Origin of the sequence: Pseudescherichia sp. (genome assembly GCF_031987975.1) — a bacterium.
Lineage (GTDB): Bacteria > Pseudomonadota > Gammaproteobacteria > Enterobacterales > Enterobacteriaceae > Pseudescherichia.
On record NZ_DALZYX010000001.1, the window covers coordinates 170,009 to 226,467 of the forward strand.

Sequence of the window (56,459 nt, forward strand, 5' to 3'; positions counted from 1 at the left end):
CCCGTGCCATGTTCTGCTCACGCGTCAGCGGCTTTCCACCCAGCACAGGGAGACGGGCTACCGGTTCGGGAAGATCTTCACCGTGGCGGATACGCTTGACCATCTTCGCCAGTTCGTCCGCTGCTTTGCGGTTCAGTTCCATATCGCTGAGGCCCGCGGAACGCATCTGCTGGTACAGCGTGGTAACCAGCCAGTAACAGGCCCGGAATTTCACGGTATGAGGCGTGATACCGTGATCAGGCCACGGGTAGGACTCAGCATCGTGGTAGCGGCTCCGGTTGCGGCAGTATTCGTATACCAGCGAGACTAGTTCATTCTGGTCAGGCAGCCCGAGAGCGGCGCTATCTTCCGCTTTGCACCACGCGACAAACTGTCCTGGTGATGGCAGGAATGGTTTTTCCTGGCGGCGGGCAGCGCGCATACCGGCGTTGATTTGTTCAAGGGTGGTGATGCCGTTTTCTTTGAAGGCCCACAGCCACTGGCGGCGCATCTCGTCCAGGTCGTCCTGGCTTTTGCTGGCCAGCAGGGGAAACGTGGCGCGCAGCTGGCGGAACAGCTCATTAAAAATCTCTGCCGTTTTCGCCATCTGCTGCCGTGGCAGTTCGTCCTGTACTTCTGGCAAACCGTGAGCCATACGGCGCATGTTCTCGCGATCGAAATCGTGCATACGTTCAGCAATGCTTTTCATCAGAGCACTCCGTTAATCCAGTCGGTGTTGTCCAGCGCGCCAGTACCTGCTTTAGGCTGCGCCTGCCTCGGGTTGCGCAGACGTTGTGTGGTCAGCGTGTCCCAGTGTTTACGAAGGCTGGACGGGCTCAGGATATTGCTGGCCCAGAAATCGTCCTCACTGGCCCACACGAGCAACTCACAAATGTCGCGGTGAGTCCTGTGGTCAATCATGCGCATCAGACGAACGGTATTAGCCCATTCGACCCATTTGGGCTCTGACAGGCTGGCATTGACCATGAGAAGTTTTTGGTAAATCCACTGCGCGGCCCTGAGATCGTCAGCCGTTCCCCAGGACTTACCGGCGGGCGTGTATATCCCGTCAGCAGCTTCCGGATGGCGAGAGAGAAATTTTTTGGTAGCGTCGTTTCGGGATTCGTCAGAATTCCGGGACGAAGATCTTTTAATACTGTTCTTGTTCTTGTATTGGGTGTCTACCGTTTCCGGGAAAGGTTTTCCCGATTCCGGGAAGGATTTTCCCGTTTTCGGTGAAAGTTTTCCCGTTTTCGGCTTGTCTAAAATCCAGGCAGATAGCTCAGTATTTATACCGACAATTTTCATCACACCCTGCTTGTGAGCGAAGATGATTTTCCGGGCTGCCAGCGATTTGATAGCGTCCGAAATATGCGAATCACCCAGGTCCGTCAGCTCAGCAATAACCGTGTTTGTCACCCGGTCCTGCTTCTTGTTCCATCCATAGGTAAGCCAGATCACCGCTTCCAGACACTGCCACTCCCGGCCGGACATACGCAGTCTGGGCTTGAGCTTCTGAATCTCATTGGCGATCTTGGTGTACCCGTTAGCCAGGTCGGCCATTTGACCTCCCGAACGCTCGGTTTTTATAGGGAAATTGATAACTTCAGCGGTATTTGACATACTCACCTCGTGAACTTGCAGCCGTAATTTCACACCCCGAAAGCCGTTGCTGTTCCACCAGCGCGGCTTTCACCATTTCCAGACCTGTCATATTCCCCCCAGCATTGTTGTCACCATTGCCATAAGCGGACCGGCCAGATCCGGCTCAAGCCGAAACATCGACACGATTCCTTCGCTCATTTCCTTCAGCTTCTGATGCCTGGGCGCGTCCAGCAAAATGGCCCGCTTCGCCTCGGCCACCTCCTTTTCGGCATGCGCCAGACGCGTAATTTTGCAGTCACCGCCCACCAGCGCGGTGCGATGCTCCAGCGGCAGAACGACCAGAATCGCAGGCGTCAGCTGGCGAACCCGATCCCGGCAGTCGTCGGTATCGAAACGGTTATCAAGCCAGCGAAAAAGTTTCTGCCTAGCCCGGCTGATATCTTGCGAAAACTCGATACCCTGCCCGCCGCAGCTGCGCCACTGATCCACGATGTGAGCAGCAACGACGTCCTGCCCGGCAACCGCTGCCCAGGCGCGGACGGCGTCGCGGATAGCGACATGGTTCGGCTCTTTGACTTGAGAGCGATTTATCATCGCTGACTGTGAAATAGATGTACTCTGTTGAAAAGTAAGTGTTTGCATGATTAAGCCTCTTGCCGTGGCAAACCATCTGTTGGGTTGGGGTAAATATCAGGACGAAGCTCGTGGGGTGTTACCCCCGTTAGGTCGAAAATTGCCATTACTCGATCTACTGGTACTACGCCACTGGATCGGGTGCGCCATAGACTGATAGTCATAGGCGAAACGCCTAGTCCACGTGCCAGTGCTGACGCCGAGCCAGCTTCTGCAATCGCTTTTTGAAGGGAATCCATAAAACCTCCGTGAGAGTTCAACGGAGTTAATTAAACAACAGGTTTAAATTGGCGTCAATTAATTTCAACATGCTGTTTATTTCGATATTTAAACAAACTGTTTATAATGTTGATATGAAAGAAGAAACCATTAAAGATTCAGCGTTATCAGATCGGCTTACAAAAATCCTCAAAGCCAAGAAGATGTCCAAATCTGAACTGGCCAGACAGGTTGGCGTGTCGCCGCAAGCAGTTAATAACTGGTTCACTCGTGGGGAACTAGGGAGAGAGTCTGCGCAACGTATAGCAGATGCGTTAAAGGTTTCGATAGACTGGTTGCTTAAAGGGGATCCTGACGACATCCTTACTGTTGAGCAAATCCGCCTGAACAGATTCAAACATTATTTCGCAGCAGGTTTGCCAGATAGCGATAGCTTAACGGAGAAGCAGATTCTTCAAGACATCCATGACGGTAAACAGATTATTACAGATAGCATTGCCCGCAGGATAGAAGCTGACTATAGCTTGCCCTATGGCGCACTAGATTATGATCCCCTGTATACCCCTTCAAATCCTCTGGAGAGTCTTTCAGAGCAAGAAGTTGAACTCCTGCACTTATTCAGGCAGATGCCAAAATCGGCTCAGCGTGAGATGCTCGCAATGTTTAACAGTCGTGTCAGTGAGTATGCAGCTCTGTTTGCAGAAATGCTTGAGACAAAGAAAGCGAAGTAATCCAGCCCATTTTTTTAAACCGGCCATGTGCCGGTTTTTTTACGCCCATCCCTTTTTTTAAACTTGTTGTTGAAAACAAACTTGACCTACATTTAAACCTGTTGTTTAATTCACTCATCAACAACGCGCTGCGTTGCTCCGATAAACGTTCTGACGCCGGGAAAGACCGGGAGGATGAGATGGAAACTACCAATCAGGCAGTACCAAACAGCGGGAAAGCAGTAGCGATGCGCAACAGCCGCACCGGCGCAGCTTGGCTCGTCTCGTTTAATCATATCGAAGGCATGTACTGGCACGAGCCACAGGGCAACCTGCGTCATATCCGTCAGCCGTTCGCCGCCCCCAGCATTCAGCCGCATCTGGTACCGGCGGGGACGCACTGATGAATACGTTATTCGCGTTAGTGCTGACCGTAGGTATGACCAACGGCGATTTTCAGGATGTGGTGCTGGGTGTGTATGAAGACCAGCGCCAGTGTGAAGCGGCAGCTGTTGAGCAGCATGTTGCGGGCGAGTGTTTCGAAGTGGAGCGCATTATCCGTAACGGCGAACAACCAGCCGTGACCCTGTAACGAAAAAACCCGCCAAAGCGGGCTCTCCGTCCGGTGACCGACCAAAGTACACCGGAAATTTTAAACCACCCAAGCAATGGCGGCTTATACAGCGCCGGGGATCTTACAACCCAAAGGAGCTTAGACGCAATGAACACCTACGCGTTTGTGATTAAAGCTAAGGCAAAATCAGAGAAGAAAAATCTGTTCTGCTGGTTCTCTGCAAAATCCGATTCTCGCGCAGAACGCGAGATCCTCAACATTCTCGACGACGCCGATATTGCTGTCGGCCGTGGTGCTGACTACCTGTTGCCGCAGCGCACCGACTGGCATGTCGCTGACGATCTGCCGGAAGAAGGCGTGCTGGATGATACCTGGTGCGACCGCTACACCCTCGGCGAGGATGGCCGCTCATGGAGTCCGGTCCAGGGCGACGCTGGCGCAGCTGCTGCGCCGGTAGTGACCGTGGAAACCCAGCCCACCCAACCGGCCGCCGATGCGGAACTCCGCCCACTGTCACGGCTACGCCTGATTCAGCGCCTCTTAGCCCACCTCATGCACGATACAGAGATGGACCAGATCAGTCTGGAGCAGCACATCGAAATCGGCGTAATGGAAGGCAAAGACGAGAATTGCTTTGTCCAGGGCCTGCGTCAGGCCATCGAGGATACTCCGGAGATCCGGGAGCTTTCTGCGCACGTGGAGTGGAAGCTTATCAAGGCGGTTAAAGCTGTATTCCCGCAGGATCAGGGCCACGAAGCCAAACGTATCGCCACTTTCGTTAACGACTGGGTAGCGGCTGAAGTCAGCGAACGCGGCCAGCTGGTGGAAGACTGGCTCAGCGGCAAGCTGCCAGCTAAGCCTGAAGTCGAGTTAGATTCATCGGATGTTTTGCTGGTAGAGAACGGCCTGAAGATCTACAAAAATGACGACGAGGGTACACGCTATCCTGTCTGCAGCATGCCGTTCCGCAAACAGCTTCTGTCGCAGCTGACTGCTAACGAACTGCGCCATCATCTTACCCGCAGCGAACACGCTGAGATCACCGCACTCGAAATGGATACCGATAATGGTTATGTCCAGAACCTGCTGCTGGTCGCCGAACACTGTGCCGAACTGAAAACATTCGATACTGCTGGTTTGTGGGTCTACACCTCGTCCATCAAAGATGTATTCAATCAGGAGAAGCGACACGAGCTGTCAGTAATCCTGCAGTTCACTCAAACCTGGCTTGCGGCCGAAAATCATGGTGACCGCGAGGCTCTCGTTCGTGAGTGGGCCGCAAGGAATCGCGTCAGTACGAGTACCGTCGATGAAGCCCCACCAACCCCTGCAGCCTATAAGCGAGCAGTCGCGCAGAACATGGCGAACCTGAGCATCGAGATCGCTATCGCCCTGCTATTCCCGGATGCAGTACCCGGACAAATCAACCGTACGCAACTCATGGCAGCCAAAAAGCTGGCGGACCAGAAAGAGGCATCACACGTCAAAGCTCTCAAGGTTCTCGGTAAAATCACTGACATCCTCGAGTACAACGCCAACAGTATTTTCGGTGTGACCCGCGCCATTCCATGGGCTGGTGAAGAGACCACAACTGAACTCCGTGGTCTGGTGCGTGACTGGTTCACCGCGCACGGGATTTATGAAAACGGCGAGCGCTCTAAAGGTTATCCAGAGTGGGATGAAGACTCCCGTGCAGGCCGCCAGCCGAAAGCTGAAGAATCGGTACGCGAGGAAGCCGATAGCCAGCTGGCTGACACGAACCACGTTATGCCGAAGTGGGTAAAAACCGAAGAGCAGCAGATTGCAGAAGAACAAGGTAACAAAGTTCATACCCTACCGAAGTGGGCGGCTGCCGGTGATGAACAGCCTAAAGTTGAGAGCCTGGGCGGCGGCGTGTTCTCCATCGAAGGCCTGCTGGCCACCCCCTCAAATGAAGTCGCAAAACAGGAAGCGGAGAGCGTCGTACATGTGCAGATGGAAGAGACTGACCCGAGCAAAGTCGAAGCTGGTGATGCGGTACCGGCGGTCGAAAATGTTGATGAAGCTGCGGCGCAAGCAGGTAGCGTAAACCCGGCGGATATTCTCGCCGCTGCAGCACCGGAACTGGCGAGCAATGTTGCCGCCGATCTGGACCAGAATATCGAACCTCTGAACCAGGATGAGCCGGAATTACCTAAAACCGAACCAGAAACGCCAGAAATCGAACCAGCAGCTGATATTTTCGAGCCAGAAGCTGCAGCGCCACAATGGCCAGCATACTTCGAGCCGGGCCGTTATGAAGGTCTGCCGAACGACGTATACCACGCCGCGAACGGCATCAGCAGCACGCAGGTGAAAGACGCCCGCGTCAGCCTGATGTATTTCGAAGCGCGCCACGTCTCAAAGACCATAGTGCGCGAACGCTCCAAAGTCCTGGATATGGGCAACCTGGTGCATGCGCTGGCGCTGCAGCCGGAGACGCTGGCCGCCGAGTTCAGCATCGAGCCAGAAATCCCGGAGGGCGCGCTCACCACCACGGCGACGATCCGCGCCTGCATCGATGAGTATAACGCCAGCCTGCCGCCGCAGCTGAGCGCTGACGATATCAAAGCGCTGCTGGAAGCGCATAACGCCACCCTGCCCGCGCCACTGCCGCTGGGCGGTTCAGCTGATGAGACATACGCATCGTATGAGCAGTTGCCTGAGGAATACCAACGTATTGAAAACGGCACTAAGCATACCGCCACGGCTATGAAAGCGTGCATCAAAGAGTACAACGCCACCCTGCCCGCGCCGGCGAAGACCACCGGAAGCCGTGACGCGCTCCTCGAGCAGCTGGCGGTCGTCAATCCTGACCTGGTTGCACAGGAAGCGCAGAAGCCCGCGTCACTGAAAGTGGGCGGCACCAAAACGGATCTAATACAGGCGGTTAAATCCATTAAGCCTGATGCCGTATTCGCCGACGAGCTGCTGGACGCCTGGCGCGAGAACCCGGAAGGCAAAGTTCTGGTAACCCGCCAGCAGCTGGCGACCGCAAGGGCAATTCAGTCTGCGTTACTGGCACACCCGACCTCCGGAATGCTGCTGACGCACCCTAGCCGCGCCGTAGAGACCAGCTATTTCGGCATTGACGAAGAGACAGGTCTGGAAATTCGAGTGCGGCCGGACCTCGAAATTGAGCTGGACGGCGTTCGCATCGGTGCCGACCTAAAAACTATCAGCATGTGGGATGTGAAAGCAGATGCGCTTAAAGCCCGGCTGCGTCGTGAGATCCGGATGCGTGATTACCACCTGAGCGCGGCCATGTACTGCGAAACCGCAGCGCTGGATCAGTTCTTCTGGATTTTCGTCAACAAAGACGAGAACTACCACTGGATCGCCATTATCGAGGCATCTGCAGAGCTGCTGGAACTGGGCATGCTGGAATACCGCAAAACCATGCGTGCTATCTCTACCGGGTTCGACACAGGTGAGTGGCCTGCGCCGATCACCGAAGACTTCACAGATGAACTTGACGATTTCGACCTGCGCCGTCTTGAAGCGCTGCGTACTCAGGCATAAGGGGAATGACCATGGAAAATACGAACATCATCACAGCAGAACAGCAGGCACCGAACACCATTTCTGCCAGCAACGCTATTTTCAACGTGCAGGCGCTGAGCCAGCTTACTGCCTTTGCCAACCTGATGGCTGACTCTCAGGTTACCGTACCGGCTCATCTGGCAGGAAAGCCCGCCGATTGCATGGCGATCGTCATGCAGGCGATGCAGTGGGGCATGAACCCATACGCGGTGGCGCAAAAAACTCACCTGGTCAATGGCCAGTTGGGTTATGAAGCGCAGCTTGTTAATGCCGTAATTACCAGTTCCAGCGCCATTCATGGTCGTTTTCATTATCGCTACGGCGGTGACTGGGAACGTTGCACCAGAACTAAAGAAGTTAGCCGCGAGAAAACCGGTAAGAATGGCAAATACACCTCCATTGAGCGCGTTCGCGACTGGACTGATGAAGATGAAGTTGGGCTCTACATTCAGGTCGGAGCCATTCTTCGTGGCGAAAGTGAAATCACCTGGGACAAGCCTCTTTACCTGTCTCAGGTGGTTACCCGCAATTCGCCTCTGTGGGTTTCAAAACCAGACCAGCAGATAGCTTATCTTGGGGTGAAGTACTGGGCGCGGCTTTACTGCCCGCATGTGATCCTTGGCGTTTATACGCCTGATGAGCTTGAGCAACGCACAGAGCGGGAAATCAATCCTGCACCCGCCCAGCGCGTGAGCCTTGCAGATATCAAAGGTGACGGCGTAACAACAACTCACAGCGCGCAGGAATCTGCCGCCAACATCGATGCTATGGCGGATGAATTCCGGGATCGCATTGAGGCTGCTCAGGACGTGGACGGTGCTAAAGCTCTGCGTGCCGACATCGAAACCGCTAAAGCGACGTTAGGATCCGCCCTGTTCACAGAGCTGAAAAACAAAGCCGTTCGGCGCTACTACCTGGTTGATGCCCGTAACAAGGTGGAGGCGGCGATCAACTCCCTGCCCCAGCCCGGCGAGCCTGGTGCCGAGGAACAGTTCGCAAAAGCCGAGCAGGCACTGGCGGCGGCGAAGCGCCACATGGGCGACGAGCTGTATGACCAGTTCGCCATCACCCTGGCGGATATGAAGCCGGAATATGTGGCCTGATGGAGGCGGGAGGGGCAACCCTCCCGGTAACGAGATGAGCTAGAAACAGATCCGCTGGAGCGATGAAGAGCTGAGGCTACTGCTGACGCACAGCAACCGGCAAATCTCAGAGCTGACCGGCCGCCCGCTGGTTGAGGTAGAAGACCGCCGCCTGCTGGCGAACATCGAGCGGAACTGCTGGGACGTGTTTGATCCGGAGTGTGCTGAATGAGGCTAATCAACCGAAGCAAGAAAGAATCGCCGTTGGCGCGCCGGGCTTGCGATGCGGCGCTGGCCCGTCATGTGGAACGGTTCGGCGATTACGCCAGCCGGGCCACCAGTAGCGAATACACGGTGCTGGTGGACGGAATGAAGGTAAAGGTCGAAGTCCAAAACCGCAGCGCCAGCTACGTGGCCACGGCGATCACCGGCGCGCGACGCCTGCGTCACCTTGCCGGCCGGATGTCTTGATATCGAAATATCATCAACGCGCGATCAGCATAGTTATACTCGTGCTGATCGCCAGGTACTTCATATGGCACAAGTAATTTTCAATGAAGAGTGGATCGTGGCGTCTAAGTTGACCGAAAAAACTGGTCTCAGCGATCGCCAGATTAAAGCGTTCCGCCAGGGCGCATGGATTGAAGGCATTCATTTCAAGCGCGTCTCCCTGTCAGGTATGGAAACCCAGCGAGGCATCATCTGGTACAACTACCCGCGGATTAACCAGTTAGTACAGGAGTCGTAATGTCATACCCAACGGGCGTTGAACTGCATAACGGGAAAATCCGTATTACCTTTCTTTACCGCGGATCCCGCTGTCGGGAGGTCCTCAAAGGTTGGGCCGTTAATGCTTCGAACATAAAGAAAGCCGGTAATCTGCGCGCTGTGATCGTCAGTGAAATCCAGCTTGGCCTGTTTGATTATGCGGCGCGGTTTCCCGACTCAAGGGCTCTTCAGAAATTTTCATCGACCCGCGTAGCGTATACCTGGGGTGAGCTGGTCGAACTCTGGCTCAATGCTAAAGAAGAAGACATTTCAAAAAACACAATGGCTCGCGTTAAAGCGCAGCTTAAAACCATTAACCGGATTATCGGAGAAATGACCCTGATTGCTGATATCACCCACAGCGATCTGATGAATTACCGGAAAGAGCTGCTGCGCGGCGAGACATTTTATGCGCCCGGCAATAAGCGACAGAAAACCGGGCGGAGCGTTAACACGGTTAACGACTATATATCGCTGACCTGTCAGATCCTGCGCTATGCGCACCGCAGTAAATTCATCACCGATAAGCCGTTTGAATACATTCCCAAGCTGTATAAGGACCGCACAAAGCCCGATCCACTTTATCGTGAGGAGTATGCCAGGCTAATCCTGTCGAATAGTGGTCAGGACCGTAACCTGTGGCAGCTCGCCATCAATACAGGCTTGCGCCACGGAGAACTGGCGGCGCTGGCATGGGATGATATCGATTTTGAGGCAGGCACGGCTCACGTCAGAAGAAACCTGACGAAACAGGGCAATTTCGTTCCGCCAAAAACGCTGGCCGGGGATCGGGTGCTGCCCCTACTCGCAACTGCACTGGATGCGTTACGCGCGCAGTATGCAATAACGGGCGAGCTGGCGGAGACGACCATCGTTCAGCATTTCAGAGAATACGGCAGCTCCGAGGAGCAACAGCACAGATTCGTTTTCCTGCCCGGCCTGAAGAAGCAAAAGCCAGGGAAGTATTTTACCTGCGATTCGATCAGCGATCGGTGGGATGCAGCAGTAAAGAAAGCCGGTATCCGCCGGAGAACGCCATACCAGACACGACATACCTTCGCGTGCTGGGCACTTTCTGCCGGTGCTAACCCGTCATTTATTGCAAGCCAGCTCGGCCACGAAGACGCACAGATGGTTTACAGGGTGTATTCGGCCTGGCTTAAAGAGTTCAGCGGGGATCAGGTGAGCATGCTTAACGATAAATACGGCGTCGCCCCCATTACGCCCCCAAAGACGGCGAATAAGGATAATTAATCTTTTAATTCAGGTAGTTAGGCGAAACACCTTATACAGTAGGGGGGTATAGTAGCAGGATCTCTATCTTGCTGTAAAATTTATGTTTGGATAGGTGTGAGTGGGTAGCAACATGGTGTGTTAATCAATAGCGGGCAATGTTAACGTATAAACTATTCTGCTCTGAGGATTTCGTCATGACCACCTTTCATCAACTTACTGCCACCAGTCTGCGTGGCGAGTCTATCTCGATGGCCGACTACGCGGGTAAGCTGGTGCTGGTGGTGAATACCGCCAGCCATTGTGGCTTTACGCCGCAGTATGCGGGTCTTGAAGCGCTCTACAAGAAGTATGCCTCAAGGGGACTCGTGGTGTTGGGTTTCCCCTGCAACCAGTTTGGTTCTCAGGAACCTGGCGGCCCTGATGAAATCGCGCAGACCTGCCACATCAACTACGGTGTGAGCTTCCCGATGTTTGAGAAAGTAGAGGTTAACGGCGCCGCTACCCACCCGGTCTTTCGTTACCTGAAAGACGAATTGCCCGGCGTGCTGGGTGGACGGATCAAGTGGAACTTCACTAAATTCCTGATCGGACGCGATGGCAAACCGCTCATGCGTTTTGCACCGTTTACCACGCCAGAGAAAATGGAAACCGCAATTCGTAGCGCACTTGGGATCTAAGTATTCCCATCGTTACACCTCATCATATTTGTCATTCAGGCCAGGAGGCGGAACATGCACATCAATACCAGGGTCAAAATTGCGACACTTATCTATCTCATGGCGGCCTGTGCCATTGCGCTACCCGCTCTTGCTCTGTTCCTGGATCTGATGATAAACGGAAGCATCATTGATATATGGCAAGGTGCATACTCCTTTGCAGATCTTCTTAGCTTTCGTAAAACGCTTTTCTTGAACTTCGCCGGGCTCGGTGCGATCCTTGGCTTTGTCTACTGGCTCTTTTTCTTCAGGAAATACCGGCACCACGATCCGCTGGATAAATATTTCAAGTAACTGCTCATCGTGTGTGCAGCTGCCTGGTCAATGTTGACAGCGCTTTAATCATCTGTGAGTATTAACCTGAGCTAACAAAGGAGAAAGTATATGCAGGAAGCAATTAATGTCCTACTCATGATTCTGCCCATCCTTACGCTTTTTATTCTGATAAAGCTTTTCACCCGCACCCTTCGCCAGCCAAAACGGATCATTTCAGAAGAGAATGGAATGAAAAAAATATCATCCAACCCTTCGTATTTTGGCGGATCGTCCAGGGCAGAATACTATTATGACGACTCTTTTTTGTATGAGATTAAAAAAAACACCACTCATAAAGTTCAACTGTCTAAAATAATTGCAGTTAAACCAGGCTATACAACAATAAACAATAGACGCAAGTGGTCCGTCATATATATTAACGAAGGTGAGAAGAGACAACTGCAGTTCTACCACAATCTCACCATGTTCAATCAGAATTTTGCTGGCTTTTTGGCAACGGTAAAGCAGGTTAATCCTGACGCAGACGTTAAAAGCTTATCTTTTTTCAATATGTAAGGCTCTGTAGCGTTATAAACCTCGAGTCAGCTCCTCGCTATTTTCAGCGAGAATATCCAGCATTGCCTTAACGTAAGCATTCGTATTCCCCTGATGCCACATCACGCTCAGCGGCAGGCCCTTAATATTTTCTATCGGTTTAAGAGAAAGGTACCTTACGCCGTCAGCATTCATATTTTTATACGCTGCGGGAACCAACGCCACACCCAGCCCTGCCGCCACGAAGCTGAGGATCGTCTGTTTTTCCTCGGCGTACTGAGCAATAACGGGAAAACAGCCCCCGGTTCTAAAGATATCCATCGTCAGATCGTGGCTATGCGGACGGGTACGTCTTTCCGGTACAATGACCGGCTCATCGCGGAAATCGTCAATGCTCACGTTGTCATAACCCACCAGTCGGTGGTCGGCAGGAACAGCCAGCACGCAGGTTTCATAGGCGATAAAGCGCGTCGTCAGAATGACATCTACCTGTTCCGGTGGACGCACAAAGACCAGGTCCAGCCATCCGGAAGCGAGGCGCGGAATAAGGCTGGATGACTTGTCTTCGATAATATGAATATCCGCCTCAGGAAACTGCCTGACAAAAAGATTGAGCAGGTTTGGCAATACCCCCCTTGCTGCGCTGTCAATTGCGCCAATTCGCAGCGTTTTTTTCTGCATTACGTTATTTCTTAAGAAACGCTGCCGCAGTGCATCAAAGTCGCTCAGCACCCTCTTGGCCTCATTCAGAAATTCAGCGCCTTCTGGAGTGAGGTAAACGTTTCGGGTAGAGCGATTCAGCAAGCGTATGCCTAAATCATCCTCCAGCAGTTTGATAAAACGACTGAGTGACGCAGGCATCATTTCAAGCTTTCGGGCAGCTCTGCCGAAGTGAAGCTCATCACCTAACACGACAAAGCAACGCAACTGATTTATATCCATTTTTTCATCCGCACACAATTATACAAATTATTTATATAAACCCTTGCCGATGATAAAGCCAGTTAAAAAAGCATACTGAGTTCATTACAAAACGATAACAATCCTACAACCGTGGAGCATCCTGTAATGAACAACGACCTCGAAAAAAGGGTTATGCGCAAGGTAACCCTGCGCATTATCCCTTTCATCATGCTGCTGTATTTCATCGCCTTCCTCGACCGGGTCAATATTGGTTTTGCTGCCCTGACGATGAACCAGGATCTGGGCTTTTCGCCGACGGTATTTGGCCTTGGCGCAGGCATATTTTTCCTGGGCTATTTTCTCTTTGAAGTTCCGTCAAACTTAATCCTGCATAAGGTTGGAGCCAGGATCTGGATCGCCCGGGTGATGATCACCTGGGGACTGGTCTCGGGCTGTATGGCTTTCGTACAGGGCACAACCAGCTTCTATGTGCTGCGTTTTCTGCTCGGCGTTGCGGAAGCCGGTTTCTTCCCGGGCATTATTCTTTACCTGAGCTACTGGTTCCCGGCAGCAAAACGGGCCCAGGTTACCGCCATATTTATGGCTGCCGCCCCTCTTTCAACCGCTCTGGGATCGCCCATCTCTGCAATGCTTCTGGAGATGAACGGCCTGCTGGGTTATGCCGGTTGGCAATGGATGTTCGTGCTGGAAGCGATCCCGGCCGTGCTGTTTGGCATCGTCGTCCTGTTTTACCTCACTGACCGTCCCGCCAAAGCGAAATGGCTGACCGAGGAGGAGCGGACCTGGCTGCAGAATACGATGCAGACTGAAGAGCAGGCCCGCGCTGCCGGGCAGAGCCATACCAGCGCATGGCGCGGGCTGGCGGACAAACGCGTTCTCGCCCTGGCGCTGGTCTACTTTGGTACTTCCGCCGGTCTCTACACGCTGGGTATCTGGGCACCACAAATTATTCATAGCTTTGGTGCCTCATCCCTGGAGATTGGCTTCCTTAACGCCTGCCCGGCCATCGTCGGCGTTATCGGTATGATCCTTTGGGCTCGCCACTCAGATCGGAAAAACGAGCGCAGCTGGCACGTTATCGGAGCCTGTCTGCTGGCCGCAGCCGGACTCATTTATGCCGGTAACGTCAGCACCCTGTTTACCGTCATTATCGCTCTGACGCTGGTCACTGCGGGCATCAGCGCGTCGAAACCGCCGCTCTGGAGTATGCCTACCCTGTTTTTAAGCGGCCCGGCAGCGGCAGCCGGCATCGCCACCATAAACTCTATTGGTAACCTCGGGGGATTTGTCGGACCGATGATGATCGGCGTTATCCGCCAGCAAACCGGCAGCTATACCTGGGGACTCTATTTTGTTGCAGGTCTGTTGGTCATGTCAGCACTGATTGTCCTGATCCTGTCCGGGAGAGCGAAAAAGCCTCAGGCCACCGAACTTCCTCACCCTCATATTCACACTCATTAATTGATACGGAGAATAACCATGCGTAACTACTCTATCGCCGCCATTCCCGCCGACGGTATCGGTCCTGAAGTGATTTCTGCTGGCATCGAGGTGCTCCATGCCCTCTCCCATCAGGATCCAGAGCTGAAATTTACTGTTGAAACCTTCGACTGGGGTTCAGATTACTACAAGCGCCACGGCGTCATGATGCCGGAAGAGGGTTTGCAGACGTTAAAAAAATTCGATGCTATCTATTTTGGCGCTGTCGGCGCGCCCGATGTGCCCGATCACATAACGCTGTGGGGTTTGCGGCTGCCGATCTGCCAGGGATTTGACCAGTACGCGAATGTGCGTCCAACTAAGATCTTGCCGGGCGTGACCTCGCCGCTGCGTAACCGCGGGCCAGGCGATCTCGACTGGGTCATCGTCCGTGAAAACTCAGAGGGCGAATACTCCGGCAACGGTGGCCGGGCGCATAAAGGGCTGCCGGAAGAGGTCGGGACCGAAGTGGCGATCTTTACCCGCGTCGGCGTGACGCGCATCATGCGTTACGCCTTTAAGCTGGCCCAGTCGCGCCCGCGTAAGCTGCTGACGGTGGTCACCAAATCTAATGCACAGCGTCACGGCATGGTGATGTGGGATGAAATTGCTGCCGAAGTGGCGCAGGAGTTTCCGGATGTGCAGTGGGACAAAATGCTGGTTGATGCGATGACGCATCGCATGACGCTGCATCCGCAGAGTCTGGATACTATCGTCGCCACCAACCTGCATGCCGATATTCTCTCGGATTTGGCTGGCGCGCTGGCTGGCAGCCTTGGCGTGGCACCGACGGCGAATATCGATCCTGAGCGGCGTTTCCCCTCGATGTTTGAACCTATTCATGGATCAGCTTTTGATATCACCGGCAAAGGCATCGCCAATCCGATTGCCACTTTCTGGACTGCCGTACAGATGCTGGAGCACCTGGGCGAACATGACGCCGCCGCGCTGATCATGGAGGGGATTGAGTATGTCTGCACCAATGGCATTCTGACGCCTGACGTTGGCGGCACGGCAAAAACCGCAGATGTCACCCGCGCGGTAGTGCAGTTTATTGAATCCCGGGTCACCGTTGCTGAGAGCGCGTAAAAATGAGAGATGAACAGGCTGCAGAGATCCTGCAGGATATATTTAAGCAGGCCGTTGACAGCGCCCGCCCTGGGCCTGTCATCCCTCCCGCCCTGCCGCAGAAGCCGAAAGGCCGCTGTATTGTGGTGGGAGCGGGTAAAGCATCTGCCGCCATGGCAGCGGCGGTGGATGCAGCCTGGCCAGATGTCGAGGTCAGCGGCGTCGTGGTCACACGTTATGGCCACGCCGTACCGGCGGGACGTATCCGGATCCTGGAAGCGTCCCATCCGGTGTCGGATGCCATGAGTGAAACCGCAGCGATGCTGATTGTGGAGTCTCTGCGCGGGCTGACAAAGGACGACCTGGTGCTGGCGCTAATGTCCGGCGGCGGTTCAGCCCTGATGGCATTGCCCGCACCGGGCCTTACGCTTGCGGATAAACAGGTCGTCACGCGCGCCCTGTTGCACAGTGGTGCCACTATCAGGGAGATGAATCTGGTACGGCGGCATCTGTCAGCTGTAAAAGGCGGCAAGCTGGCCGCAATGGCGCAGCCGGCGCGTGTGGTATCGCTAATTATCAGCGACGTGCCGGGGGATAACCCGGCGGATATTGCTTCCGGCCCGACGGTAGCGGACAGTACAACGCCAGGTGATGCCCTGAAGGTGCTTGAACGCTACGGTATAGCGATATCTGAGCCGGTGCGTGCTGTGCTGAGCATGCCAATCCCACCCTCGGCCAGAATGCCGAATGGCGAGGTTAACCTGATAGCTACGCCGGCAATGGCGTTAAAAGCGGCAGCCGAGGCGGCGCGGGGCCATGGCATTACGCCGCTGATCCTCGGGGATGCCATCGAAGGAGAAAGTCGTGAAGCGGCAATCGTCATGGCGGGTATCGCCAAATCGGTGAAGCAGCATGGCCAACCATTGGGTGCTCCCGCTCTGCTGCTCTCTGGAGGAGAAACCACGGTCACGGTGCGTAATGGTCGCGCCGGTAAAGGAGGAAGAAACACGGAGTTTTTGCTCAGCCTTGCCTGCGCGCTACAGGGTGAAAGCGGGATCTGGGCAGTAGCGGGCGACAGCGACGGTATTGACGGTACGGAAGATGCAGCAGGTGCTCTCATCTACCCCGATACGCTGTCACGCGGCAGGTTACAAGGCCTGCATGCTGCTCACTATCTGGATGAGCATGACAGCTACAGCTATTTTCATGCGCTTGATGATTTACTGCTTACTGGCCCGACGCTCACTAACGTCAATGATATCCGGGCAATATTAGTTGCTTAACCTCTCTGCTCTCCCGGTAGCCTGGGAGAGCATTATCCAAATTCCACAGCTTTTAGGGCAAGCAAACGCGGGATTCTATGCGACTGTTTTGCGACGTCGCTCGATGAGCGCTATCGAAATTGATTCAACTTCTTTAAAGTCTTTGGACACGCTGGTTCGTAGTGCAAGGTTCCATTTGCTTAATACACGAGCGTTATTCAACAGCTCGCTGCCTTCCGGTAGCCGACCATTTTGTAACAACCATTGCGCAACATCCGCCCAATCCCACAATGGAGACTGGCCTTTGATACGCTGGATAGGGCAAGGGAAATCGCCGCTGCCGCGAGTACCATCTTTTAGCATCGCAATTGCCTGACGCGACATGTTTGTCATTTCAGCTATATCGCTTAAGCCCACAAGGGCAGAGTCGACGGATTCAACAATAGCGCCGATTCCGGCTGATTCGATATTTTCGACCGCTGATGAAATAGCTTCATCCAGAGAGTCAGCTTCACGATCGAACTCAACGTAAACAGAGTTACCATATGCACAAATCAGCGCATCGTCACAACCGCTTTCGTACAGCGCATCTTCCAGTCCGTCAGTGTCATACGTGACACCTGAGAGGGTCAGAGTGAAGTTATAAAGCGCCATAATACCTCTTCGTTTAATAGTCAGAGTATGGTGTATTCTTAATTCAGTCAGGAACGGTTGCAGCCGTTCCTGACGGGACAAAGATCATTCGCAGCGGTTAACTGTGCGAACGATCTGTTTGGCATGGTTTTCCGCATCTTTCGGCGTTGACCATACGCTCACCTGGTGATCTCGGTGTTCACCTTCAGGGTTGCCGCAGCGTAATCTACAAAAACAGTGTGCAGAATTGCCTGGTCGAACCCAGACCCAGCCTTTTTTCAGAGCATATTCAATGGCTGCTTGAATGTGCTTATTAGGATGGCTTTTCAGATACAACTAAACTCCAGCTAACTGTAAATTTGGTGTTGACACTTGTCAACATAAAATTCAATTTACCTGTCCGTGTCTCCACCCCGTCGTCGAATGCTGTCTACGGCCAGCTTTGACGGCGCATAGGATATCAGAAGCATCTGGGTGTTCACCGTTTCACCCGCCCAATAACCTTAATTTTTTTGCGGCCAAATATCACAGTCTGTCATTGGCCTACGGGCTAGCAGGTTTATTCTATTTCAAACCGCAACCATGGTGCTGCTTCCATGAAGGCCACCATCCCCTGCGCATCAGGCAGTGCGGCTAAGGCTCCTTTCGCCGTCGTGGCCAGCGCGCCACAGGCACTGGCTTGCGTTATGGCCTGCTTGAGCTGCCCCCCATCCTGTAACGCATTACCCTGGGCCAGACTGGCCAGTAACCCTGCCATAAAAGCGTCACCTGCCCCGGTAGTGTCCAGACTTTCAACCCTGAACGCGCTAACCTGTACCAGCCGATCCTGCCAGAGCACTATCGCCCCGTCAGATCCGCACGTTACGACTTTCAGGCGTGACGGATAGCCACGTAAGATCCCCAATGCCTTTTCATGTTGCGTGGTACCCGCTAACCAATACAGCTCCTCTTGTGAAAGCTTGAGAATATCGGCCTGCTGAGCAAAATGACGCACGGTGTCTAACATCTCCTGCGCATCAGGCCACATCTGTGGACGAAGATTAATATCAAAGCTTAGCAGGCCATCACGCTGCTTGATGTAGCTGATAGCCCGTACCAGCGTTTCGCGACATGGCGTTGCCACCAGTGCCAGTGAGCAAAAATGCAGAATATCGCTACCAAACGCCGGAAGATTATCTGCTGTCAAAAACTGGTCGGCTGAACGATCGACCAGAAAGGTAAAGCTGCGATCGCCTTCGTCTCCGAGTGATACCAGCACCGTGCTGGTCCGGTGGTACGGATCAAACTGCATATGCTGCGTATTAACGCCCTGCTCTGCCAGCGTGTCCCTCAGAAAATGGCCGAACGGATCGTCACCCGTTCTACCGATAAACCCGCACTCGCATCCCAGGCGCGCAGCCCCGACGACGACATTGACCGGTGCACCGCCTGCACAGGCGGTGTACTGCATCTCTCCCTGCGGCAGCAGATCAATCACCGCGTCGCCTAATGCCCAGATTTTCATACACTCCCCTTAACGTAAATCAATAATCAGAACAGATATTTAAAGCGGGCACGCACGCCGTAGCGTTCGTCGTTGCTGCCGGTTTGTGCAGCTGAAGAGTCCAGCCAGGAGGCGTAAGCCCCGAGGTAAATATTAAAATTTGGCATATCCATGATGTTCGGTAGTTGCCATGAGGTATGGATAGTGTGAATGTCGTAGCGACCCGGCGCGAGGATCGCACAGTCGCTATCGCAGTCCGCGCTGACGCCTACCATATTGAACTGGTCAATTTTGTTGTGGGCATAGATATAGCCCAGTTCGACGCGGTGCCATAGGGCATTGATACCGGCGCTGAAGTCTTTCTCGTCTGTCGCATCAAGGTAAGCCGTGCTCAGGTTCACCACCGCGCCGTTCTCCGCATCGGTTCTGAGCGTGTTCCATGTCATAGTCATACCGTAACCGGTACGGCTGGATTGATCCTGGAAGCGCCCATTCTCCTGCTGATAGCCGTAGGCGTTATTCACCAGGTTGCTCTCCAGCGCGGCCGCGACTGACCATGGGCCAGACTGCCACGCGGCCACCGGGCGCACATACACGACGTTTTTACGGTTATCCAGCGCGTTACCGTGGTAGTTCTGATCGACGAACAGTGAGCTGCCGTCTTCAATCAGCGTATTAACCTCGACATACCAGTTATCCAGTTTTTTGCTAAGCAGGAAATTGCCGCCGCTGTTGCTGCGTCCTCGTCCCTCTTTCATCATGTAGATATAGCCGTAACCGTCGCTATAGAGATCGTTGGCGGTATTACCGGAATACTCAATAAAAGTATCCTGATTCAGCGGAAACATATCCCAGGCTTCGAAGCGACCGATTTTAATTTTCCAATCATCCTGCTGGCCGAAGAAAAAAGCCGCATCGTCGAGGTTCATTTTACCATTCATGTCCGCCAGCGGCTGCACGCTGAAACCGGCATATTTGCCGTCAGCCCCTTTTCGAATACCATCAAAACCCAGCAAAATACGCCCGTTAATATCCCAGCGCTCTTTTTCACCTGGCGTCCAGTTTTTATTGGCGCTGGTTTTGAGTGATGTCAGCCCGCCGGTTCGGCTGGCTCCATCCATATTAAATTCAACGTCGCCATAGAATTTTAACTCGTCAGTAGCATTAACCTCTAGCGTGGGCTTTGCCGGTGCGGTGGAGGCTGCCGTGCGGGGTGTCTCCTGCTGCTTTAGGGCGCGGATCTCCGCTTCCGCGCTGGCGGCACGCGCTTCGGTGGCTTTCAGTCTTTTTTCCATTTGCACCAGCCGATCTTCCAGAGAAAGGCTACCCTGTGCACACACCACGCCGCTAAATACAGACGTCAACATACATCCGACCCAGATTATTTTCATCGGAAAACCTTTTTTATTATTCAGTAACCAGTTGTTAATTATGTAGGGGTATAAGCCGGCGATAACGACAACAATAACCCGCCCATCGCCGGGGACGGGTTATTGATCATGCCTGGTTTATTTATTCAAGCTGCCATGCTCCGCCATCGGACAGTGATGCCCTGCCGCTCCAGGCAAATAAACATAATTTACGCTGCCCGGCATCGGGATATATACGACTGCTTAGGCACGCCTCGCCATCATTGACAAAGACTTCAACGGACGAGCTGTCGATAAACAGACGCAGAGTGAGATCGCGATCGAGGGTTACCGGCACGCTGCGCGTCCCGCATAAACCGTGCTGCGGATAGTGACGCTCCAGCACCAGGCGCTGCATCTGAGCATCGACGTAGATCCGCAGGCCATCCCCCAGACTCAGGCCGTACTGCTCGGCAGTGCTCTCCGCGCCTTTCCAGTTCAGCACCACCTCCATCGCCTCGGCGTTTTCCGCCACGCCAATCTGCTGATTGTTAAGCGTGCTGACCGGCCAGGGATACCAGCCCTGACGCAGGCATTCCACCTCTTTTGCCGGGCGCATTTGCAGACGCCTGTCCGCACTGAGGCTCAGTTCACGCGGCAGCGACAGCATCCCGGCCCAGCCGTCCTGCTGCTCCGGCAGGGGCGATTCCCACATATCCAGCCAACCAATCACAATGCGCCGCCCGTCTGGCGTCAAGAAACTCTGCGGCGCGTAAAAATCATGCCCATGATCCATCTCGACAAACTCACCGGTGCGAACAAATGGCTGGCCCGGCTGCCAGTCTCCCAGCAGATAGCCACTCTGGAAAAGATTGCGGTTTTTGAAACCGTGCGCGTCCATGCCCTGCGGGGAGAACATCAGCACGCGCTTGTCGCCAAGGGTGAAGAAGTCCGGGCACTCCCACATAAAGCCCATCCCGGCCTCGGCCTCATCAAGAACCCTCTCTTCCTGCCACTGGCGCAGATCCGCTGAACGATAGAGCCGCACCTGACCGGTCTCGCCCAGACGAGCGCCGACGACCATGTACCAGCTCTCTCCTTCGCGCCAGACCTTCGGATCGCGGAAGTGATGCACGCCCGGCGGCGTATCCACCACCATGCCCTCACGCTCAAAGTGAATGCCGTCGCGACTGGTCGCCAGGCACTGCACCTGATAGAGGTTATCTTCGTTATCGCTATCACCGTGGAATTTATGCCCGGTGTAGATCAGCGCCAGCGTATCACCATCGACTACCGCCGAGCCGGAAAAGCAGCCGTCTTTGTCTTCCGGCCCTTCAGGGGCGATCGCCACTGGCAAATGTTCCCAATGGACCAGATCCTGACTGCGCGCATGTCCCCAGTGCATCGGTCCCCATTGAGAGGAGTACGGATGATGCTGATAAAAGGCATGATACCAGCCGTCGAACCATACCAGCCCGTTGGGATCGTTCATCCAGCCCGCTCTGGCGGCCAAATGGTAGCGCGGATACCAGCGCAGGTTGAGCGCGTCGCGCTTCGCCTTAAGTTCCTGTTCAGCGTCAGCAATTGAGTAGGTCATAGTCTTCACTCTTTTCAGTCAGATAGCGGAAAGTTGTGGCAGCTGCGGATCCGCCGAAGCGTTGCCGGATCGCAGTAAAAACATAGAGATAAAGGTAATGCCGAACACCAGCATGCCCATAAACAGGTAGGATTCAGCGAAGCCATATTTTTCATAGCTGTAGCCCGCCAGCGGCGACAGCACCGAGGCGATCACCGAGCTGGTGCAGGCGAAGCCCACCAGATAGAGGGTGGATGAGAGGCGTTTATCAAAGTTCAGGCTGTTATATTTGAAGATCGCTACCAGCAGCACCGGCAGTTCGACGGCGTGGAGCAGTTTAGTAATGGAGATCAGTAGTGGCCCTTCCACCAGGCCGGAGGCGATCATGCGCATCGCCATCACCATACCGGCGAATATCAGGCCATTTTTGGCCCCAACGCGATTCACCAGCCACGGGGCACAAAACATCCCGGCAGCTTCCAGGAACACCTGAAACGAATTGAGATAGCCGTACATCGCATTGCCTTCCTGCGGGGTGGCAAACTGCGAGGAGAAATAGACTGGAAACTGTTGGTCGTAAACGCCGTAAATACAGGTGCCCACGACGAAGAACACCAGCGCCCAGAAGCGTGGCAGGGTCAGCAGACGCAGCGCGTCCTGAAGCGTCACTTTTCCTCCCGCCACCGCTTCCTGCATAGCATGGGGTGCAGAGGAGACCCGCAGCCGTGCCAGCAGCAGCAGGAACATTAGCCCGGAGCAGCTGGCGACCGCAAAGTTCAGCTTCGGATCGATGTTAAACAGTAGTCCGGCGAAAAATGTTGCCACCGCCCAGCCCAGCGATCCCCACATCCGCGCTTTGCCAAATTCAAACTGACTCTGACGCGCCACGCGCTCGGTGTAGGACTCCAGCACGCCGATACCGCCGTTAAAGGTCAGGCCAATAAAGATGCCGCCAAACACGCTGCCAAGCAGAATGTTGATCTTCAGCAGATACCCAAACAGCAGATACGCCGGGCCGGAGAGGATCAGCATCGCCGTGAGATACCACAGCAGATGTTTACGCAGACCGAGCTTATCCTGAATAAAGCCGTAACAGATCTGCGCGAACAATGCAGAGACTGACAGCACCGCGAAAATAATTCCCGTATCCCCTGCTTTCAGCCCGACCTCCTGATGCAGCCAGATGGAAAGCAACGAGCCTGAGGAGGACCAGGTCACAAAAAAGAAGAACAGTAAGGCACTGAGTAATGGGTAACTGTGAGAGTGATGGACTTTCATCGTGGCAATCTCATATTGGAGTAGTGGCCCAATGGTAACGTTAACAAATGACGTCGCTCATCTCGTTTAGCTGCGATTCATGATGTTAATCACAAAAGTTAACGTTAACATTACAAGAATGAGATCACGCTCAACATTTCTGGCTATAGGTCTGCAACACGAAGAGAGAAGATTAGCGTATGATCCTTTTACATCAGCAACTTAGTTATAATGCCTGAGCAGCACGGTAATGATGGAGTAAGACAATGGCATCCCTTAAAGATGTGGCAAGACTGGCAAACGTATCGCTGATGACCGTGTCGCGTGCGCTGAATAACCCGGAACGGTTAAAACCTGAAACCCTTGCCCGCGTGCAGCAGGCCATTCAGCAAACCAATTACGTGCCGGATTTATCAGCCAAGAAGATCCGCGGTGCCCACGCCTCGCCGAGCACCATTGGCGTGCTGGCACTGGATACCGTGACGACACCCTTCTCGGTGGAGATTACGCTCTCAATCGAAGAGACCGCTCGCGCCCACGGCTGGAACAGTTTTGTGGTCAACATGTTTTCCGACGACAGCCCGGAAACCATGGTCGATCTGCTGCTCTCTCACCGTCCGGATGGCATTATCTTTACTACCATGGGACTACGTCAGGTCCCGCTGCCCGCCAAGCTACGCACCCTTCCCTGCGTACTGGCAAACTGTGAAAGCCTGCACGAGCCGGTGGCGAGCTATATTCCGGACGATGAACAAGGTCAGTATACCGCCGTCAAGGCGCTACTGGCCGCAGGCTATAGTCGTCCGCTCTGCCTGCATTTGCCCGCAAAGCATCTGGCGACCATACGTCGTCGTCAGGGGCTGGAGCGCGCCTGCCGAGAAGCCAATGTTGATCCCGATACGCTCGATCATATTTATATGGAATTTGGCGATGAACACTATCGCGATATGCCCGCCCAGCTGCTGGCGCATATCCGTCAGGGCAAGCCGCTGTTTGACTCCGTCATCTGCGGTAACGATCGCATTGCATTTATGGTGTATCAAACCCTACTCGCCCAGGGGTTGCGCATTCCGCAGGACGTCGCGGTGCTGGGCTACGACAATATGGTGGGCATTGGCGATCTGTTCTTTCCGCCGCTGTCGACGGTACAGCTGCCGCATTATGATATTGGCCGATTGAGCGCGCTGCATATCATTAATCAGGAGACGCACAACGATACCATTCGCGTTGCAAGCCCGCTGTTGCTTCGTGAGTCACTTTGAAAGCACGCCCCCGCTGAAGCTGAACGGGAGCGCGCTACGGGTAGATTACTCTTTGGCTATCGGCGTGGCGTTCTCTTCGATTTTCGTCTCGCCCTGAATAGCAGCAATTTTCTTCGCGACGTCAGCCACCTGCTCGCTGCTGTGCAGTAAGGTATAGGTCAGATCAAACTGGGTGCTGGCACCCGGTTGCAGCTGCTTCACCCGCTTCTGCTCGCGTTCAATCGTTACCGGATAGGCATAGTTAGTGCCTGGCTCAATGCCAGTTACATACCCCTGTTTAACGGTATCGGTATTTTTCCATAACGTCAGCACCGGCAGCTGGCGGGTGTCAAACTGGATGGAAGCCCCCTTGTCCCCCGCCCTGTTCACCACTGCCGCCAGGGTCTGGTGATCTTCCCCAGCGAGCGGCTGGATGTTGAAAACCATCTCATCAAACCCTTTGGTCGGGCCGGCATAGGTTTGCCATGTCTTCAGCCCCTCTTTGGCGTAGTCATTAAACGGACTGATGCTGGACATCGGGGCGAGGAAACGCGCACCCTCTTCGAGGATCGGCATGCCGAAGTTGCTGTGGTAAATAATCTGGTAATCATGGGGATAGTCTGCGTGGTTAGTCAGCACATCATGCAGGCTAAAGCTGTTGCTGCCGGGCACATAGCGCAGCTCGGTCATGGTCTGCAAATCGGCCTTCTTGAAAGTGCTCTCTTTGACCAGCCCGCGAATACGGATCTCATGCGGTGCGGCATCGGCTATCTCAACCTCAACCCGTGAGGCTGGCGTATTTCCTGCTTTCCCATGCAAAGTGTAGAGTTGTCCATCAGCGGTAACCGGATGCCCAGTCCACTCATAGCCGCAACGCACCATCATTTCATTGAAACCTTCCAGCCAACCCAGTCCGTTGCGGCTTTCCAGATTGATAAATGCCGGATTGACGACCTCTTTCACCGGTGAATCCCAACCCATTTTTGAGCCGAAGCCCTCAATGTGTAGCAGATTCATACCCCGCGTCGGGCTTAACGTAATGGTTAGCCCGTTCTGACTGGAAATAACGAGGATTTTACTCCCTTCCTGCTTACCGCCATGCAGGACTTTTTGCTCAATGCTGAACGGTTTATCATTAGCGTTCAGCTGACTGCTGGATATCTTCCAGTCTCCTTTATCTATGCCCTGTTCAGCATTTGTCAGCACCCAGGTTTTCGCCGCTACCTGACCAGAAACTGCAAGCGCAAGCACCGTTAAAGCCAGTTTAGTTTTCATTTTTCGTCCTTTTTGCTGAATCGATTATTACTTGTCGCCGGAAAATCTACTGATTCGCTGGTTAAAGAAATGTGACGAGGTTCACCTGACGAAAAAAGGCGCATTTTTAAGGGGTAAGTTGCGGGTTATATCTCATTAACAATGAAAAACCCCTGCTTTGTTGCGTTAAAAATGCAGGATCGATACTATTTTGCTTTATCGGTTCAGCTACTAAAGAGGCCGTAATGAAAAGGAAATACCCGCGGTTGCCAGGCTCAGCCCTACCCATAACGTTAAATAATGTAAGGAAGGCAATACAAACGTTACTGCAGTTTGTACCATGCGCTGTCGCCACAGAGTAGCGGGCAATAGCGCCAATCAGTCGATTCGCTCATCGACACATCAGGAACCCTCAGCACCAATATAATTTCGTAGATAGACTATTGCTTTCTGTGACTATTGCCCCCATCGTCATAACAATCAACCCGTAACTGTAAAAACCCGACTAACCGTATGTCATTTAATCATTTTCTCATACGATCTAAACACAAGATGATTGCTCACCCATTTCGTGGTAATACCCGCATGACGCCTCGGCAGTCAAGCGCCCACGTTTCACGAGCGGTTCAGCAGTATATTTTTCCCTTAAAATTGTTTTATATCAAAAACAGGACAAACGTTTTGTAAATATCTATAAAACAAAGCGAATTTTTTGAAAGAAGTTCAAACAATAAGAAAAAGCTTTGACTCCCTAAGTTAAACTGCTACATTTTTAGTTACATGGAGTGACTATTTGTTTTTTGCGGAGTTCATATACTTTCATTTTCGCAAATTTGTTCTGCTTACAGGAGATAATATGGAATGGAAAATCATTGACTCGCTGGTCAGCCCTACTACAGGAACTTTCTTTGCAGCAGCATCCTCACCTCGTAATCTAAAATTGATATTATGGTATCACAGTGATTTTTTCTTACGCTCAGGACATCACCTTTCAACAAGCAGTATCGGCATAGTCGTTAATGGTCATTTTAAAAAATTAAAAATCTTTCATACCTTTCCTTTCACTTCCGAAGCATGGACCGATTTAATTCAAAAAACAGGCTGCCCTGGAAATTCCCCCAATTTTGACAACCGATGTTTAAACATAACCTCCTGTCAATTTAAACAGTGTCCATACGGCATTAAGAAATACAATCCTGACGGTAAGAAAATTTCATTTTAATATGTATGATTTCCATATAAAAAACCCACCATAAGGTGGGTTTGATTAATCCTTGATTCAGACTTTAACGGCCCGCAGGGTAGATCCCAAAGTCACCATCTGCTGCATAGCCAATACGAAACGTCAACGTACTGCCAGCGTCAACTTCGGCGGACTGGGCACTCATTCCTCCCCCGCAGAAATCCTTCGGCAAGGTGCTAATGACGTAATCTCCAGGAGAGGGATAAACGATTACTTCCTGAGAGGTATCTAAATCAGCTACGGGTTTGCCATTGAGATACACCCGGCTTAAGCATGTATTACCCGTAAAGCTCCCGTCGCGTTTGATGACCACCGCGCCAGAATCTTTTGTTTTCACCAGAAGCTGTGGATTAAGGATTTGTTTCTGCGGCGCTACTTTCGCCTGTTTGTTAGACCCAGATTGAGAAGTACAGCCTATTAGTCCAACAACTACTGCCACTATAAGCATAGTTTTCATTGGTTAGCAGCCTCATGTTTAACAATTAATGACCTCATCGTGATATGGGGTAACGCATAACAGCGATACATCCAGCGTTATAGACAATCAGGACGTATCTCTATCGTGCGTATTATTAAGCTTCGCTACTGCAAGGCTCGGCACAGATAATAAAAAAGCCGCATCGAAGCGGCTATCATGCTTTTAAGTTAGTCCTCATACTCTTGATCGCCTGTTTGTTGAAACTAAAGTGCCGCCTACACAGCCACACATTGCAGAAGGTCTTATACCTGTTAAGTTTAAAGAGTCATTCTCTGAACAACCCTCTACGTGCAGGAGGTAATATGATTCATGCTAACAGCTTAACCGTAACCCATAAAAAAGACGCTTCTCATCATGATCGGACGGCCTATGTCTTTAAAAGTGAGAAAGGAAAATTTATCTTTGGCCTGCTTACCGGCTATGGTGAGCTTAACGTGGGTGACGTGCTTAAGCATGATTCAGGTGAGGCCTGGACCACGCCTGATGGCTCGGAGTTAGACTTTGGTAAGGATTTGGTGGAAACGACCGAAGCGGAAGCACTTAAGCGGCTGGAGAAGTGTTGACCCTTAGCCTGGCCTTGAATGGCATTCACTGTATGAATGCCATTTCAGGGCGATTTGCACATCAGGCGGTCATTTGCAGACAGGCGTCGGCACAACGACGGCATGTTTCAGCGCAAACTTTGCAATGCTCATGTTCATGCTTAGCGCACTCTTCAGCACAGGCTTTACATATGTCTGCGCAGAGTCTGCAAACCTGTTTTGCATAGTCGCTACCCAGACTCATAAACTGAGCGGCGAGACGACAGATTGCTGCACACTGCATATCCAGTTTGATGCACGCTCTCATCATATCTACGTTAGGTTCTTTCAGGCAGGAGGCGGCGCAGTAGTCGCAGGTAGCAGCACATCTTAAGCAGGCTTCGATACAGTTCTGATAATCTTTATCCATAAATACGCTCCAGTTTGAGTTAAGTGGAGTATTTAAGTCTGCACAAAAACGGCGTTAGATCCACTTTACATCGCATATTCTTAAAAGTTTTATACATCGTAAACGTCACGCTAAAGCAATTAAACCTATTGTTAATTAAAACAAAATCCGCGTCTGGCGGCCACCTACCCTTTATCAGAGTATTAAGAGAGCCAAAGCAGAGGTAATCTGGATACTCAATTCATAGCCAGATAAGAAGCCGACATGAACACCTTCTCTATTATCGCCATTCCCTTTTTCATCACAGCCATAATCTTTCTTATTCTGGCAGTACGGCAGAAAAAATCCGTCTGGCTTATCGCTGGCTGCGTTTTCATGTGCTCGTCGGTGACGAATGCGGTGATTGGTATGACGCTATAACGCATCCAGAGCGTCAGGCGCAGCTCTCGGGCTTATATACCCGCCTTGACGAAGCAGGATTATTGATTAGCTTTTCTGCCGGTCGGCGCGGTCTTCTAACCAGCTCGCCGCCGCAGTTTGGACACCGCATCGCTAACTTTTCCGCACAGCTGGCACAAAACGTACACTCAAATGAGCAGATCAACGCTTCCTCAGAATCAGGCAGCAGATCGGTATTGCAGCATTCACAGCCTGGTCTTAGCTCTAACATAGGGCGATCCTCATGGCATTAGCGTTGAGCGGAAGGCCGGGTTATGCGAAGCGGCCGCGCGGCGTAATGACTCTTTATATACCAGGCAATATCATTTCGCATCCCCCTCTATACTTTCAGTAACGAAACTGGAGGCCTTTATGTGCGGACGATTTGCTCAGGCGCAGCCGCGGGAAGCGTATCTGACCCTTCTTGCTGACGAAGCCGAGCGCAATATTCCCTTCGATCCTGAACCCATCGGGCGCTATAACGTTGCGCCCGGCACCAAAGTTCTGTTACTCAGCGAGCGCGACGACAGCCTGGCGCTGGATCCGGTTCACTGGGGCTATGCGCCAGGCTGGTGGGATAAGCCAGCGCTGATTAACGCCCGCGTTGAGACTGCGGCCACCAGCAGAATGTTTAAGCCTCTGTGGCAGCATGGGCGCGCTATCTGCTTTGCCGACGGCTGGTTTGAGTGGAAAAAGGAGGGCGATAAAAAACAGCCTTACTTTATCCACCGCAGCGACGGCCAGCCGATCCTGATGGCAGCCATCGGCAGCGTACCGTTTGAACGCGGTGACGAGAATGAAGGCTTTCTTATTGTGACGGCCGCGGCGGATAAGGGTCTTGTCGATATTCACGATCGGCGGCCACTGGTATTAACTCCGGAAGCCGCCCGGGAGTGGATGCGTCAGGACGTGAGCGGTAAAGATGCGGAGGATATCGCTAAGCGCGGCACGATCCCTGCGGAGATGTTTACCTGGCATCCGGTCACGCGCGCGGTGGGAAATATCAGAAATCAGGGCCCAGAGATGGTCGAACCGATTGAGTAACTTCTGGTCCCTATCACGCTTAACGCCGCTTGCCTGGCAGCATGCGCAGCAGCGTATCGTCTTTCCAAAAGTAGTGATGCGCTAGCGCGGCGGCGGCGTGCAGGCCGATTACGTAGTAGCCCAGCGTCGCCAGGGTAACGTGCCAGCTTTTTAGCGTATCAACCAGATCGAAATTCGATTCGCTGGCGTGCGGCATCATCATGCCAAAGGCAAACCAGTTGTTTCCGCGGTTCCACATCATCAGCAGGCCGATAATTGGCAGGGCGATAAACAGAATATAGATAACCAGATGACCGAGATGCGCCAGACCGGTCATCATCGCTTTTGGTTTAGGGGTAATCAGCGGCGAGGGGTGTTTCAGGCGCAGCAGCAAACGTGCAACCATCAGCACCAGAATAGAGATCCCACAGGAAACATGAACCATATTGATCAGCGGACGGTCGCTACGGGGGAAAAACCCGCGAAACTCCATCGCACAGTAGGCCACCACGACCAGTAAAAACACGAGCCAGTGAATGGTTATTTGTAACCCGGAATATTTGCTGCGCATTAGATTTTCCTTATCTAAAACAGTAAAAAAGCAAACATACCGGGCTTTGATTAAAACTTCATTAAATATTGTCAGGCTCAATCAATCAGGATTGCAGATAGACGACCTGGGTCTGCAGATACTCGTTCAGGCCGTGGCGACCATCTGCCCCGCCGATGCCGGATTTACGCCAGCCGGCATGGAACCCCTGCATGGCCTCAAAGTTCTCGCGGTTAACGTAGGTTTCGCCAAACTTCAGCCCCTTGATCGCCTGCATGGCGGTATTGAGATTCTGCGTATAGATCGAGGAGGTCAGGCCATAGTCGCTGTCGTTGGCCATCTCCAGCGCCTCTTCCAGGGTATCAAAGACCACCACCGGCAGCACCGGACCAAAAGTCTCCTCATGCATGATGGTCATATCCTGGCGCACGTCCAGCAGCAGCGTCGGCGGATAAAAATAGCCGCTGCCCTCCACGGCTTTACCGCCGAGGGCGATCTTCGCCCCCTGCTCTACGGCACCGGCTACCTTCTGCTCGACACGGGCCAGCGCAGCGGCGTTGATCAATGGTCCCATCGCAATGTCGTTACGGGCGGCAGGATCGCCGTATTCGACGGCGTTCATTGCCTCTCCCAGCCGATTGACGAAGCGATCGTAGATGCCCTTCTGCACGTAGACTCGTTCGGCGCAGTTACACACCTGTCCGGTATTAATCACCCTTGAATCAACAATGGCTTTAACCGCCAGGTCGAGATCGGCATCGTCCATCACGATAGCTGGCGCTTTACCGCCCAGCTCCAGACAGACTTTGGTGATATTTTTCGCCGCCGCCGCCATGATCTTCTCTCCGGCACCGACGCTGCCGGTCATGCTGACCATCGCCACTTTTGGGTTGCCCGCCAGCTCCTGGCCCACGGTCTCCCCGCGTCCGAGCACCAGGTTGAACACCCCACGCGGCAGGCCGATGCTATCGACGATTTTGGCGAAGGCGATGGCGTTGTTAGGGGTAAACTCACTCGGCTTGATGACGATAGTGTTGCCGGTCACCAGCGCCGGAGCCAGCTTACGGGCGATCAGGAAGAACGGGAAGTTCCACGGCAGGATGCCGGTGGTAACGCCCAGGGCGCGCTTAAAGACCAGAATGTTCTCTCCGGGGCGGTCGCTCTGTAAGATCTCACCTTCGTAGCGGCGCGCCCACTCGGCCATATACTCAATATAATCAGCGGTAAAGGCCACCTCGACCTCGGCCAGCTGCTGAATTTTACCGCCCTCTTCAACAATCAGGGCGCTGATTTCACTGGCCTGCTCGCGAATGCCTGCTGCAATTTTACGCAGCCACCCGGCGCGTTCGATAGCTGGCAGCGCCTCCCAGGCCGGCTGGGCGCGAGCCGCAGCATCAATGGCCTTACGCGCATCGTCAGCCGTGCCGTCCGGGATGCGCGAAATCAGCGCTTCTGTAGCCGGGTTGACGACGTCAATCCAGGCATCGCCCTGCCAGGTGACAAACTGACCATCAATATACATCGGGTGCTGTACGGGTGCTGTCATGTCCTGCTCCTGTAATGGGATTGTTTTTAACAAGTAAATCTGTTGTTAAAAATTTACAGGCGTCCCGGATAATTCCCAGAGCTACAGGCGCAATTTGTGAGTGATCTCATAATAAACAGCGCTCTACATCAGCCATTTATATTAGCGCTCGCGCTTTTAAGGTAGGCATCAGCGTTTCATCCGCCTGCATGACCTGCCACGCACGGACTATCTCATCAGGTATATCGACGTGGGCAATAAAATTGCGTCCGTTCGGGCCGTAGCCCTGCTTATCGTCGCGTAGTCGCGCCAGCTCGCCGGGAATGAGCGACAGGTAGCGCTCAATCGGCCATAGCCCTTCCCTTTTCGGCAGGAAGCTCAGGCCATGGCGACCGTTGTCGAGCCGTGGGGTAAAGCCGGGATAGCTTACGCACCGTACCTTGCCGTTGACCTCTGCCAGCACGCGGGCAAAGGTTGCCATCGTTCGACGCTGCATAGTGGGATCCTGCACCACCACCAGCGTTTTAACGTCTACGCTGCGTTCGCCGATCAGCGCCCATGAGAAGCGCGCATTTTCGCCACAGTTCGTTGATCGCTCCTCCAGCAGAAGTTTCTCAGCAGGGATCTTCCAGAACTGGCGGGCAATATCGCCTATGATTGCCGCCTCGGTACGTCCGGTGGTGCGTACCTTGTTATAGCGCGAGTGGCGTGCGATGGCAGCATAGAGGAAAGGCGTGGAGTGGCCGATCCCACCGCTGATCAATAGCGGAATATTACGCGCAGCGGCCAGCTCACAGGCAGCGTCAATGGTGGGGATAACCGCGTTACCGGCTAACACGATGCAGTCGGCCTGCGCAGGTAGCGGCTTACCTTCAAACTCATTCTGGGCCAGCCAATGCCCCAAAGCGTTAACGGCGTCCAGCGTTTTCTCTGGCAGAGCCGGAAAGCGGGTAGTAAACATTGTCACCTCCTACAGGATATATCCCAGCAGGTTAACAAAGCTTTAGGTAAAGAAAAGGCGATCTCTCCTAATCGCTGATTTCGCTTTATTCATTAATTTGATAAATAATCAGAACTATTAGTACACTCACCAATACAGAATGCTTAATGTTAACAATCTATGGATGACCGACAGCTGACGAAACGCGACCCCTATGCACCCCGTGAATGGGCGGCGCATGAAAAACCGATGCTGCTGGGATCCCCCTCAACGCCGCTGCACCCTGTTCCCAAACGTATTGCTTATGGCATCGTGGGTCTGCTGGTATGCCTGACCGGCGCGCTGGGCAATGCCATGGTGTCCGCCAACCTGCAAAATCTGCAGGGCACCTTTGCCGCCTGGTCAACCGAGATCGCCTGGCTACCGGCGGTCTATGTGATGACCAACGTCTCGATAAACCTCCTGCTGGTGAAGTTCCGTCAGCAGTATGGCCTGCGCGCTTTTACCGAAGGTTTTCTGGTGCTCTACGTGCTGGTGACCTTTTTTCACCTCTTCGTTAACGATCTCAGTTCGGCGATCATGGTGCGGGCGGCACACGGCATGGTGGCGGCAGCCCTCAGCTCGCTAGGGATCTACTATCAGATTCAGGCCTGGCCCGCCCGCCATCGTCTTAAGGCGCTAACCATCGGCATTACCGGCTCGTCGCTGGCGATCCCAATGGCACGGCTCTTCTCTACCGAGCTGCTGCAAACCGACGAGTGGCGAGGGCTTTATCTGTTTGAGCTGGGGCTGGCACTGGTCTCTCTGGCCTGCGTGGTGATGCTTAAGCTGCCGCCTGGCGACCGTAAAAAAGTGTTTGAGAAGAAGGATTTTATCACCTTTATTCTCTTTGCCCCTGGCATGGCACTGCTCTGTGCCGTGCTGTCGCTGGGGCGGCTAGAGTGGTGGTTTGAGACTCCCTGGCTTGGCTGGGCGCTGGCGGGGGCGCTGGTGCTGATCGTCAGCGCTATCGTCTTTGAGCACAACCGCAGCAATCCCCTGCTTAATACACGCTGGCTCTCCAGCGGCAGCATCGTGCGGCTGGGGCTGATTATGGTGCTGATCCGTATCGTGCTGGCAGAGCAGAACAGCGGCGCCATCGGCTGGTTACAGTACATCGGCCTGCAAAATGAGCAGATGACCCATCTGGCATGGGCGATTTTTGCGGGCATCGTCTGCGGCATTGTCGCCAGCTGCCTGACCATCAAGCCCCAGCGCCTGGCCTGGCCGATTGTCACCTCGCTGGCGGTAATGATCGTGGCCTCGCTGCTCGACAGCCAGTCTACGAGCCTGACCCGCCCGGATCAGTTTATGGTGAGCCAGTTCCTGCTGGGCTTCGGCAGCGCCTTTTTCCTGGCCCCGGCGATGCTGGCAGGCATCGGTAGTGTCGTCACCGAGCCGCGCAACCTGGTGAGCTTCTCGGTGCTGTTTGGCATGAGTCAAAACCTGGGCGGCCTGCTTGGCTCCGCAGTGCTGGGCACCTTCCAGGTCTGGCGGGAGAAGTATCACTCCAGCCTGCTGGCGGATCAGCTCACTACCCTCGATCCGCTGGTGACCGAGCGTATTCAGCTCTACACCCGGCAGTATCAAAGCCTGATCGGCGACAGCACCCTGCTTAGCGCCCAGGCCGTTGCCCAGCTACAAAACGTCAGTTCTATCGAAGCGAATATCCTCGCCTACAACGATACTTACATGCTGACCGCTACCATTGCCGCCGCCACGCTGCTGTGGATCTTCTGGCGGCTGCTGCGGCTGCGTATTACCGCCCATCTGGCCCTAAAAAAAGCAGTGAACACCCCGAAATAGAATTGGATATGTATTGATGAGAGCAGTGTTACAACAGGAGTGGTTATGAGTCAGCAGGATGCCGCTAAAGAGCAGGCACATACCCGCAGCAATCTGCGGGTGGTTTCGATTTTTGCCGCCGCCGCCATTGGCATTGTGGGCGTACTGGTGATCCTCTACGCCTGGCAGCTGCCGCCTTTTACCCGCCATACCCAGTTTACCGATAACGCCTATGTGCGCGGCCAGACGACCTTTATCAGCCCGCAGGTCAACGGCTACATCACCGAGGTGAAGGTGCAGGATTTTGCCGTGGTGAAGCGCGGCGATCTGCTGGTGCAGATTGACGATCGCATCTACAACCAGCGGGTGCATCAGGCCGAGGCCCAGCTGGCGATGAAGGTGGCGGCGCTGAATAATAATCTCCAGCAGCGCAAAAGCGCCGAGGCGGTGATCAAGCGTAACGAGGCGGCGCTGCAAAATGCCCAGGCGCAGAACCAGAAGTCGCAGGCGGATTTACGCCGGGTGAAAAATCTGACGGCAGATGGTTCTCTGTCGATTCGTGAGCGCGATGCAGCGCTGGCGAGCGCGGCGCAGGGTAGCGCCGATATTGCGCAGGCCCGGGCTACGCTTGAGACATCCCGCCAGGATCTGCAAACGGTTATCGTCAACCGTGCGGCACTGCAGGCCGACGTAGAGAATGCCCAGGCGGCGTTGGAGCTGGCGCAGATCGATCTGCAAAACACTCGCATCGTCGCTCCGCGCGATGGACAGCTGGGGCAGATGGCCGTTCGGCTTGGCGCCTACGTGACGGCAGGTACACACCTGACCTCGCTGGTTCCCTCCCAGCGCTGGGTTATCGCCAATCTGAAAGAGACGCAGCTGGCCAATGTTCATACCGGCCTGCCGGTGCGCTTTACCGTGGATGCGTTGAACAATCAGGCTTTCTCCGGTCATGTGGAATCTATTTCGCCAGCGACCGGGGTCGAATTTAGCGCGATTTCACCAGATAACGCCACCGGCAACTTTGTGAAGATTGCCCAGCGTATTCCGGTTCGTATCGCAGTGGAGGGCAATGCGGAGCAGATCGCACGTCTGCGCCCAGGTATGTCGGTACAGGTGCATATTGATACCCGGGAGGCGAAATGAGACCCTTTCGCCCCGCGCTGCTGACGCTCTGCGTTGCTTTGGCGGCCTGCCAGTCGGTTGACGTTCAGCCCGCGAAGCCCAGCCTGACCATCCCCGCCCAATGGCGTAGCAGCGTGGGGCCAGCCAGCCAGGCTGAGGCGGTCTGGTGGCGCAGCTTCCATGATAGCCAGCTCAACCAGTACGTTGATCAGGCCCTACGCTATAACAGCGATATCCTCATTGCCCGCGAACGAGTGAATGAGTACCAGGCGCGGGTTTACGCTGCCGAGGGCAGCCTGTTCCCGACGGTGGATGCGGGACTCAGCGGCACGCGCGCACAAACGCAGTCGGCGGCCACCGGGCGACCGGTCTACAGCACGCTCTACCGGGGCAATCTCTCTGCCAGCTACGATGTGGATCTGTGGGGGGCTAACCGCAGCACGGCCAGCGCCGCGCAGGCCTCACTGGAAGCGCAGCGGGCCGCCGCCGCGGCAGCGAACCTGACCGTGGCGTCGTCCGTAGCAACGGGCTACGTCACGTTACTTTCGCTCGATGAGCAGCTGCGTGTCACCCAGTCAACGCTGAAGGCGCGGGAAGAGGCGTTCAGCCTGGCCCAGCGTCAGTACGAGGCGGGCTATAGTTCGCGCCTGGAGCTAATGCAGTCCGACTCCGAGCTGCGCGCTACCCGGGCGCAAATCCCGCAGCTACAGCATCAGATTGCCGAGCAGGAGAACGCCCTGAGTGTATTGATCGGCGATAACCCCGGCGGCATCCGCCGCAGCGGAGAGTTTGATAAATTGACCCCGCTGCGCATCCCCGGCCAGCTCCCCTCCTCGCTGCTGAATCGCCGCCCGGATATCGTTCAGGCCCAGCGGGAGCTGATTGCTGCCGACGCCAGCCTCGCCGTTTCGCAGGCACAGCTGCTGCCATCGCTTAACCTGACGGCGGGCGGTTCGGTCCAGGACGATACGCTAGCAGGGTTAGTTGATAATCCACTGCGGCTGTGGAGCGTCGGCGGCAGCATTCTTGCCCCACTGCTTAACCGTCAGGCGTTGAATGCCCAGGTGGATGTCTCCCAGTCTCAGCGTAACCAGGCGCTCTACGGCTATGAGAGTACGGTGCGCAATGCCTTCAAAGAGGTTAATGACAGCCTCGACGCCATTGCCCGCCTGCAGGAGCAGCTGACCGAGCTTCAGGGACAGGTCGAGGTGGCGGACGAGACGCTGCGCATCGCCCAGAATCGTTACCAGAACGGCTACTCCTCCTACCTGGACGTGCTGGACGCCCAGCGCACCCTCTTCTCTACCCAGTTGAACGTGGTGCAGGTAAAGAACAGCGTGCTGCTGGCGCAGATTGATCTCTATAGAGCGTTAGGTGGCGGTTGGGCAGGACAGGGGTAATCCGTAGGCCCGGTAAGCGCAGCGCTACCGGGCATAACGTTAGCCGGAGATCTGCTCCATCGCCTGCAGAATACGCTTGTCCGATATCGGGTACGGCGTTCCCAGCTGCTGAGCAAAGAAGCTCACCCGCAGCTCTTCGATCATCCAGCGGATCGCCTGCACGTCTTCATCGTTGCGGCGATTGAGCGGCAGCTTGTTTAACCACTGCTGCCACGCCTGCTGGACCTGCTCTACCTTCAGCATCTGGGCGCGATCGCGGTGTGGATCCACCGCCAGCTTCTCCAGCCGTTTTTCGATAGCCTGCAAATAGCGCAGGGTATCGCCCAGGCGGGCAAAGCCGTTACCGGTGACAAACCCGCGATAGACCAGGCCTGACATCTGGGCTTTCACATCCGACAGCCCCAGCGCCATGGTCATATCCACCCGCCCTTTCAGGCGCTTGTTGATATTGAACACCGCGGTCAGGATCTGTTCGACCTGTTTGGCGATCTCCACCACCGTCTCGTTCAGCTCGGCGCGAACCTTTTCGTGCAGCGCCGTGAAGCCCTCTTCCGTCCACACCGGGCCGCCCGCCTCGTGGATCAGCTTATCCACGCCGCAGGCGATGCAGTCGTCGATCAGCTCCAGTACTTTACCGTAGGGGTTAAAGTAGAGTCCCAGCTTGGCTTTGTTAGGCAGCTTCTCGTGCAGATACTTAATCGGCGATGGGATATTTAGCAGCAGCAGACGGCGCAGCCCGCGCCACATAGCCTGCTGTTGCTCCAGCGGATTATCAAACAGCTTGATCGCCACGCTGTCACGCTCGTCCACCAGCGCCGGCCAGGCTTTCACCTTATAGTTGCCGCGCTTCTGCTCATAGCTCTGGGCGAGCGTGCCGAAGCTCCAGATATGCAGTCCGCTCTGCTCGATGCCGTCATCGGCCACCGCCGAGAGCGTCTCCTGCACTTTGCCCTTCAGGCTCTCCTTCAGCGCCGTCAGGTCACGCCCCTCTTGCAGCTTGCGGTTTTTATCATCCACCACCCGGAAGCTGATCTTCAGGTGATCGGGCACCTGCTCCCACTGCCACGCGTCGCGATCGACGGTGACGCCGGTCATGCGGCGCAGCTCGCGCTCGAGGGCATCCAGCAGCGGCAGCTCCAGCGGCGTGACGCGGCCCAGAAACGCCTCGGCATAGTTAGGTGCGGGCACAAAGTTACGGCGGATCGGTTTTGGCAGCGACTTGATCAGGGCAATAATCAGCTCCCGGCGCAGGCCAGGGATTTGCCACTCGAAGCCGCTCTCCTCCACCTGGTTCAGCAGCGGCAGCGGAATATGCACCGTCACGCCGTCGGCATCCGCGCCCGGCTCAAACTGGTAGCTCAGGCGCAGCTTGAGGTTGCCCTGGTGCCAGAAGTTGGGGTAGTCCAGCTTGCTGACCTGCTCCGCGCCCTCTTTAATCAGCATGCTCTTTTCAAAGTTGAGCAGATCTGGCGTCTCGCGGCTGGCCTTTTTCCACCAGCTGTCAAAGTGGCGGGCAGAGATAGCATCCACGCTGATGCGCTGATCGTAAAATTCAAACAGCGTATCGTCATCCACCAGAATGTCGCGGCGGCGCGACTTATGCTCCAGATCTTCAATCTCGCTGCGCAGCTTCAGGTTCTCGCGGAAGAAGGCGTGCCGGGTTTGCCAGTCGCCCTCTACCAGCGCATGGCGGATAAACAGCTCGCGGCTTAGGGCCGGATCGATCTGGCTGTAGTTAACCTTACGGGCAGCCACCACCGGCAGGCCGTAGACGGTGACCTTCTCCGTCGCCATCACGGCACCCTGGGCCCGCTCCCAGTGCGGCTCGCTGTAGGAGCGTTTGAGCAGATGCTGGGCCACCGGCTCGACCCACTCTGGATCGATGCGCGCGGCGATACGCCCCCACAGGCGGCTGGTCTCGACCAGCTCGGCGACCATCGTCCACTTCGGCGGCTTCTTAAACAGGCCGGAGCCGGGGAAGATGGAGAAGCGAGCGTTGCGCGCGCCGGTAAATTCCTGCTTGTCGGCATCCTTCATGCCGATATGCGACAGCAGGCCGGTGAGCAATGCGATATGAATTTCGCGGTACTCTGCCGGTTCGCTGTTGACCGCAATACCCAGCTCCTTCACCACCTGGCGCAGCTGGGTATAGATATCCTGCCACTCACGTACCCGGAGGTAGTTAAGGTAGTCGGTGCGGCAGAGCCGACGGAACTGGTTTGACGACAGGGCTTTCTGCTGCTCGCCAAGGTAGTTCCACAGGTTTACAAAGGCGAGGAAGTCAGACTCTTTGTCGTGGAAACGGCGATGTTTCTCATCGGACGCCTGCTGCTTGTCCATCGGCCGCTCGCGCGGATCCTGAATCGAGAGCGCGGAGGTGATGATCATCGCCTCGCGCACGCAGCCCAGCTTCTGCGCCTCCAGCACCATACGGGCCAGACGCGGGTCTACCGGCAGCTGCGACAGCTGTCGCCCCTGAGGGGTGAGCTTGTAGGCGGTCTGGCTCTCATCGGTGGTGATGGCACCCAGCTCCTCCAGCAGGCGCACGCCGTCCTGGATGTTGCGTCTATCCGGCGCTTCGACAAATGGGAACGCTGCAATATCACCCAGCCCGAGGGCGGTCATCTGCAAAATGACCGACGCGAGGTTGGTGCGCAGGATCTCCGGATCGGTAAACTCCGGACGCGAGAGGAAATCGTCCTCGGAGTAGAGGCGAATACAGATCCCCTCCGACACACGGCCGCAGCGCCCTTTACGCTGGTTCGCCGACGCCTGCGAAACCGGCTCAATCGGCAGACGCTGGACCTTAGTACGGTAGCTGTAGCGGCTGATACGCGCCGTACCCGGATCGATTACGTACTTGATGCCCGGCACGGTGAGCGATGTTTCCGCCACGTTGGTGGCCAGCACAATGCGTCGTCCGCCGTGGGGCTGGAAGACGCGATTCTGCTCGCTGTTCGACAGGCGCGCATAGAGCGGCAGCACCTCGGTATGGCGCAGGTTGAGCTTGTTAAGCGCGTCGGCGGTGTCACGAATTTCCCGCTCGCCGCTCATAAAGATCAGGATATCGCCGGGACTTTCGCGGCCAAGCTCGTCAACGGCGTCAAAAATCGCCTGCAGCTGATCGCGCTCGGTATCATCCGCCTCTTCGACGATGGGACGATAGCGCACCTCCACCGGGTAGGTGCGTCCCGAGACTTCGATAATCGGCGCGTTGTTAAAATGGCGCGAGAAGCGTTCCGGATCGATGGTCGCCGAGGTGATGATGATCTTCAGATCAGGGCGCTTCGGCAGCAGCTCTTTAAAGTAGCCCAGCAGAAAATCGATGTTCAGGCTGCGCTCGTGTGCCTCATCGATAATGATGGTGTCGTACTGCATCAGCAGGCGATCCTGCTGAATTTCGGCCAGCAGAATGCCGTCGGTCATCAGCTTGACCATGGTGTTCTCGCTGACGTGATCGCTAAAGCGCACCTTGTAACCGATAGCGCCGCCCGGCTCGCTTTTCAGCTCCTCGGCAATGCGGTTTGCCACGGTTCGCGCCGCCAGACGTCGCGGCTGAGTATGGCCGATCAGACCCTTAACGCCCCGCCCCAGCTCCATACAGATCTTTGGCAGCTGGGTGGTTTTACCGGAACCGGTCTCACCGGCGACAATCGTCACCTGGTTATCGCGGATCGCCTCCAGAATATCCTGCTTCTTCTGGCTAACCGGCAGATTGTCCGGATAGCTAATCTCCGGGCGTGCCGCCGCGCGCCGCTCAACCACTGTCGCAGCCTGAGCGATCTCCTGCGTCATCTCCCGGAGGATAGCCTGCTGTGCTTCAGGATTTTTAACCTTCTTCACCCCATGCAGGCGGCGAGCGAAGCGCTGCCGATCCCGAAGCATCAGGTTGTCGAGGTGATTGTTGAGGTCGGCGAAGGATAATTTCTGTTGTTCTGTCATAGTGTTATCGGGCAATGCGCTGCCGGAAGAATCTCGCTTTTACGTTGAGTGTAGAGTACCACATCCGCTTCTGCTTTGACTTATTCAAAAAATTCGAATGTAGACTTCGATATATTGCGCTATTCAAGGCGCTGATTTGTGAATAAAGTGGCAAGCAATTACTTGGGGGCGAACCTCATCAAATACAACAAAGGAAACACCCATGAGCAAAGTATTAGTTCTTAAATCCAGTATTCTGGCAGGGTACTCGCAGTCTGGCCAACTGGCTGACTATCTGGTTGAACAGTGGCGTGAAAAGAACAGCGCGGATGAGATCACCGTGCGCGATCTGGCTGCTAACCCGATTCCGGTTCTTGATGGAGAACTGGTTGGCGCGCTGCGCCCGAGCGATGCGCCGCTGACCCCGCGCCAGCAGGAAGCGCTGTCCCTCTCTGACGAGCTGATTGCCGAGCTGAAAGCCCATGACGTGATTGTGCTGGCGGCTCCGATGTATAACTTCAACATCCCGACCCAGCTGAAGAACTATTTTGACCTGGTTGCCCGTGCCGGCGTGACCTTCCGCTACACCGAAAACGGTCCGGAAGGACTGGTAACCGGCAAGCGTGCGGTTGTGCTCTCCAGCCGTGGCGGCATCCATAAGGATACCCCGTCCGACCTGATCGCCCCGTACCTGAAGCTGTTCCTCGGCTTTATCGGCATCACCGACGTGAACTTCGTGTTCGCCGAAGGCATTGCCTACGGTCCGGAAGTAGCGACCAAAGCGCAGTCTGACGCTAAAGCCGCTATCGACAGCATCGTTACCGCCTAAGCATTTCCCCTTCTGCTGCGGCAGAGGGGGTTTATCTACCCTGCCCGCTCTCTTTATTCCGAGCCGCGCCGCAAATCCCTTACGCCGTTATCCCCACTGCGCCACCCGTCGTTAGAATGCTGCTGGGTGCTTGAGGCTTTTTGCGGCTTCAGGCATGTCGGGAGTCCAAAAAGTTGAAAGCCCCAGGAGATATTTCTATCAACCTGAGGCTAACGACCAAACCCAACAATTTGGATGTTAGCCCCTTCTTTGCATGGAGGCAATAACATGCCGACGAAATATGCCCTTGTGGCAATCATAGTGCTATGCGGTACGGCACTGGGATTTACGCTGATGGTGCGCGGCTCGCTTTGCGAGCTGAGCTTTAAGCAGCGTAGTATGGAGTTTAAAGCTGTTCTCGCTTACGAATCGAAGAAGTAGCTTTCATGCGGGGAGCAATCCCCGCAACAGCCAGATCGGGTTTGACCTCAACGCACCCTTTCCACTCCCGGAGTGCCAGCCATGCGGCAAGCGCTGAGCAGATCAGCAGCAGCAGGCCGAAGGCAAACGGACTCCACCAGCCAACAGCGTCAAACAGCATCCCGCCGATTCCTGCGCCAAGGGTAATGGCCAGCTGGATCACCGCTACCATCAATCCTCCGCCCGCCTCGGCGTTTTCGGGCACGGCGCGGCTTAACCATAATCCCCATGCTACCGGTGCCGGAGTGGCAATCAGTCCCCAGAGCGCTAGCAGCGTCACCGCAGCCGGAAACGCGCTTCCCAGCACAATCAGCAACCCTGCCAACAGGGCCATCATCAGCGGAATTGAGATCAGCCAGGCGTACATGCGGGTCTGAAGCAGATGACCGATTGCCCAGGTGCCCAGCAGGCCAAACAGGCCCAGTGCCAGCAGCGTCAGCGAAAGCTGCGTCACCGAGACCCGAGTGACCTCCTCGAGGAAAGGACGGAGATAGGTAAATATCGCAAACTGCCCCATGAACAGAAACACGATCCCGGTCATACCGAGAGAAACCTGAGGGATACGCAGCAGCGCAAAAGGATTCCCTGAGCCTGCCTGCTTTTTAGTGCCCGGCATCGCGGGAATGCTTCTCCACTGCCAGATGAATGCCATCACCGCCAGCGGCACTACAACAAAAAAGGAGCCGCGCCAGCCAATATACTGGCCGAGGAAACTTCCCAGCGGCGCAGCCACCGTTGCCGCCAGCGCGTTTCCGCCGTTGATCAGCGCCAGCCCTCTGGCAATAGCGTGGGCCGGCACCAGCCGCATCACGGTGGCGGTAGACATTGACCAGAATCCGCCGATCGCTACGCCCAGCAGCGCCCGACCAGCCATAAACATTATGCCGTTGATAGCAAACGTAACCATCAGGCCCGACACCGTTAGCAACAACGTAAACGCCAGCAGGACCTTTTTACGGTCAAGATGCCCGGTGAGAGGGGTATTAAGCAGGCTGGTTATCACAGCAAACAGACCCGACACGGAGATAGCCTGCCCCGCCTGCCCCTGGCTTAAGGTGAGATCGCTGGCAATCGGGGTAAGCAGGCTTACCGGCATAAATTCAGAGGCAATCAGGACGACAACGCCCAGTGCCATGGAGAAGATAGCGCCCCATGCTGGCGGCGTATGGGGGTGATTTTGCTGCTGATGGACCATCTTAATTTCCTGCGTCAAATGAGATAACGATCCTAAATCAGCTAGTGTCTTTTAATTAGATAGGGTAATTTTTATGTACTTGTGAATTATGCTCAGCAATAACGGCGGATATAAGATGAATGATATTCAGGCATTTCTGGCGGTAGCTAAAGAGAAGAGCTTTACCCGGGCGGCGGCACGCCTGAGAGTCAGCCCATCGGCCTTGAGTCACACCCTGCGTAACCTTGAAGCACGCCTGGGGGTAAGGCTGCTGACGCGTACCACCCGTAACGTTGCTCCCACCGAGGCGGGAGAGCGGCTGATGCAGGCGGTGGGACCACTGTTTGAGCAGATCAACGCTGAAATCGATAAGATAGGCGAGCTGCGGGACAAGCCTGCGGGAACCATCAGGATCACCTGTTCCGATGACGCCGCTGAACAGCTGCTCCGCCCAGCCTTGCCCGCGTTTTTCAGAGAATACCCTGACGTTAATGTCGAAATTGCTATTGATTACGGATTTACCAATATTGTCGAACAGCGTTTTGATGCGGGGATCCGGCTGGGGGAGTCTATTAGCCAGGATATGATTGCCGTCCGGCTTGGTCCCGACTGGCGGCTCTCGGTGGTTGCCGCTCCCGCCTATTTTGCCGAGCGCTCCGTGCCCGTTCACCCGCAGGAGTTGACTCAGCATCGGTGTATTAACATCCGCCACTCTATCGGCGGGAGCGTCTATGCATGGGAGTTTGAGAAAGAGGGCCGAAGCATGAGCGTTAAGGTTAACGGTCAGCTGACGGTTAACAGCAACATTCATATTCTCAACGGCGCGCTGGATGGCATCGGCCTGGCCTGCATTCCCGATTTTATGGCGAAACCCTATATTGATAACGGGCAGCTGCAGGAGGTTCTTATCGACTGGTGCCCCTACTTTTCCGGATTTCATCTCTACTACCCTAACCGCAGCGATACTTCCCCTGCTTTTGCCGCCTTCGTCAACGCTGTCCGCTACAAAGGGAAATAGCTCCACCCCTCTCGCCATTGCTGAAATAAACTCAACGGTTCTTGAAGCTAACCCCGATTTATCTCAGCAATGCTTGTGGCTACTCTCCTCTCAACGAAATATACGCAGAGGAGCACAGAGCCATGAATCCATCACGTCGATCTTTTTTGCAGGCATCAATGGTAGCTGGCGCCGCCGGGGCCTTAGGTATGCCCACGGCTTTTGCGCAGCGTCCAGCAACCGTGCAGGCGGGGCAAACCTTAACGCTCACCTCAGATTGGGACAAAACTTTTCCTAAAAGCAGCCGGGTCGATCATGAAAAAGTGACGTTTGGTAACCGCTACGGCATCACGCTGGCAGCGGATCTCTATCAGCCTAAGCGCCGTAACGGCGTGAAACTGCCCGCTATTGTCCTGAGCGGTCCCTTCGGTGCGGTGAAAGAGCAGTCCTCTGGCCTCTACGCTCAGACGCTGGCCGAGCGTGGTTTTATCACCCTGGCCTTCGATCCCTCTTTCACCGGTGAAAGCGGAGGCGCCGTCAGAGATACCGCCTCGCCGGAAATCTTTACGGAAGACTTCAGTGCGGCGGTGGATTTTATTGGTCTTCTGCCCGGCGTGGATCGCCAGCGTGTTGGCGCGATGGCTATCTGCGGGCTGAGCGGAATGGCTATCACGGCGGCATCGAGCGACTCGCGTATTAAAGCCGTGGCTACCGCCTCTATGTACGACATGTCCCGCAGCATGAGTCGGGGCTACAAAGACAGCTATACCCTGGAGCAGCGCCACAAGGTGATCGACTATCTTAGCCAGCAGCGCTGGGCTGATGCCGAGAGCGGCAGCGTTGCCCGTGGCTATCATGAGGTACCCTTTGATGCTGACGGCAAGGTTATCAAAAGTGCGCGCCTGTTCCCGGATTCATTGCCAGCGGATGCCGACCCGGTGGTGGTCAGCTTCTTTAATTACTACTGCAAGCCGCGTGGTTTCCATCCGCGATCCATCAACTCTACTCGAGCATGGACGGCCACGACGCCGATGGCGTTCTTCAGCTTCCCACTGATGGCGAATATCAATATGGTTGCGCCTCGTCCGCTGATGCTGGTCGCTGGCGAGAACGCGCACTCGCTCTACTATTCGCAGGATGTCTATAACGCTGCCGGCAATCCGAGAGAGCTGGTGATCGTCCCGGGTGCCGATCACGTCGATCTCTATGACAAAACAGATAAAATTCCTTTTGACCGCCTTGAAAACTTTTTCAGAGAGAACCTGAAATAGCCATCAGCCAGGACTCAGGCTTGCCTGGGTCCGCTATTTTCGCTCGTCCAGCAAGGCCTCTACCTCTTTGTCCGCCTTGATATTAATGTCGTGCTCAATCTTCACGTTCATATTGATGGTGATCGGCTCCTTTGGGGCGGCTACTTCGATGCGCGGTGTGCAGCCACTTAACAACAGCAGCAGTAGCAGGTCACAAGAGACTTTTAGGATCCTCATTCTTTTTCCTTACATCCTCGATCGGATGAACAGCCCGGCAGCGCCGCATGCTGTTCAAGCCATGTCTCTACGTTGTCGCCGTAGCGCAGGCTGCGCCACAGGGTGAAGACGTTTTCTTCATGATGGTAGTTGAGATCCACTGTGTTGCGCTTCCCTTCGACGTAGCTGGTACCGTGCAGCGTTGCCTGAAGCGTCAGCTCACCTTGGTTGTCGAGATTGAGCGTAGTCCACGATCGCGAGATCTCCATATAGCGCAGCCAGTTGATAGCTGCCCCCGCCGCGATATTCTTCTTCGCCAGCGCGTCGGCGGTATCATTATCAAGACGCAGCGTCAGCGCGGCAGGACTGTTGAGCCAGCCATCCTTAATCAGCCACTTCTCATGCTCAAGCCAGAGCGGCAGCGCGCCATTGATCGGCCCGGAGAGCGCAATCTGCTTCGGATGCAGGGCGGTAATCAGCTCGCTTGAGGAGATATGTTGCAGGCGCAGCAGCGCAGCATCGTGCTGGGGCATCCGCAACTGCTGCATGGTCACTTTCCCACCCAGCAGATCGACGCTCACGTCGCTGAGCAGCAGCGGGTTATCCTCGCGCCATGGGTATGCCCCTTGCAGATCGGCGGTAAAATTGCGCGCCGTCACCTGGTTGGTAATCTCAGCAATGCGCAGCGACACCGGTCCGCGCGTGCCAAACTGCCAGCCCGCCTCGCTAAAGCGGAAAGGTAAGATAAAATCAACGCCGTTAAATTTATTATCGGGCAGCCAGGCGCTACCCTGACGGATCACCCCGTGACCACCGGCTTCAAATCCCTGCTCCGCCGCGGCGGAGAAGGCGACCTGGGCATAAAGCTCGCCGTCGCGCAGATCCATCTTCCAGTCGGGCGGCACCAGCGGTTGAAAAACGCTTAGCGGCTGACGAGGCCACCAGGCTAGCCCCCGCAGGCGCTCCCCGTCCCAGCGTCCGTTGACCCGTACCGGTCCGATCGCCGCCGCATGGAGGTCGCCCTTGAACTGAAACAGGGTCGGATCGCTGCCCTCGACGCTGAACTTAAGCGTTGAGCGCGGTAAAGCTCCGCCGCCGTTGATAGAGGTCTCCTGCGCGTCCAGCGCCAGCGCACCGCTGAAGTATGGATGCTGCGGATCGCGCGACCAGCGAATAGGCGCGTCAAGCACCAGCCGGGGCTGGCGAACCTGCACACTGCCATACTGTAACTTATCGAAACCGGTAGAGAGATCCGTCAGGACGATCTCACTGTCATGCCACTCGCCCCGGCCTTTAACATCCCATCGCGCCTGCATGGGAGTAAAGTTGCCGTCGCCCCAGTAGGCCCACTGCCATAGCCCGTTATCCGGCAGAAAATTCTGCGCGCGGCCGTCGAGGTGCAGGACAAAATCTCCTAGCTGCGCCTCATGCGCCCGTAAAATAGCCTGTAGCCGCCCATCAATCCCCTGACGGGTTAGCGTGACGCCGGCCAGCGGCCAGCGCACCTCATCGATATTCAGGGAGTCAATCACCCGCCCTCGGGAGCGCAGCAGCGCGCCGGGAGAGAAGCGCAGCTGCGGCTCGGCCAGCGAACCGGTTAGCTGAGCAGGCAGCACGGCATAGAAGATGAGATCCCCCTGCTTCGCCTCGCCGGTGAGCTGGAGCGGCATCGCGCTCTCCTGCATACTCAAACGCCCTGGCCCAAAGCTCAGCACCGCATTGCCTCTGCCAGCCTGCCCCTGGGTTAGCACGTTCAGCCGACCGCTAATTTCACTCTTCTCCAGACCCTGCTGCCAGTTTTTCACCCTCAGGCCAACGCGCCCGCTTAGCGGAACGCCTGCCTGATACGGCCACTGCCAGCGGCCATCGCTAATCGTCAGCTGCTGTCGGGTCACCTGCCACGGCAGATCCAGCAGCGGATCGGGGTTGTCCCGGGCCATGACAATCAGCTGACCGGCGTTATCGCGCCACTCCAGCTCGGCATCGACGCCAGATGGTACCTGCGGCAGGCTGAGCGTCGCGGTGGCCCGCCCATTAACGGGTGCACCTGCAGGCAGGCGTGGCAGGGTAAACTCTCCCGACAGCGCGATGGGCGGCTGACCGTCGAGCAGAGAGAGCGCCAGCTCGTTGAGCGTGAGTGCCTGCCCGCGCAGGGTGGCATCAAGCGTAAGTCGATCGCCACGATAGCGCAGCTGCTGAACCTTTGGGGTTAACGAGAGGGAGAGCGCCCCCTGCCACGCCTGAAAAGGTGACACTGTCACTCTATCAACGTTAACCCATGCATAGGGCAGCATAGCTTGCCATTCGGCCAGGGTACGCGGCGCGGCGATTGAGGGTTCAGTTTGCGGGAGCTTTTCCAGGCAGGTTTGATTGAGATCGACGGCATCGATTGTTAACTGCCAGCGGCTGGGGTGGGTAATCTCTGCGTTCTGGATCCACGCCAGCGGGCAATCGCCCACCAGATAACGCAGATCGGGGATTTGCAGCGCGTGCCGGGTCAGGCGCGGGCTGGCCTCCAGCATGATACGGGTACCTGCGGGTAGCCAGATACCCGCAAGCCCCGGCAGCCACTGGGCGACCGTAAGCAGCAGCGTCAGCGGCAGCAGTATCAACAGCAGAAGAAGCGCAATGGCGGCTTTGTATTTACCCTTCATGGGCAAGTCAGCGTCCCGAAAAGTAACCCAAACTGCCGCCATTGTGCCACGTTAAGCTGTTGATTACATACTATCAGCAGCCCTTACTTTTAGTGATGCAGCATCTCGTCGACTACCTGCTCCTTGCTGAGCTGATACGGATAGTAGGTCGGCCAGTTGTCCATCTCCTTCAGCAGCGCCTCCTGCGAGGTATTGCCCATAAAGATATGGAAGTGCGCCGACTTGCGTGGGGCAATGGTGTGATCGCTGAACTGGACGAACTTCGGCGCGCTGCTGCTGGCATCTTTACACTCAAACAGATAGCGCACGCCTTTTTTACCGGAGGCGTAGGTGAGAATTTTATAGCCCGCAGATTCGTACTTACAGCTGCTTACCTTGTCGCCGGTATGAAACTCCATCACGCCGTTCTCAATGCCCAGCGTATCGACATCGGTGATATACCCCTTGCGGTAGTACTCTTTGATCTCATCAGCGGTTTTACCTTTCTCTTTCTCAGCCTTCTTTTTGAAAACCGGGTCAAGATCGCCGCTCAGCAGGTAGGGATAGATGGACTGCCACATGCCGTCCCAGTCGCTCAGCTCGCGCGCTTTAACGTCCTTATCATCGAACTCGCCCTCGGCGGCTTTTTGCTCCAGCGCCGTCAGCGGTTTGCCGTGCGAATGGTGACCGTGCGCCAGCGCCTGTCCCCCCATTAATAACGTTCCCAGAGCGACTGCAAGTTTTCCAAAATGGTTAGCCAAAATTATACCCTCAATCCATGTCAAGAATTGAGATGTTATATTATAACATAAAGGACATCAATTCTTATGTTAAGAAGTATTGTAAATGGCTATAATTACTCCTAAATCACTGGAGAACAGCCTATGAAACTCGCTGTATATAGCACCAAGCAGTACGATAAAAAGTACCTGCAACAGGTTAACGAGAGCTATCAATACGATCTTGAATACTTCGACTTCCTGCTCACGGAAAAAACGGCGAAAACGGCCCACGGCTGTGACGGGGTGTGCATCTTTGTTAACGATGACGGCAGCCGACCTGTACTGGAAGAGTTAAAGAAGCAAGGCGTAAAGTTTATCGCCCTGCGCTGCGCTGGCTTTAACAACGTCGATCTCGACGCGGCAAAAGAGCTGGGGCTGCGCGTGGTTCGCGTCCCGGCCTACTCCCCGGAGGCAGTAGCTGAACATGCGGTGGGCATGATGATGACCCTTAACCGCCGTATTCACCGCGCCTATCAGCGTACCCGCGACGCTAACTTTTCGCTGGAGGGCCTGACCGGCTTCACCATGCACGGCAAAACCGCAGGCGTTATCGGCACCGGGAAAATCGGCATTGCCGCCCTGCGGATCCTGAAAGGCTTCGGTATGCGCCTGCTGGCGTCCGATCCCTACCCGAGCGCGGCGGCGCTGGAGTTAGGCGTCGAGTATGTCGATCTGCCGACGCTGTTTGCCAACGCCGACGTAATTACCCTGCACTGCCCGCTGATGGAAGATAATTACCATTTGCTTAATCGCAACTCTTTTGCGCAGATGAAGGATGGGGTAATGATCATCAATACCAGCCGCGGCGGGCTGATCGACTCGCAGGCGGCCATTGAAGCGCTGAAGACGCAGAAAATTGGTGCGCTGGGTATGGATGTGTATGAGAACGAGCGCGATCTCTTCTTTGAAGATAAGTCGAACGACGTGATCCAGGATGATATCTTCCGCCGCCTCTCCGCCTGCCATAACGTACTGTTTACTGGCCATCAGGCATTTTTAACCGCCGAGGCGCTGATCAGCATCTCGGAAACGACCCTGGAGAACCTGCGTCAGCTGGAAAACGACGGCCAATGCCCTAACGCCCTGGTCTAACCAGGTAATAAGTGCCTCCCTCCGTTAACGGAGGGAGTTTCAGACTATCCCGCAAGACATCCCCCACCATACTGATAAAATAGAATTTACCATGGAAAATGTTCAGGGAATCGTGATGAAAAAAGTGATTGCATTAACTGCGCTATGCGTTTTGCTGGCAGGCTGCGCCCGTGACGGAAAGGTCTCTGTGATCAGCGAGCAGCTTATCGGCCACCGCTTCGTGCTGGAAAATGTTAACGGCACGGCGGTCGCATCAGGAGAAAATCCACCTGAGCTGCGCTTCGGGGAGAAAATGGCGATCTCTGGCAGCATGTGCAACCGCTTCTCCGGTCAGGCAAAGCTCTCCGGCGGTGAGTTGACGGCCAAAGAGCTGATAATGACCCGTATGGCCTGTGCCGATCCGCAGCGCAACGAACTGGATACTATTATTGGCAGCGTGCTCCGCGAAGGCGCGCAGGTTGATCTTACCGATAGCCAGCTGACGTTAACAACCGCCGATCAGACCCTGATTTACAAGCTGGCTGATGCGGGGCAGTAATCAGTAGCTGCCGCAGGTGCCTGTGGCAAGAGATTGCTCGCTACAGCGTTTACCGTTAGGCAGCGCACACATGCCCGTGGCGGAGCCATCCAGCTGGCGGGCAATTGAGAGCGAACCACCAATCATGGCGCAGTTAGCCTGACCCGTACTGGACATGGCAGCCTTTAGACCTGGCGCGACGTGTGCTGCCGTGGCCTGCTGTACAGGCTCGCTGCTACATGCCGAAAGTAACCATACGGCACACCCTACCCATAACGCTGTACGCATTTCTTCTCCCCCTCTGAGTTAGCAAAACTTATGCATAATAGGCAGCGTAGCGCCTGACGTCGAGAGGAGGATGCGGGTTTTCTGTCCGGCATAGCGTTTTTTACAATGCTGGCGCTATGCCACAGGTTTTATGAAGCGGTTTACGCCGGAGTGCGTAAATCCAGCGCTACATGGGCAGCGGAGAGAGGTGCTGAGACGTTATCCAGAATGACCATGGATGATTTACAAAAAATACATTTTGCGCCGAAGGGATTAGCTTCGCTAACGTCAAAATGTGAGGTTCTGTACTGTGACCCATGACAACATGGGCATCGGAAATGAATGTGATTAGTAATAATAGTGTCCTTTTTTCATAATTATGCTCAACGAGAGCTGGCCGTTTGGGCCTGCCTTAACCCGCTGATTCCCATTAAAAGTATAGCGGTAGTTATCGTATTCGCAGAGAAAGATGCAGAGAAAGTTACAGGCTGAATAAATTTTTTATCAGCGGGGAAAACATCTACAGGGAAATATCAGAAGATACAAACAGTGAGAGGGTTTCGTAGAGTACAAAGATAGTTTCAGTGCTACATCGTTAGGCTATTAACGCATGATTATCCGCACAGTGCAAGGGGTAAATTGAAATAGTTTTGCAGTGCTACGTACGGGAAAATGGTGCCCGACATTTTGCGATATCTTCACTTTCAGATCAAAAACCGCTCCTGGACGGCTGTCTATACTGGAGTGAGAGAGTGAACATTTACGCAATGAGAGCAAACTTATGATCACAGTTGATGGTAATGGCGCGGTCGCCTCGGTGGCGTTCCGGACCAGCGAAGTTATCGCCATATACCCAATTACTCCCAGCTCGACGATGGCCGAGCAGGCAGATGCCTGGGCCGGCAACGGGCTGAAGAACGTGTGGGGCGATACGCCTCGGGTGGTAGAGATGCAGTCCGAAGCCGGGGCGATTGCCGCCGTACACGGCGCGTTGCAGACGGGGGCGCTTTCGACCTCCTTTACGTCGTCACAGGGTCTGCTGCTGATGATCCCGACCCTCTACAAGCTGGCGGGTCAGCTGACGCCCTTTGTCCTGCACGTTGCTGCCCGCACCGTTGCCACCCATGCGCTCTCTATCTTTGGCGATCACTCCGACGTAATGGCCGTGCGCCAGACCGGCTGCGCTATGCTCTGCGCAGGCAGCGTTCAGGAGGCGCAGGATTTCGCGTTGATCTCTCACGTTGCCACCCTGAAGAGCCGGGTGCCCTTTATTCACTTCTTTGACGGCTTCCGCACCTCTCACGAGATCAACAAAATCGTGCCGCTGGCTGATGAGACCATCCGCAGCATGCTGCCCGCCGATGAGATCGCGGCCCATCGTGCTCGCGCTCTGAACCCGGAGCATCCGGTAATTCGCGGGACCTCTGCCAACCCGGACACCTACTTCCAGTCTCGCGAAGCGACCAATCCATGGTACAACGCGGTTTACGACCACGTTGAACAGGCGATGGACGACTTTGCCAAAGCCACTGGCCGTCGCTATCAGCCGTTTGAGTACTACGGCCACCCGCAGGCGGAACGGGTGATTGTGATTATGGGTTCGGCAATCGGCACCTGCGAAGAGGTGGTTGATGAGCTGCTGACCCGCAATGAGAAGATCGGTGTGCTGAAGGTGCGCCTCTATCGCCCCTTCTCGGCACAGCATCTGCTGGCCGCGCTGCCGCAAAGCGCCCAGCGTATTGCCGTGCTGGATCGCACCAAAGAGCCAGGGGCACAGGCGGAGCCGCTCTATCTGGATATCATGACCGCGCTGGCAGAGTCCTTTAACCAGGGCGAGCGCGACACATTGCCGCGGGTGATCGGCGGGCGTTACGGCCTCTCTTCAAAAGAGTTTGGCCCGGAGTGCGTGCTGGCTATCTTTAACGAGCTGCGGGCGGACAAGCCCAGGCCGCGCTTTACCGTCGGCATTTATGATGATGTCACCAACCTCTCCCTGCCGCTGCCGGAGAATACCCTGCCCTCAGGCGCTAAGCTTGAGGCGCTGTTCTACGGGCTTGGCAGCGACGGCAGCGTCTCGGCGACCAAAAACAATATCAAAATTATCGGTAATGCCACGCCATGGTATGCCCAGGGCTATTTCGTCTACGACTCAAAAAAAGCCGGTGGCCTGACGGTCTCCCATCTGCGGGTCAGCGAGCAGCCGATTCGCTCCGCCTATCTGATCTCGCAGGCGGATTTTGTTGGCTGCCACCAGCTACAGTTTATCGATAAGTACCAGATGGCCGAACGCCTGAAACCCGGTGGTATCTTCCTGCTCAATACGCCCTACAGCGCCGATGAGGTCTGGGCGCGACTGCCGCAGGAGGTGCAGGCGGTACTGAACCAGAAGCAGGCCCGCTTCTATATTATCAACGCAGCGAAGATTGCCCGCGAGTGCGGCCTGGCAGCACGAATCAACACCGTTATGCAGATGGCGTTTTTCCATCTGACGCAGATTTTACCTGGCGATACCGCGCTGGCGGCATTGCAGGGGGCCATTGCCAAAAGCTACAGTAGCAAAGGCCAGGAGCTGGTCGAGCGTAACTGGCAGGCGCTGGCGCTGGCCCGCGAATCGCTGTTTGAAGTGCCGCTGGAGCAGGTTAATGCCACCAGCCCGTACCGCCCGCCGGTAGTTAGCGACGCCGCACCGGACTTCGTGAAAACCGTCACCGCCGCGATGCTGGCCGGGCTGGGCGATGCGCTGCCGGTCTCCGCCCTGCCGCCGGACGGCACCTGGCCGATGGGCACCACCCGCTGGGAAAAACGCAACATTGCCGAAGCGATCCCTATCTGGAAGCCGGAGATCTGTACCCAGTGTAACCACTGCGTCGCCGCCTGCCCGCACTCCGCCATTCGCGCAAAAGTGGTCTCCCCTGAAGCGCTGGAGAACGCCCCGGCGTCGTTGCAGTCGCTGGACGTTAAATCCCGCGACATGCGCGGTCAGAAATATGTCCTCCAGGTCGCGCCGGAGGACTGCACCGGCTGTAACCTCTGCGTAGAGGTGTGCCCGGCCAAGGATCGCCAGAACCCGGAGATCAAGGCCATCAACATGATGTCGCGCCTTGAGCACGTGGAGGAGGAGAAAGTTAACTATGACTTCTTCCTTGACCTGCCGGAGATCGATCGCAGCAAGCTGGAGCGTATCGACATTCGCACCTCGCAGCTGATTACCCCGCTGTTTGAGTACTCCGGAGCCTGCTCTGGCTGCGGTGAAACGCCTTATATCAAGCTGCTAACCCAGCTCTACGGCGACCGGATGCTGATTGCTAACGCTACCGGTTGCTCCTCAATTTATGGCGGCAACCTGCCCTCTACCCCCTACACCACCGATGCCAACGGGCGCGGTCCGGCGTGGGCTAACTCGCTGTTTGAGGATAACGCCGAGTTCGGGCTGGGTTTCCGCCTCACCATTGACCAGCATCGCCAGCGGGTGATGCGTCTGCTGGAGACCTTCTCCGAGGCGATCCCGGCCGAGCTTAACGCCGCCCTGCATGCAGAGGCGACGCCGGAGGTTCGTCGGGAACAGGTTGTCGCCCTTCGCCAGCATCTGAGCGGCGTTGCGGAAGCCGAAGAGCTGCTGACGGATGCCGATGCGCTAGTGGAGAAATCTATCTGGCTGATTGGCGGCGACGGCTGGGCCTACGACATTGGCTTTGGCGGGCTTGATCATGTCCTGAGCCTGACGGAGAACGTCAACATTCTGGTGCTGGATACCCAGTGCTACTCCAACACCGGCGGCCAGGCCTCAAAGGCGACGCCGCTGGGGGCGGTGACCAAGTTTGGCGAGCACGGCAAGCGCAAGGCGCGTAAGGATCTGGGCGTCAGTATGATGATGTACGGCCATGTTTACGTGGCGCAGATTTCACTTGGCGCGCAGCTTAACCAGACGGCGAAGGCGATTCAGGAGGCAGAGTCCTATCCGGGTCCGTCGTTGATTATCGCCTACAGCCCGTGCGAAGAGCACGGTTACGATCTGGCCCTCAGCCACGATCAGATGCGCCAGCTTACGGCCACCGGCTTCTGGCCGCTCTACCGCTTCGATCCGCGCCGTGCCGACGAAGGCAAGCTGCCGCTGGCGCTGGATTCCCGTCCGCCGTCAGATGCGCTGGCCGACACGCTGCTGAAAGAGCAGCGCTTCCGTCGTCTTAACGCCCAGCAGCCGGAGGTGGCAGAGCAGCTGTGGAAAGATGCCACTGCCGATCTGCAAAAACGCTATGACTTCCTGGCGCAGCTGGCCGGAAAAGCGGAAAAGAGCGAGGCGGAATAAGACCCTGTTTTTGCCCGGCATTGCCGGGCAAAACGTGTAATAATCTCTCCTGTGTCGACCTGCCCAGGAGTCCCGCCATGCGCCATCAACCTGTTGTATCATCACGCATCGCCTCCGTAGGCTATGACGAAGCCTCCTGCACGCTGGAGATCCTGTTCCATGACCGGAGCTGCTATCAGTACCACGGCGTGCCGCTGCGTATATTTACCGTGTTTTTGACTGTGGTATCGAAAGGCCGCTTTTATGATGGCGTGGTAAAAGGGAAGTTTCCCGAACGGCGGATAATGCGTTAAACCAGGCCGATGTTCTGGCCTGGCGATCATTACTCAATTGTTACCGTGACTACGTTGCTGGATACAATGTTTCTGGCGTGATCCACTGTCTCATACCTTACTGAATACTGCCCAATTGATATAAGCTCGTCCGGAACCAGAAAAACGACGGGGAACTCTTGCTCTTGATAAATAATAATTTTCGCTGCTATAAGTCGAGTATTCCACCACAGGTGAATAACATCACCTTTCCGGATATCTACGTTATAAGGAATAGATACCGCCACGCCCCTCACCAGCGCAATATCCGCAGATTGAATCACGTTATCGGTCGCCTGGGGTAAAGTCAGATCGGGTAGTGCCATAATTATCTCCTTGGTTAAAAAACTCCTACAGGATAGGCTTATGACCATTTTAAACTATGCCGTTAATAGTCAGTTCAGCGTTAAAAAAGCTGTTTCAGCTGAACGAGGCAAGCGCGGGGCGCGTGAACGTTAAAATGATTGAAATACTTACGTTAAGGCGAGTAAATTCAGCCGCTGGATGTCCGCTTCGTGCCAGAAGCGGACATTACTGGCTTGTGTTATGTTGTTAACCGGGCGCAGTTCATGGGATGTGCAGTTCGCGCAATGAGGGAGCTGTCTGGCACTGATTAATGATGGAGAAGATGAATGACAAGTGATTTGATCGCGCTTTCTGCTATTGGCGCAGCTATCCTGTTGGGCGCAATGAGTCCGGGTGTTAGCTTTCTTCTCGTGGCACGAACGGCCATGTCCGGTTCGAAACGAGCGGCTTTATCTGTTGCTGCAGGTATGGGTTTTGGTGCGTTTGTTTTTGCTGTCATAGCGT

The 56,459-nt window shown here is 55.1% G+C and carries 56 protein-coding genes and 1 pseudogene (2 of these 57 running past the window's edge); 31 read left to right on the forward strand and 26 right to left on the reverse strand.

Annotated elements, in window-relative coordinates; genetic code table 11:
• The 4 genes from RTN40_RS00815 to RTN40_RS00830 form a co-directional block, all read right to left on the reverse strand.
• Positions 1-688: the 5' portion of a replication protein P gene (locus RTN40_RS00815; RefSeq protein ID WP_312226777.1), read on the reverse strand. 47 nt of this gene lie to the left of the window's left edge; the window shows 688 of its 735 coding nt (coding positions 1-688); its start codon is at positions 686-688; the stop codon falls past the left edge of the window.
• Positions 688-1,602: a replication protein gene (locus RTN40_RS00820; protein ID WP_312226778.1), complete on the reverse strand. Its 915-nt coding sequence runs from the start codon at positions 1,600-1,602 to the stop codon at positions 688-690. Before RTN40_RS00820 ends, RTN40_RS00815 begins: the two co-directional genes overlap by 1 nt.
• Positions 1,603-1,689: 87 nt before the next feature.
• On the reverse strand, positions 1,690-2,226 hold the full coding sequence (locus RTN40_RS00825) for a toxin YdaT family protein (protein ID WP_312226779.1): 537 nt from the start codon (positions 2,224-2,226) through the stop codon (positions 1,690-1,692).
• Between the two features lie 2 nt (positions 2,227-2,228).
• Positions 2,229-2,456 (reverse strand): YdaS family helix-turn-helix protein, encoded by a 228-nt coding sequence (locus RTN40_RS00830; protein WP_312226780.1) that lies wholly within the window; start codon positions 2,454-2,456, stop codon positions 2,229-2,231.
• 48 nt (positions 2,457-2,504) lie between these two features.
• Here RTN40_RS00830 and RTN40_RS00835 point away from each other — a divergent pair, with 48 nt between their 5' ends.
• From RTN40_RS00835 to RTN40_RS00885, 11 genes and pseudogenes are all read left to right on the forward strand, one after another.
• The gene (locus RTN40_RS00835) at positions 2,505-3,167 is read left to right on the forward strand and encodes a helix-turn-helix domain-containing protein (protein ID WP_312226781.1); all 663 of its coding nucleotides are present in this window, start codon (positions 2,505-2,507) and stop codon (positions 3,165-3,167) included.
• Positions 3,168-3,346: 179 nt separating this feature from the next.
• Entirely contained in the window at positions 3,347-3,550 is a 204-nt protein-coding gene (locus RTN40_RS00840) for a hypothetical protein (protein ID WP_312227218.1), read from the forward strand.
• Positions 3,550-3,738, forward strand: coding sequence for a DUF1482 family protein (locus tag RTN40_RS00845; protein WP_042395658.1), 189 nt, complete (start codon positions 3,550-3,552; stop codon positions 3,736-3,738). The genes RTN40_RS00840 and RTN40_RS00845 overlap by 1 nt, the downstream gene beginning before the upstream one ends.
• A gap of 129 nt (positions 3,739-3,867) precedes the next feature.
• Complete coding sequence (locus tag RTN40_RS00850; protein ID WP_312226782.1) at positions 3,868-7,260, forward strand: PD-(D/E)XK nuclease-like domain-containing protein; 3,393 nt, start codon at positions 3,868-3,870, stop codon at positions 7,258-7,260.
• Positions 7,205-8,384, forward strand: a pseudogene (locus RTN40_RS00855) (RecT family recombinase). The gene RTN40_RS00850 and the pseudogene RTN40_RS00855 overlap by 56 nt, the downstream one beginning before the upstream one ends.
• A gap of 207 nt (positions 8,385-8,591) precedes the next feature.
• The gene (locus RTN40_RS00860) at positions 8,592-8,834 is read left to right on the forward strand and encodes a DUF4060 family protein (protein ID WP_312226783.1); all 243 of its coding nucleotides are present in this window, start codon (positions 8,592-8,594) and stop codon (positions 8,832-8,834) included.
• A 64-nt stretch (positions 8,835-8,898) separates the two neighbouring features.
• On the forward strand, positions 8,899-9,111 hold the full coding sequence (gene xisR, locus RTN40_RS00865; RefSeq protein ID WP_312226784.1) for an excisionase family protein: 213 nt from the start codon (positions 8,899-8,901) through the stop codon (positions 9,109-9,111).
• Positions 9,111-10,385 carry a site-specific integrase gene (locus tag RTN40_RS00870; RefSeq protein ID WP_312226785.1) on the forward strand — a complete coding sequence of 425 codons (1,275 nt, stop codon included), beginning with the start codon at positions 9,111-9,113 and terminating at the stop codon, positions 10,383-10,385. The genes xisR and RTN40_RS00870 overlap by 1 nt, the downstream gene beginning before the upstream one ends.
• A gap of 176 nt (positions 10,386-10,561) precedes the next feature.
• On the forward strand, positions 10,562-11,044 hold the full coding sequence (locus tag RTN40_RS00875; protein WP_312227193.1) for a glutathione peroxidase: 483 nt from the start codon (positions 10,562-10,564) through the stop codon (positions 11,042-11,044).
• Between the two features lie 54 nt (positions 11,045-11,098).
• Entirely contained in the window at positions 11,099-11,377 is a 279-nt protein-coding gene (locus tag RTN40_RS00880) for a hypothetical protein (protein ID WP_312226786.1), read from the forward strand.
• A 90-nt stretch (positions 11,378-11,467) separates the two neighbouring features.
• Positions 11,468-11,914 (forward strand): hypothetical protein, encoded by a 447-nt coding sequence (locus RTN40_RS00885; protein ID WP_312226787.1) that lies wholly within the window; start codon positions 11,468-11,470, stop codon positions 11,912-11,914.
• Positions 11,915-11,926: 12 nt separating this feature from the next.
• Here the strand turns inward: RTN40_RS00885 and RTN40_RS00890 are convergent, their stop codons facing one another.
• Positions 11,927-12,835, reverse strand: coding sequence for a LysR family transcriptional regulator (locus RTN40_RS00890; protein WP_312226788.1), 909 nt, complete (start codon positions 12,833-12,835; stop codon positions 11,927-11,929).
• Positions 12,836-12,961: 126 nt separating this feature from the next.
• Between RTN40_RS00890 and RTN40_RS00895 the strand changes: the two genes are divergently transcribed.
• The 3 genes from RTN40_RS00895 to RTN40_RS00905 are packed head-to-tail and all read left to right on the forward strand — an operon-like array spanning position 12,962 to position 16,647.
• The gene (locus RTN40_RS00895) at positions 12,962-14,278 is read left to right on the forward strand and encodes an MFS transporter (RefSeq protein ID WP_312226789.1); all 1,317 of its coding nucleotides are present in this window, start codon (positions 12,962-12,964) and stop codon (positions 14,276-14,278) included.
• Positions 14,279-14,296: 18 nt separating this feature from the next.
• The gene (locus RTN40_RS00900) at positions 14,297-15,385 is read left to right on the forward strand and encodes a tartrate dehydrogenase (protein WP_312226790.1); all 1,089 of its coding nucleotides are present in this window, start codon (positions 14,297-14,299) and stop codon (positions 15,383-15,385) included.
• A gap of 2 nt (positions 15,386-15,387) precedes the next feature.
• Positions 15,388-16,647, forward strand: coding sequence for a glycerate kinase (locus tag RTN40_RS00905; protein WP_312226791.1), 1,260 nt, complete (start codon positions 15,388-15,390; stop codon positions 16,645-16,647).
• A 75-nt stretch (positions 16,648-16,722) separates the two neighbouring features.
• Here RTN40_RS00905 and RTN40_RS00910 read toward each other — a convergent pair whose 3' ends face one another.
• The 6 genes from RTN40_RS00910 to RTN40_RS00935 form a co-directional block, all read right to left on the reverse strand.
• Entirely contained in the window at positions 16,723-17,280 is a 558-nt protein-coding gene (locus tag RTN40_RS00910) for a DNA-binding protein (protein WP_312226792.1), read from the reverse strand.
• 84 nt (positions 17,281-17,364) lie between these two features.
• Positions 17,365-17,589 carry a hypothetical protein gene (locus RTN40_RS00915; protein ID WP_312227194.1) on the reverse strand — a complete coding sequence of 75 codons (225 nt, stop codon included), beginning with the start codon at positions 17,587-17,589 and terminating at the stop codon, positions 17,365-17,367.
• 229 nt (positions 17,590-17,818) lie between these two features.
• Entirely contained in the window at positions 17,819-18,763 is a 945-nt protein-coding gene (locus RTN40_RS00920) for an aminoimidazole riboside kinase (protein ID WP_312226793.1), read from the reverse strand.
• Positions 18,764-18,789: 26 nt separating this feature from the next.
• Positions 18,790-20,133, reverse strand: coding sequence for a carbohydrate porin (locus tag RTN40_RS00925; protein ID WP_312226794.1), 1,344 nt, complete (start codon positions 20,131-20,133; stop codon positions 18,790-18,792).
• A gap of 121 nt (positions 20,134-20,254) precedes the next feature.
• On the reverse strand, positions 20,255-21,688 hold the full coding sequence (locus RTN40_RS00930; RefSeq protein WP_312226795.1) for a glycoside hydrolase family 32 protein: 1,434 nt from the start codon (positions 21,686-21,688) through the stop codon (positions 20,255-20,257).
• An 18-nt stretch (positions 21,689-21,706) separates the two neighbouring features.
• Entirely contained in the window at positions 21,707-22,945 is a 1,239-nt protein-coding gene (locus RTN40_RS00935) for an MFS transporter (RefSeq protein ID WP_312226796.1), read from the reverse strand.
• A gap of 245 nt (positions 22,946-23,190) precedes the next feature.
• On the opposite strand from RTN40_RS00935, the gene RTN40_RS00940 reads away from it, so the two are divergent.
• The gene (locus RTN40_RS00940) at positions 23,191-24,186 is read left to right on the forward strand and encodes a LacI family DNA-binding transcriptional regulator (protein WP_312226797.1); all 996 of its coding nucleotides are present in this window, start codon (positions 23,191-23,193) and stop codon (positions 24,184-24,186) included.
• Positions 24,187-24,231: 45 nt separating this feature from the next.
• On the opposite strand, the gene RTN40_RS00945 is transcribed toward RTN40_RS00940, so the two are convergent.
• Complete coding sequence (locus RTN40_RS00945; RefSeq protein WP_312226798.1) at positions 24,232-25,440, reverse strand: aldose 1-epimerase family protein; 1,209 nt, start codon at positions 25,438-25,440, stop codon at positions 24,232-24,234.
• A gap of 835 nt (positions 25,441-26,275) precedes the next feature.
• On the opposite strand from RTN40_RS00945, the gene iraM reads away from it, so the two are divergent.
• On the forward strand, positions 26,276-26,641 hold the full coding sequence (gene iraM / locus RTN40_RS00950; RefSeq protein WP_312226799.1) for an anti-adapter protein IraM: 366 nt from the start codon (positions 26,276-26,278) through the stop codon (positions 26,639-26,641).
• Positions 26,642-26,705: 64 nt separating this feature from the next.
• Here iraM and RTN40_RS00955 read toward each other — a convergent pair whose 3' ends face one another.
• Positions 26,706-27,119 carry a hypothetical protein gene (locus tag RTN40_RS00955; RefSeq protein WP_312226800.1) on the reverse strand — a complete coding sequence of 138 codons (414 nt, stop codon included), beginning with the start codon at positions 27,117-27,119 and terminating at the stop codon, positions 26,706-26,708.
• A gap of 323 nt (positions 27,120-27,442) precedes the next feature.
• Here RTN40_RS00955 and RTN40_RS00960 point away from each other — a divergent pair, with 323 nt between their 5' ends.
• Positions 27,443-27,703, forward strand: coding sequence for a hypothetical protein (locus tag RTN40_RS00960; RefSeq protein ID WP_312226801.1), 261 nt, complete (start codon positions 27,443-27,445; stop codon positions 27,701-27,703).
• A 61-nt stretch (positions 27,704-27,764) separates the two neighbouring features.
• On the opposite strand, the gene RTN40_RS00965 is transcribed toward RTN40_RS00960, so the two are convergent.
• Complete coding sequence (locus RTN40_RS00965) at positions 27,765-28,091, reverse strand: four-helix bundle copper-binding protein (protein WP_312226802.1); 327 nt, start codon at positions 28,089-28,091, stop codon at positions 27,765-27,767.
• Positions 28,092-28,334: 243 nt separating this feature from the next.
• Between RTN40_RS00965 and RTN40_RS00970 the strand changes: the two genes are divergently transcribed.
• Positions 28,335-28,490 carry a hypothetical protein gene (locus RTN40_RS00970; RefSeq protein WP_312226803.1) on the forward strand — a complete coding sequence of 52 codons (156 nt, stop codon included), beginning with the start codon at positions 28,335-28,337 and terminating at the stop codon, positions 28,488-28,490.
• 13 nt (positions 28,491-28,503) lie between these two features.
• On the opposite strand, the gene RTN40_RS00975 is transcribed toward RTN40_RS00970, so the two are convergent.
• Positions 28,504-28,740, reverse strand: a complete 237-nt coding sequence (locus RTN40_RS00975; RefSeq protein ID WP_312226804.1) for a DUF1272 domain-containing protein — start codon at positions 28,738-28,740, stop codon at positions 28,504-28,506.
• A gap of 140 nt (positions 28,741-28,880) precedes the next feature.
• Here RTN40_RS00975 and RTN40_RS00980 point away from each other — a divergent pair, with 140 nt between their 5' ends.
• Positions 28,881-29,552 carry an SOS response-associated peptidase gene (locus RTN40_RS00980; protein ID WP_312226805.1) on the forward strand — a complete coding sequence of 224 codons (672 nt, stop codon included), beginning with the start codon at positions 28,881-28,883 and terminating at the stop codon, positions 29,550-29,552.
• 19 nt (positions 29,553-29,571) lie between these two features.
• On the opposite strand, the gene cybB is transcribed toward RTN40_RS00980, so the two are convergent.
• The 3 genes from cybB to RTN40_RS00995 all read right to left on the reverse strand — a co-directional run bounded on the left by cybB (position 29,572) and on the right by RTN40_RS00995 (position 32,567).
• Positions 29,572-30,102 carry a cytochrome b561 gene (cybB, locus tag RTN40_RS00985; protein WP_312226806.1) on the reverse strand — a complete coding sequence of 177 codons (531 nt, stop codon included), beginning with the start codon at positions 30,100-30,102 and terminating at the stop codon, positions 29,572-29,574.
• Between the two features lie 85 nt (positions 30,103-30,187).
• Positions 30,188-31,627 (reverse strand): aldehyde dehydrogenase, encoded by a 1,440-nt coding sequence (aldA, locus tag RTN40_RS00990; RefSeq protein ID WP_312226807.1) that lies wholly within the window; start codon positions 31,625-31,627, stop codon positions 30,188-30,190.
• A 136-nt stretch (positions 31,628-31,763) separates the two neighbouring features.
• Positions 31,764-32,567: a YdcF family protein gene (locus tag RTN40_RS00995; RefSeq protein WP_312226808.1), complete on the reverse strand. Its 804-nt coding sequence runs from the start codon at positions 32,565-32,567 to the stop codon at positions 31,764-31,766.
• Between the two features lie 159 nt (positions 32,568-32,726).
• Between RTN40_RS00995 and RTN40_RS01000 the strand changes: the two genes are divergently transcribed.
• Genes RTN40_RS01000 through RTN40_RS01010 form a run of 3 tightly spaced genes read left to right on the forward strand, consistent with a single transcriptional unit; the run spans position 32,727 to position 36,895 of the window.
• Positions 32,727-34,391, forward strand: coding sequence for an MFS transporter (locus RTN40_RS01000; RefSeq protein ID WP_312226809.1), 1,665 nt, complete (start codon positions 32,727-32,729; stop codon positions 34,389-34,391).
• A 45-nt stretch (positions 34,392-34,436) separates the two neighbouring features.
• Positions 34,437-35,516, forward strand: coding sequence for an HlyD family secretion protein (locus RTN40_RS01005; RefSeq protein ID WP_312226810.1), 1,080 nt, complete (start codon positions 34,437-34,439; stop codon positions 35,514-35,516).
• The gene (locus RTN40_RS01010; protein ID WP_312226811.1) at positions 35,513-36,895 is read left to right on the forward strand and encodes an efflux transporter outer membrane subunit; all 1,383 of its coding nucleotides are present in this window, start codon (positions 35,513-35,515) and stop codon (positions 36,893-36,895) included. Before RTN40_RS01005 ends, RTN40_RS01010 begins: the two co-directional genes overlap by 4 nt.
• Positions 36,896-36,934: 39 nt before the next feature.
• Here the strand turns inward: RTN40_RS01010 and hrpA are convergent, their stop codons facing one another.
• Positions 36,935-40,837 carry an ATP-dependent RNA helicase HrpA gene (gene hrpA, locus RTN40_RS01015; protein ID WP_312226812.1) on the reverse strand — a complete coding sequence of 1,301 codons (3,903 nt, stop codon included), beginning with the start codon at positions 40,835-40,837 and terminating at the stop codon, positions 36,935-36,937.
• Between the two features lie 202 nt (positions 40,838-41,039).
• Between hrpA and azoR the strand changes: the two genes are divergently transcribed.
• Together azoR and RTN40_RS01025 are read left to right on the forward strand one after the other, a co-directional pair.
• Positions 41,040-41,645 carry an FMN-dependent NADH-azoreductase gene (gene azoR / locus RTN40_RS01020; protein WP_312226813.1) on the forward strand — a complete coding sequence of 202 codons (606 nt, stop codon included), beginning with the start codon at positions 41,040-41,042 and terminating at the stop codon, positions 41,643-41,645.
• 267 nt (positions 41,646-41,912) lie between these two features.
• A complete protein-coding gene (locus RTN40_RS01025; protein WP_072015212.1) occupies positions 41,913-42,065 on the forward strand; it encodes a Hok/Gef family protein in 153 nt (50 codons plus the stop codon).
• Here the strand turns inward: RTN40_RS01025 and RTN40_RS01030 are convergent.
• A complete protein-coding gene (locus tag RTN40_RS01030; protein ID WP_409418501.1) occupies positions 42,031-43,305 on the reverse strand; it encodes an MFS transporter in 1,275 nt (424 codons plus the stop codon). The two genes, RTN40_RS01025 and RTN40_RS01030, sit on opposite strands and share 35 nt — an antisense overlap.
• A gap of 109 nt (positions 43,306-43,414) precedes the next feature.
• On the opposite strand from RTN40_RS01030, the gene RTN40_RS01035 reads away from it, so the two are divergent.
• On the forward strand, positions 43,415-44,296 hold the full coding sequence (locus RTN40_RS01035; protein ID WP_312226815.1) for a LysR family transcriptional regulator: 882 nt from the start codon (positions 43,415-43,417) through the stop codon (positions 44,294-44,296).
• Between the two features lie 122 nt (positions 44,297-44,418).
• The gene (locus tag RTN40_RS01040) at positions 44,419-45,546 is read left to right on the forward strand and encodes a CocE/NonD family hydrolase (protein ID WP_312226816.1); all 1,128 of its coding nucleotides are present in this window, start codon (positions 44,419-44,421) and stop codon (positions 45,544-45,546) included.
• 33 nt (positions 45,547-45,579) lie between these two features.
• Here RTN40_RS01040 and RTN40_RS01045 read toward each other — a convergent pair whose 3' ends face one another.
• The 3 genes from RTN40_RS01045 to zinT form a co-directional block, all read right to left on the reverse strand.
• A complete protein-coding gene (locus RTN40_RS01045; RefSeq protein WP_312226817.1) occupies positions 45,580-45,762 on the reverse strand; it encodes a YnbE family lipoprotein in 183 nt (60 codons plus the stop codon).
• Positions 45,759-48,395 carry a YdbH family protein gene (locus RTN40_RS01050; protein WP_312226818.1) on the reverse strand — a complete coding sequence of 879 codons (2,637 nt, stop codon included), beginning with the start codon at positions 48,393-48,395 and terminating at the stop codon, positions 45,759-45,761. The genes RTN40_RS01045 and RTN40_RS01050 overlap by 4 nt, the downstream gene beginning before the upstream one ends.
• Positions 48,396-48,484: 89 nt before the next feature.
• Complete coding sequence (gene zinT / locus RTN40_RS01055) at positions 48,485-49,135, reverse strand: metal-binding protein ZinT (RefSeq protein WP_312226819.1); 651 nt, start codon at positions 49,133-49,135, stop codon at positions 48,485-48,487.
• Between the two features lie 123 nt (positions 49,136-49,258).
• Here zinT and RTN40_RS01060 point away from each other — a divergent pair, with 123 nt between their 5' ends.
• Together RTN40_RS01060 and hslJ are read left to right on the forward strand one after the other, a co-directional pair.
• Positions 49,259-50,248: a 2-hydroxyacid dehydrogenase gene (locus RTN40_RS01060; RefSeq protein WP_312226820.1), complete on the forward strand. Its 990-nt coding sequence runs from the start codon at positions 49,259-49,261 to the stop codon at positions 50,246-50,248.
• 115 nt (positions 50,249-50,363) lie between these two features.
• The gene (gene hslJ, locus RTN40_RS01065; RefSeq protein WP_312226821.1) at positions 50,364-50,786 is read left to right on the forward strand and encodes a heat shock protein HslJ; all 423 of its coding nucleotides are present in this window, start codon (positions 50,364-50,366) and stop codon (positions 50,784-50,786) included.
• Here the strand turns inward: hslJ and RTN40_RS01070 are convergent, their stop codons facing one another.
• Together RTN40_RS01070 and RTN40_RS01075 are read right to left on the reverse strand one after the other, a co-directional pair.
• Positions 50,787-51,053, reverse strand: a complete 267-nt coding sequence (locus RTN40_RS01070) for a DUF333 domain-containing protein (RefSeq protein ID WP_268107911.1) — start codon at positions 51,051-51,053, stop codon at positions 50,787-50,789. It abuts the gene before it with no gap.
• A gap of 140 nt (positions 51,054-51,193) precedes the next feature.
• Positions 51,194-51,388: a cold-shock protein gene (locus RTN40_RS01075; RefSeq protein ID WP_312210118.1), complete on the reverse strand. Its 195-nt coding sequence runs from the start codon at positions 51,386-51,388 to the stop codon at positions 51,194-51,196.
• A gap of 425 nt (positions 51,389-51,813) precedes the next feature.
• On the opposite strand from RTN40_RS01075, the gene nifJ reads away from it, so the two are divergent.
• Together nifJ and RTN40_RS01085 are read left to right on the forward strand one after the other, a co-directional pair.
• Positions 51,814-55,338 carry a pyruvate:ferredoxin (flavodoxin) oxidoreductase gene (nifJ, locus tag RTN40_RS01080; RefSeq protein WP_312226822.1) on the forward strand — a complete coding sequence of 1,175 codons (3,525 nt, stop codon included), beginning with the start codon at positions 51,814-51,816 and terminating at the stop codon, positions 55,336-55,338.
• A gap of 77 nt (positions 55,339-55,415) precedes the next feature.
• Positions 55,416-55,631: a KTSC domain-containing protein gene (locus RTN40_RS01085; RefSeq protein WP_312209660.1), complete on the forward strand. Its 216-nt coding sequence runs from the start codon at positions 55,416-55,418 to the stop codon at positions 55,629-55,631.
• Between the two features lie 29 nt (positions 55,632-55,660).
• Here the strand turns inward: RTN40_RS01085 and RTN40_RS01090 are convergent, their stop codons facing one another.
• Positions 55,661-55,975: a hypothetical protein gene (locus tag RTN40_RS01090; protein ID WP_312226823.1), complete on the reverse strand. Its 315-nt coding sequence runs from the start codon at positions 55,973-55,975 to the stop codon at positions 55,661-55,663.
• A 306-nt stretch (positions 55,976-56,281) separates the two neighbouring features.
• On the opposite strand from RTN40_RS01090, the gene RTN40_RS01095 reads away from it, so the two are divergent.
• A protein-coding gene (locus tag RTN40_RS01095; protein WP_312226824.1) for a LysE family transporter crosses the window boundary here: on the forward strand, positions 56,282-56,459 show its start. It continues 440 nt past the right edge of the window; 178 of the gene's 618 nt are visible here — the first part of the coding sequence; its start codon is at positions 56,282-56,284; the stop codon falls past the right edge of the window.

Excerpts from the sequence above, each read along its gene's own strand:
- RTN40_RS00820 (WP_312226778.1), bottom strand. The coding sequence starts at position 1,602 with ATGTCAAATACCGCTGAAGTTATCAATTTCCCTATAAAAACCGAGCGT.
- RTN40_RS00885 (WP_312226787.1), top strand. The coding sequence starts at position 11,468 with ATGCAGGAAGCAATTAATGTCCTACTCATGATTCTGCCCATCCTTACG.
- RTN40_RS01070 (WP_268107911.1), bottom strand. The coding sequence starts at position 51,053 with ATGCGTACAGCGTTATGGGTAGGGTGTGCCGTATGGTTACTTTCGGCA.
- RTN40_RS00935 (WP_312226796.1), bottom strand. The coding sequence starts at position 22,945 with ATGAAAGTCCATCACTCTCACAGTTACCCATTACTCAGTGCCTTACTG.
- RTN40_RS00980 (WP_312226805.1), top strand. The coding sequence starts at position 28,881 with ATGTGCGGACGATTTGCTCAGGCGCAGCCGCGGGAAGCGTATCTGACC.
- RTN40_RS00965 (WP_312226802.1), bottom strand. The coding sequence starts at position 28,091 with ATGGATAAAGATTATCAGAACTGTATCGAAGCCTGCTTAAGATGTGCT.
- RTN40_RS00870 (WP_312226785.1), top strand. The coding sequence starts at position 9,111 with ATGTCATACCCAACGGGCGTTGAACTGCATAACGGGAAAATCCGTATT.
- RTN40_RS00920 (WP_312226793.1), bottom strand. The coding sequence starts at position 18,763 with ATGAAAATCTGGGCATTAGGCGACGCGGTGATTGATCTGCTGCCGCAG.
- cybB (WP_312226806.1), bottom strand. The coding sequence starts at position 30,102 with ATGCGCAGCAAATATTCCGGGTTACAAATAACCATTCACTGGCTCGTG.
- RTN40_RS00925 (WP_312226794.1), bottom strand. The coding sequence starts at position 20,133 with ATGAAAATAATCTGGGTCGGATGTATGTTGACGTCTGTATTTAGCGGC.
- RTN40_RS00895 (WP_312226789.1), top strand. The coding sequence starts at position 12,962 with ATGAACAACGACCTCGAAAAAAGGGTTATGCGCAAGGTAACCCTGCGC.
- RTN40_RS01035 (WP_312226815.1), top strand. The coding sequence starts at position 43,415 with ATGAATGATATTCAGGCATTTCTGGCGGTAGCTAAAGAGAAGAGCTTT.
- RTN40_RS00825 (WP_312226779.1), bottom strand. The coding sequence starts at position 2,226 with ATGCAAACACTTACTTTTCAACAGAGTACATCTATTTCACAGTCAGCG.
- RTN40_RS01060 (WP_312226820.1), top strand. The coding sequence starts at position 49,259 with ATGAAACTCGCTGTATATAGCACCAAGCAGTACGATAAAAAGTACCTG.
- RTN40_RS00845 (WP_042395658.1), top strand. The coding sequence starts at position 3,550 with ATGAATACGTTATTCGCGTTAGTGCTGACCGTAGGTATGACCAACGGC.
- RTN40_RS01025 (WP_072015212.1), top strand. The coding sequence starts at position 41,913 with ATGCCGACGAAATATGCCCTTGTGGCAATCATAGTGCTATGCGGTACG.
- RTN40_RS01085 (WP_312209660.1), top strand. The coding sequence starts at position 55,416 with ATGCGCCATCAACCTGTTGTATCATCACGCATCGCCTCCGTAGGCTAT.
- nifJ (WP_312226822.1), top strand. The coding sequence starts at position 51,814 with ATGATCACAGTTGATGGTAATGGCGCGGTCGCCTCGGTGGCGTTCCGG.
- hrpA (WP_312226812.1), bottom strand. The coding sequence starts at position 40,837 with ATGACAGAACAACAGAAATTATCCTTCGCCGACCTCAACAATCACCTC.
- xisR (WP_312226784.1), top strand. The coding sequence starts at position 8,899 with ATGGCACAAGTAATTTTCAATGAAGAGTGGATCGTGGCGTCTAAGTTG.
- RTN40_RS00840 (WP_312227218.1), top strand. The coding sequence starts at position 3,347 with ATGGAAACTACCAATCAGGCAGTACCAAACAGCGGGAAAGCAGTAGCG.
- azoR (WP_312226813.1), top strand. The coding sequence starts at position 41,040 with ATGAGCAAAGTATTAGTTCTTAAATCCAGTATTCTGGCAGGGTACTCG.
- RTN40_RS00940 (WP_312226797.1), top strand. The coding sequence starts at position 23,191 with ATGGCATCCCTTAAAGATGTGGCAAGACTGGCAAACGTATCGCTGATG.
- RTN40_RS00890 (WP_312226788.1), bottom strand. The coding sequence starts at position 12,835 with ATGGATATAAATCAGTTGCGTTGCTTTGTCGTGTTAGGTGATGAGCTT.
- RTN40_RS00850 (WP_312226782.1), top strand. The coding sequence starts at position 3,868 with ATGAACACCTACGCGTTTGTGATTAAAGCTAAGGCAAAATCAGAGAAG.
- RTN40_RS01045 (WP_312226817.1), bottom strand. The coding sequence starts at position 45,762 with ATGAGGATCCTAAAAGTCTCTTGTGACCTGCTACTGCTGCTGTTGTTA.
- aldA (WP_312226807.1), bottom strand. The coding sequence starts at position 31,627 with ATGACAGCACCCGTACAGCACCCGATGTATATTGATGGTCAGTTTGTC.
- RTN40_RS00930 (WP_312226795.1), bottom strand. The coding sequence starts at position 21,688 with ATGACCTACTCAATTGCTGACGCTGAACAGGAACTTAAGGCGAAGCGC.
- RTN40_RS00945 (WP_312226798.1), bottom strand. The coding sequence starts at position 25,440 with ATGAAAACTAAACTGGCTTTAACGGTGCTTGCGCTTGCAGTTTCTGGT.
- hslJ (WP_312226821.1), top strand. The coding sequence starts at position 50,364 with ATGAAAAAAGTGATTGCATTAACTGCGCTATGCGTTTTGCTGGCAGGC.
- RTN40_RS00830 (WP_312226780.1), bottom strand. The coding sequence starts at position 2,456 with ATGGATTCCCTTCAAAAAGCGATTGCAGAAGCTGGCTCGGCGTCAGCA.
- RTN40_RS00905 (WP_312226791.1), top strand. The coding sequence starts at position 15,388 with ATGAGAGATGAACAGGCTGCAGAGATCCTGCAGGATATATTTAAGCAG.
- RTN40_RS00960 (WP_312226801.1), top strand. The coding sequence starts at position 27,443 with ATGATTCATGCTAACAGCTTAACCGTAACCCATAAAAAAGACGCTTCT.
- RTN40_RS01010 (WP_312226811.1), top strand. The coding sequence starts at position 35,513 with ATGAGACCCTTTCGCCCCGCGCTGCTGACGCTCTGCGTTGCTTTGGCG.
- RTN40_RS00970 (WP_312226803.1), top strand. The coding sequence starts at position 28,335 with ATGAACACCTTCTCTATTATCGCCATTCCCTTTTTCATCACAGCCATA.
- RTN40_RS00975 (WP_312226804.1), bottom strand. The coding sequence starts at position 28,740 with ATGTTAGAGCTAAGACCAGGCTGTGAATGCTGCAATACCGATCTGCTG.
- RTN40_RS00900 (WP_312226790.1), top strand. The coding sequence starts at position 14,297 with ATGCGTAACTACTCTATCGCCGCCATTCCCGCCGACGGTATCGGTCCT.
- RTN40_RS00880 (WP_312226786.1), top strand. The coding sequence starts at position 11,099 with ATGCACATCAATACCAGGGTCAAAATTGCGACACTTATCTATCTCATG.
- RTN40_RS00910 (WP_312226792.1), bottom strand. The coding sequence starts at position 17,280 with ATGGCGCTTTATAACTTCACTCTGACCCTCTCAGGTGTCACGTATGAC.
- RTN40_RS01050 (WP_312226818.1), bottom strand. The coding sequence starts at position 48,395 with ATGAAGGGTAAATACAAAGCCGCCATTGCGCTTCTTCTGCTGTTGATA.
- RTN40_RS01000 (WP_312226809.1), top strand. The coding sequence starts at position 32,727 with ATGGATGACCGACAGCTGACGAAACGCGACCCCTATGCACCCCGTGAA.
- iraM (WP_312226799.1), top strand. The coding sequence starts at position 26,276 with ATGGAATGGAAAATCATTGACTCGCTGGTCAGCCCTACTACAGGAACT.
- RTN40_RS00860 (WP_312226783.1), top strand. The coding sequence starts at position 8,592 with ATGAGGCTAATCAACCGAAGCAAGAAAGAATCGCCGTTGGCGCGCCGG.
- RTN40_RS00955 (WP_312226800.1), bottom strand. The coding sequence starts at position 27,119 with ATGAAAACTATGCTTATAGTGGCAGTAGTTGTTGGACTAATAGGCTGT.
- RTN40_RS01090 (WP_312226823.1), bottom strand. The coding sequence starts at position 55,975 with ATGGCACTACCCGATCTGACTTTACCCCAGGCGACCGATAACGTGATT.
- RTN40_RS00875 (WP_312227193.1), top strand. The coding sequence starts at position 10,562 with ATGACCACCTTTCATCAACTTACTGCCACCAGTCTGCGTGGCGAGTCT.
- RTN40_RS01005 (WP_312226810.1), top strand. The coding sequence starts at position 34,437 with ATGAGTCAGCAGGATGCCGCTAAAGAGCAGGCACATACCCGCAGCAAT.
- RTN40_RS01040 (WP_312226816.1), top strand. The coding sequence starts at position 44,419 with ATGAATCCATCACGTCGATCTTTTTTGCAGGCATCAATGGTAGCTGGC.
- RTN40_RS00995 (WP_312226808.1), bottom strand. The coding sequence starts at position 32,567 with ATGTTTACTACCCGCTTTCCGGCTCTGCCAGAGAAAACGCTGGACGCC.